The sequence below is a fragment of the Frankia sp. AiPa1 genome (assembly GCF_023243075.1).
In the GTDB taxonomy this organism is placed as follows: domain Bacteria; phylum Actinomycetota; class Actinomycetes; order Frankiales; family Frankiaceae; genus Frankia.
The window spans coordinates 115,343-173,013 of sequence record NZ_JALKFZ020000002.1 but is presented as its reverse complement, the minus strand read 5'-3'; the positions used below and the strand labels follow the sequence as shown (position 1 = coordinate 173,013).

The window sequence follows — 57,671 nt, the reverse complement described above, 5'->3', positions numbered from 1 at the left end:
GTCGATCACGGTGCGCAACGCCTTGGACGGCTCCCAGCGTCCCTCCCGTGGATGGCCGAGCTCGATGCTCCAGTCACCGACGTCCGCCGCCGTCGACGTCGACGTCGACGTGAACGACGCCGGACCGGGCCGGACCTGCCCGTCGGCGGTGAACTCCAGATGATGGGGATGATCCGGGTCATCGGCGTTGACGACGAGCACGGTGTGGACGCCGCAGCTCGGCCCGTTGGACATCACCTGGTCGATGCGGGTGCGGCTGTCCGTGCTGCGGAACCCGGTGGGGAAGTCGAACAGGACCACCACGTGATGCGGCTCCGGCCGGGCGGCGACCTGCCGGTTGTACTCGACCAGAGAGCCGAGGCGGTGCGGGCCGAGCAGGTCCCGGTCCACCCGCCGGATGCGCCGGACCAGGTCGGCGAGTCGTCGTTCGATGTCGATCGTCTCGTCGAGCGGGTCGTCCATGAGCTGCACGTCGTCGGAGTTGAGCCCGGCGAGGGAACGCACGCTGCGGCCGAGGGTCAGCGGGTCGATGACGCTCAGGCGCAGCTGCCCCGGCGGGAGCGCGGCGAACATCCGGCAGATCAGGCCGAGGACGGTGTCGGCGTGGTCCGGGTTCTCCCGGACCGCTTTGATCACCAGATTCGTCGTCGCCGGGAACGGGAACAGAGCCGGCACCGTCACCGGCTCCCCGCCGAAGCCCCGCCGGGTGTACCGGCCGACGCGGATGGCGCCGAGGGGCTCGTGCGGCGGGGCCCAGTCGGTCCAGTCCGCCTCCGCGGATCGATCGATCCGATCGAGCTCGGTGATGGTGTTCGCGAGGACGGGCTGCAGCCGGGTGAACCGCGCCTGCCAGCGCTGCCGCACCGCGGTCACCGCCTGATGGTGATCGTCGACGGCGCGGGCGATCGCCTGCTGAGCCTGCCGCTCGGCGTCCGCGTCGGCCTGGGCGATCTGTCGGTCGGCCTGCCGGGCTGCGGCCGCGGCCGCGGTGGTCCAGTACCGCTTGCGTCGCCAGATCGAGTGCAGCCGGCGGGCGGCGAGCGCCAACAGGTCGACGGCCGCGGCGAGCTCGAGGCTGTCCACCGTTGCCGCGCCGTGGCGCGACCCGGCCCGCTCACGCTGGGCCTGATCCCACAGGTGCGTCCGCGGGCCAAGGGCCTCCTGCACCTGCGCCAGCAACGGGCGGACGTTCGCGGCGCGCCAGGCGACGTTGTCCCGTTGCGCCTCGCCGCGAGCCTCGCTGATCTTCTTGCGCTGCGCGGCGAGCTGCGTGTCCGCGGCCTGGACGGCCTTCGTCGCCTCGCGCTGGGCCTGGTCGATCAGGCTGCGGAGGCGGTGGAGTCGGTCGATGAGGGGGGCTGGCTCATCCATCGGTCGTCCCTCGCTCGTCGTCGAAGGGCTCGGGCCGGCCCAGGCGGTCAAGGTCATGCTCGATGCCATGCGTCGACGTGCTGATGTCCCGGGCGGCCTCGGCGATCCCGCGCATCCGGTCCGCCAAGGGTTCGGCGAAGCCGACGAAGTAGCGGCGGCCGACGTCGTCGGCCCAGCAGGTGGCGAGCGCGAGGACGCCGGCGCCGAATCCGGAGCTCAGATCGGTCAGGCCCTGCGCGGCCCCGCCGACGCCGACGCCGTCACCTGCACCGACATCGAACGGCGCGACTCCCGCGGCCACGACTCCCGCGCCGGGGACCAGAGCCCCGAGGACAGCCGCCGCGATGCCGCCGCCCGCCGCGGCGCCGGCCCGGGCCTGCGCTACCCGCGCCGGCAGGTCACCGAGATACTGGGCGAGCAGATCGATCCGCAGGGTGAGCAGGAACGACGCGTCGGTTGCCAGTTCCTGGAACAGCCCGATCCACCCGGCGACGGCACCGGCGCGTTCCACCTGGTCGAAGGCCCGGCCGCGCACCGTCGCCGCGAAGCGGGCCCGCCGCTCGGCCTCGAGCTGGGCGGCGAGGGCCCGCTCCAGCTCTTCCTGCACCCGGACAAGCTCCTTGCGAGCCGCGGCGTGCCGCGCCTCGGCCTGAGCCACCGCCGCGATCTCGGCGGTGGTGTCGGCGTGGCGCACGGTGCCGTCGTCGTCCCGCCAGGTCGTCGCCTCGGCCCGAGCCAGCGCCGCCCGTGCCCACGTGACCTCCTGGCCGGCGTGGTCGAGGTCGCTCTCGGCGCGGCGCACAGCCTCCTCGGCCCGGGTCCGCGTGTGTATCGCGGTGGCCAGCCGGGCCCGGCTGGAACCCAGCGCGTGATCCGCCCGCTCGGCCAGGCTGGCCAGAGCGCCGGTGATCTGCAGGGCGGCTGAGCCGACCCGGGCCGTCGTGCCGGCGAGCAGCCCGAGATGCGCGCTGAGCACGGTCGGATCAACAACAACAAGCACCACGGCACGTCCCCCGACGCCGTTCGTCGACTCCCCGGCCTACTTTCCGAGGTATTCGCGCAGCGGACCGATCTTGGCATGCAGCTCCGGCGAGAGCTGGCCGACGACCTCGACCAGCGCCTCGAGCCGTTTCGCGTGCTCGGAGACCAGCTCGGCGAACCGCTGCCGTTGGACGTCCTCCCAGTCGAGCCCGTCGAAATGCGTCTGCAGCCCGCGGATCTCGTCCGACATCGTCGTGCCGAAGGCCACGACATGGTTGGCGAACTGCTCCAGCTGGTCCGGATCCACGCGAATCGAGGGCACGGGGCCTCCCAGTCGGGTCAGGGCGTCACATCAGGTCACAGGACATCACGTATCACGGCATCACGCCATGCGTTATCTCGTCATGCACCATCACGTCACGCGACATCGAAGGCCGTCGAACCCCCGCCCACGCCGGCCGGCCCGCCGCCATCCTCCCTGCCGCGGGTCTGCTGGGGGGCGGTCTGGCCGTCGGGCCGAGAGATGCGAGGCGATGCCAGGGCTGAGCTCAGCGTGACGGCCGGCGGGGTTGCGTCGCCCTCCGGGGGCCGGTTTCCGCAGTGGCGGACCGGAGTCGTGGCAGATGGCACTATCAGGGGAGTCAGATGGGTACCGTCGGGGCATGGGGGACACGGATGGCTGGGCCGCGGCACAGGTCACTCCGGGAGATATGTCCGCCTGTCGCACGATGTCCCGGGCCTGGCGGCGCGCGGCCACGGTGCCTGCGGTCGGCGAGGGTGGAAGGCGCGGGGGCGGCTCCGGCGGCCCGGTGGCACGCGGGGGGTTGACCGTCGAGTCCGACAGGGGAGCGCGGGGAGCAGCGCCTGGACGACCCCGCTCGTGGCGGGTGCTCGGCCCGCGCGCCCGGTCCGCCGGGCAGTTCGGCGTTCGTCCGAAGGCGTCTCGTGGCTACCAGGGCGTTGTCCGTACACAGGGGTGCCATCTGCACAAAGATGCGGTGTGCGCATCGTCGCAGCCGTGGGCTCCCGGCTGTACGCCGCGTCCAGCCGGGCCCGCCTCGGGGCGTCCGCTGGACGGGGACGTACCGGGCAAGGACCACCACCAGGTGGCGAGCAGTACACCAGCAGGTAGCAGGTAGCAGGTAGCAGGTTGAGCCGTCCGCCGTCAGGCGGGACGCACCATCCAGGTGCCTCGCGGCACAGGCATACCGCGAGCGCCAGCGAGCGTGAAGGAGAGAGACGACGATGACTCTGACGATCGGCAACACCGCGCCGGACTTCGAGGCCGAGACGACCGAGGGCAAGATCCGTTTCCACGAGTGGATCGGTGACTCGTGGGCGGTGCTGTTCTCGCACCCGAAGAACTTCACCCCGATCTGCACCACCGAGCTTGGCTACGTGGCCAGCATCAAGCCTGAGTTCGACAAGCGCGGCGTGAAGATCATCGGTCTGTCCGTCGACCCGGTGGAGCTGCACGAGGGTTGGTCCAAGGACATCGAGGAGACCCAGGGCACCGCTCCGAACTACCCGCTGATCGGCGACTCCGACTTCACGGTCTCCAAGGCGTACGGGATGCTCGGCGCCGACGTGAGCGGCGACCCGGCCGACCGCACGGCCGCGGACAACCAGACCGTCCGCAACGTGTTCGTCATCGGCCCGGACAAGAAGATCAAGCTGATCCTGGTCTATCCGATGACCACCGGGCGCAACTTCGACGAGGTCCTGCGGGTCATCGACTCGCTGCAGCTCACCGCCAAGCACAAGGTCGCCACCCCGGTGAACTGGAAGCAGGGCGAGGATGTCGTGATCGCCGGCTCGGTCAACAACGACCAGGCCAAGGAGATCTTCGGCACCTGGGAGGCGCCGAAGCCCTACCTGCGGATCGTCCCGCAGCCGCAGTGACCCGCCCGCCGGCCGATCGGAACGCGTCGCGCGGCCCACGGGCCGACCGCAGGCACTGATCGGCCGGCCGGAACCGTCGGCCGGTCGTTGTGGGGGTGCTCGTGTCCGATTTGCCCCCTACAGCGACCTGTGTAGGTGGATCTTGCCGTGCGGCTCACTGCAGGGCGTAGCGATCGTGGCGATCGAGCGCCTTTGCCGGCGGTCGGGGCAGGTTGGGCGTGGATCCTGGGAAGACGACGGTGACGATCAGGCCGCCGCCCGGGTTCGGGGCAGCGGACAGGGCCAGATGGTGTGCCGCGGCGATCGAGCGGACGAGGGACAACCCGAGGCCGGACCCGGATGCGGAGCCCGTACGGGGGGCGCCGAGCCGGCGGAACGGCTCGAAGATCTCGGCGATGCGGTCCTCGGGCACCTCCGGGCCGGAGTTGCGGACAGTGAGAGTGCCGTAGGCGGACAGGCGCACGTCGACGAACCCGCCCGGATGGTTGTGCCGCACCGCGTTGTCCAGCAGGTTCCCGACGAGACGCGCCAGCAGCACAGGATCCCCGTACACGATGGCCGCTCCAGCCGTCCGGATCACTGTGCCTGGCCCGCCTGTCTCCGCCGCCCCCGCCGCTCCCTCCGCCGCCCCGGCGGCTCCATCGGCGGCGTCGGTCGCCACTGTCAGCTCCACGTCGGCGGCAGGCAGCTCGGGTACCTCACGTACCGCCTGGTGGACCAGCGCGGCCAGATCAACCGGCTCGGTACGCCGCAGGCCCCGTTCGGTCTGCGCGAGCATGAGCAGGGCGTCGATGAGCCGCTCCATGCGTTGGTTCGCGGTCAGCAGCTGGCCGCGGACCCGCGGCAGGCGGTCGGGCGCGGGGTCGGTCAGCCCGATCTGGATGGCGGCGCGCTGCACCGTCAGCGGCGTGCGCAGCTCGTGGGCCGCGTTCGCGATGAAGCGGCGCTCGGCCTCGACGGAGCGTTCGAGGCGGGCGAGCATCGCGTCGAAGGTGTCGGCGAGCTCGCGCAGCTCGTCGTGCGGCCCGGCCAGCGCGATCCGTTCGTGCAGGTTCGACAGGGACAGCCGGTGGGCGGTCGCGGTGATCCGGTGCAGCGGGCGCAGCAGCCGCCCGGCCAGCCACCAGCCGGCGGCGACCGAGACGACGGTGAGCGCCCCGACGGTGATGAGCGCGACCGTCCACTGGTAGTGCGCCACCGCGTCCGGTAGTCCGCTGACGACCTGGAGCCGTCCGGCATAGCGACCCGAGGGCGAGGCCCCCGACGTCGCGGCGTCGGGCGGCACGACCGTCCCCGCGAGGCCGGAACCCGAGCCGGAACCGGGCCCGAGGACCTGCGGGCCGGGCATCGCGGCAGCGGACGAACCCGTGCCCGCCGCCACCACGGTGTCAGGCACCCCCGTCCCCGCCCCCGCGCCGCCGGGCGCCGCCTGGGTGGAGAACCCGACGTCGCCACCGGCTCCCGGGCCCAGTCCCACACTCTCGGTGATCGCGGTGACCTTGCTGCGGAGCACGCCGTTGAGCAGCAGGTTGGTCGTGACCAGCAGGATCGTCGAGGTGAGCAGGAACAGACCGCTGTAGAGGACGGTGAGCCGGACTCGGATCGTGCCCCGCGCCCAGCTCCGCCCGCCTCCCGCCCGGCGTCGCTCGGTCCGCTCCTCGGCCGGGCCGCTCACAGCCGGTATCCCGCGCCGGCGACGGTGACGATGCACGGCGGGTCGCCGAGCTTGGCCCGCAACCGGCTCATGATGACCCGGACCACCGAGGTGAACGGGTCGGCATGCTCGTCCCAGGCGGATTCGAGCAGCCGCTCCGCGCTCACCACCGCGCCGTCGGCCCGCAGGAGCACCTCGAGCACCGCGAACTCCTTCAACGACAGTCGCAGGAACCGGCCGTCCCGGGACGCCTGCAGATGGTGTGGGTCGAGCACGATCCCGCCCCGTTCCAGCACCGGCGACACCGATGCCGCGCTGCGTCGGCCGAGGGCCTGCACCCGGGCCACCAGCTCGGCGTAGTCGAACGGTTTGGGGAGGTAGTCGTCGGCGCCGAGGCCCAGCCCCGCCACCCGCTCGGGCACCGAGGCCGCCGCTGTCAGCATCAGGATGCGGGTGCGGGCCCCCGAGCGGGCCAGGTCACGGCAGATCTCGTCGCCGTGGCGGGCGGGCAGGTCCCGATCGAGCACCAGCACGTCGTAGTCGTGCACGGCGAGCCGCTCGGCGGCGGCCGCGCCGTCGTATGCCACGTCGACCGCCATCGCGTGCCGCCGCAGCCCCTCGGCGACCAGCTCGGCCAGGTCCTGTTCGTCCTCCGCCACCAGCACGCGCATGCTGACCTTCTATCGAACACGGTGTCACATCGGTGTTAACGGTCCCGTTCAGCGTCAGGCAACATCATCCCTGACAGCCTGCCGGCATGAGATCTCCTCGTCGACTGACCCGACCTGCCGTGCTGACCGCCGCCGCTCTCGCCGTGGCCCTGCCCGCCGGGGCGATCCTGAGCGCGGGCGCGGCCCAGGCCACGAACGGCACGCCGGCCGTCTGCGGCATCGTCGGGGGACCGACCGGCCCGGCAGGGACCGTCGGCCTCCCGCGCACCGCACCGTCAACCCGGGCCGGCCTGTCGCCGACCCCGATCACCTACGTGACCCTTCGCCAGAGCTACCTCTGCATGTCCGACCACTACTACGCGGCGGACCCGCACCGCGACCAGGTGCTGCTCGCCGGCGCCTTCGCCGGCCTGCTCGCCGAGCTTGACCAGCTCGGCCTGCACCGCGTCGACGCCCCGCCAGCCTTCGCCGGCGACCGCACCACCGACTGGAACGCGTTTCGCGCCGTGTTCCAGCGGGCCGCCGCCGCCGGCGGTCCCGCCACCGCGCGCCAGCATCTCGGGATCGCCGTGCTGAACGGCATGGCGGCCAGCGTCCAGGACGCGCATGCTCCGCGCACCTACGGCGAGGTTCTGGCGGGCCGGGCCCCCAGGGGCATCGTGGTCGCCGCCGACGGAGCGCGGGGCTCCGCCGGCGCACCGGGCGAGGGTGCGGGCGAGCGCGCGTTTCGGGTGGAAACAGATGGCCCGGGCGCGGGGCGGGAGCAGGACGGCCCGGGGGAGGCGTTCGGGATCCACGTCACCGCGCCGTCGGAGGGCGGTCAGCCAAGCGTCACGATCGCCGAGGTGCGGGGTGGGCCGGCCGCCGCCGCGGGTCTGCGGGCCGGTGACGTCATCGAGTCGATCGACTCAGTCGTGCCGATCAGCAACGGCGTCCCGAACCAGCAGGTCCTCGACCGTCTGCTCCCCCCGGAATCGGGCCCGCGGACGGTGCGGGTCGCGGTGCGCCGGCCCTCGACCGGGCGGAGCTGGACGGTCACTCTCACCCTCAGGGGAGACGGGAAGGGCAAGCCACAGAACCAGCGGTTCGGTCAGCCGGACGGTCCCGCGCGGCCTGGGTCGCAGACAGCTCCCGCGCTGCCGAACCTGTCGGCCCCACTCGCCGGCACCGGCCAGGACTCGCGCGTGGCTACCGTGCCCGGTCAGCCAACCCTGACCACCGTCGGAGCCTGACCAGCCGTTCCCGACCAACCCGGCCGAGGGAACATCCGCTGGTCAGGAGCGGACGAGCAGGCTGACCGGGAAGTCGCGCAGCAGGCGCAGGACGTACGCCGTCCCGCCGTCGTGACGGCGCCCGGTCAGCATGTCCATCCAGCGTCCCTCGGGCAGCGGCAGGGTGGTGTCGCGCCAGCCGCCGCCGCGGCGCAGGCCCAGCACCAGGCGCGGCACCACCGTGACCACCGACTCGGAGCGGGCGAACGCGACCACGTTCTCCGCAGCCGAGCCGGACGCCCACAGCGGTCGGTAGGTGGCATGGGTGCCGAACCAGTGCGGGTTGTCATGGCGTATCCGTAGCGCCCGGGCGACGACCAGGAGCTTCGCGGCGCCGGAGTCGTCGAGCAGGGGCGGGCGGCGCGGCGGGGCGTCCTCGGCGGGGACGTCGGCGCCGAGCTCGGCGAGCAGTTTGGTGCGGTCACCGAAGTTCACCGGGCGGCGGTTGTCCGGATCCACCAGGGACAGATCCCAGAGCTCCTGACCCTGGTAGACGTCGGGAACCCCGGGCATGGTGAGCTGCAGCAGCTTCTGGGCCAGCGAGTTCTGCCGGCCGAGCTCCACCAGCCCGGCGACGTAACCGGTGAGCACGGTGAGGAACTCCTCGTCCTCCAGCACCGACTCGACATAGTTCACCAGCGCGGCCTCGTAGGCCGGGTCCTGGTCGGTCCAGCTCGTGTAGAGCTTGGCCTCGCGGGCGGCCTTGAGCATGTACTGGGTGGCCCGCTCGGCGGGCAGTGGCCAGGCTCCGACCAGCGTCTGCAGCAGAAAGTAGACCGTCGGCCGGTCCGGCCAGCCCTGCTCGGTGTCGCGGTGGCGCTCGCCGAGGCGGACCAGGCGCCCGGCGGCCTCCGCCCAGCCCCGCGGGTCCTCCGAGAGCACCGCGAGCCGCGCCCGGACGTCCTCGGACCGCTTGGTGTCATGGGTGGACAGGGTCGTCATCGTCAGCGGCCACGTCCGCTGGGCGGCGACGTTCGCCTCGTGGAACTCGTTGACGGCGCTGCGAGGATGCCCGGTGGTGAAGGCGGGGAAGCGTGACGGGTCACCGCCGACCTCGTTGAGCGCGACCATGCGGGCGTACCGGTAGAAGGCGGTGTCCTCGATGCCCTTGGCCATCACCGGGCCGCAGGTCTGCTGGAAGCGGGTGACGAACTCGGGTGGGCCGCCGAGCGCGAGGTCCTCGATCAGGTCGACCTCGGTGGCCCGGCCCGGCAGGTAGGAACGGGCCTGCTCGCAGGCGCGCACCACATGGCCGCGGGCCTCCAGGCTCGGTGTGCCGTCCGGGCGGATGTAGGCCCGGTAGACGTCGAAGGCGGCCAGGACCTCACACAGCGCCTCGCGCAGGCCGACGCGGGTGAGATCGGAGCGGGCCCGGCGGGCCTCACCGAGAGCCAGCACGGTCAGCCGGTCGACCTCCGGCTGCAGTACGCCCGCGAGCACGTCGAGCTTCGCCGCGCGTGCCTCCGCCTCGTAGTCCGGGTCGGCCCGGGTGAGCTCCTCGTAGAGCACCGACAGCGGATGCCCGGCCAGCGGGTCGAGGAACAGCCGGGTCAGCCGGCCGATGCCGTCGTAGCCGGTGGTGCCGTCGCAGGCCCAGGTTTCGGGCAGGCCCTCGTCGTCCTCGAGGATCTTCTCGACGACCGTCCACACCCCGCCGGTGGCCTCCGACAGGCGGCGCAGGTAGCCCTCCGGGTCGGCCATGCCGTCCGGATGGTCGATGCGCAGGCCCTCGAAGGTGCCGGCCCGGACCTGGTCGATGAGCAGCCGGTGGGTCGCGGCGAAGACGTGGGGCTCCTCCTGGCGCAGCCCGGCCAGCGTCGTGATGTCGAAGAAGCGGCGGTAGTTGAGCTCCGTGGCGCCGACCCGCCACCAGCACAGCCGGTAGTACTGCGCGTCGAGGGTGCCGGCGACGTCGCGCGGGTCGGCGGTCCCGGGCGCGGTGGGCAGCACGTGGTCGTAGTAGGCGACGACCCAGGCGCCGTCCTCGTCCTGGCGCACGCTGATCTCGCCGGCGGCCAGGCAGTCGGCGAGGCCCGCCCCGAGGATCGGCACGACGACCCGCCCCGGGTTGTCGGGGGCGGCCCAGTCGATGTCGAACCAGCTCGCGTACGGCGACTCCGGCCCCTCGCGCAGCACCGACCACCAGGCCGCGTTCGCCGCCTGCGGAGTGACCGACATGTGGTTGGGCACGACGTCCACGACGATCCCCAGCCCCGCGCGCCGGCAGGCGGTGACGAGGCGGCGCAGGCCGCCGGCGCCCCCGAGCTCCGGGTTGATCTGCCCGTGCTCGACGACGTCATAGCCGTGGGTGGACCCGGGGGCCGCCTCCAGCACCGGTGAGAGATACAGATGTGACACGCCGAGCGACGCCAGGTACGGGACGATCACGGTCGCGTCGGTCAGCGAGAAGTCGAGGTTGAGCTGCAGGCGATAGGTCGACGTTGGCACAGCCCGCTCGGCGCCGGAGTCGTCCCGCCCCATGATCGTCGGCCCGGTGCCGCCGCCCGGCGTCAGGCCTCCCGGTCCCAGGCCTCCCGGTCCCATGGTCGGATCAGGGCACACGGCGCAGCACGACCGTGGAGCGGGCGTCGATCTCGAGTGGGTCGCCGGCTTTGACCAGGCGGCCGTCGTCGGTGGGTTCGAACGCGGTCGTGACCACCGAGGTCGCCTCCAGAGCAGCGTCGACGCCGGTGACGGACCGTCGGGTGTCGACGACGGTCTCCCACGAGCCGCCGAAGTTGGCCGCCGGTGCGCGGAAGCTGACCGGCTCGTGATGGGCGTTGAAGTACAGCAGGAACGAGTCGTCCTTGATCTCCTGGCCGAGCGCGTCCGGGTCCAGGATGCCATCGCCGTTGAGATAGACCCCGAGGGTACGGGCGGTGCCGGACTCCCAGTCGACGTCGGTCATCTCGGTGCCGTCGGGCCGTAGCCAGACGATGTCCTTCGTCGCGGGGTCCTGGGCCGCGGGGTCCTCGGACGATGCCGCGGCTGCCGGGCTTGGCCTGGTGGCGGTGCTCGCCTGGCTGCCGGTCGGCCCGCTCTGGCCGCGTGGCGCGTCACCCTCGAAGAACTTGCGGCGGCGGAAGATGGGATGGTTGCGGCGCAGCCTGCAGACCTGGCTGACGAACTCGACGAGGTCGGCATTACGTTCGGCGTCGGACCAGTCGAGCCAGGAGATCGGGGTGTCCTGGCAGTAGGCGTTGTTGTTGCCGCCCTGGGTGCGGCCCATCTCGTCGCCAGCGACCAGCATCGGCACCCCCTGGGACAGCAGCAGCGTCGTCAGCAGGTTACGGGTCTGCGCTGCCCGCAGGTGCGCAATCGCCGGATCGTCCGTCGGCCCTTCGACCCCGCAGTTCCACGACCGGTTGTCGTCGGAGCCGTCCCGGTTGTCCTCGCCGTTCGCCTCGTTGTGCTTGTCGTTGTAGGACACCAGGTCGTGCAGGGTGAAGCCGTCATGGGCGGTGATGAAGTTGATCGATGCCCAGGGTCGGCGCCCGGAGTTCTCGTACAGGTCGCTCGACCCGGTCAGCCGCGAGGCGAACTCGGCGATGCCGTGGTCCTGGCCGCGCCAGAAGTCGCGCACAGTGTCGCGGTACTTGCCGTTCCACTCCGTCCAGAGCGGGGGGAAGTTCCCCACCTGGTAGCCGCCCTCACCGAGGTCCCAGGGTTCGGCGATGAGCTTCACCTGGGAGACCACCGGGTCCTGCTGGACGAGGTCAAAGAACGAGGAGAGCCGGTCGACGTCGTAGAACTCGCGGGCAAGCGTCGCGGCGAGGTCGAAGCGGAAGCCGTCGACGTGCATCTCGGTCACCCAGTACCGCAGCGAGTCCATGATCAGCTGTAGGACGTGCGGGTGACGCACCCGCATGCTGTTGCCGGTGCCGGTGTAGTCCATGTAGTAGCGCGGGTCGTCGTCCACGAGGCGGTAGTACGCGGCGTTGTCGATGCCGCGGAAGCACAGCATCGGCCCCATGTGGTTGCCCTCGGCGGTGTGGTTGTAGACGACGTCGAGGATCACCTCGATCCCGGCCTCGTGCAGGTTGCGGACCATCCCCTTGAACTCCTGCACCTGGCGGCCGTGGCCGCCGGAGGCGGAGTAGCCGTTGTGCGGGGCGAGGAAGGCGACCGAGTTGTACCCCCAGTAGTTGCGCAGACCCTGACGGACGAGGTGCTCGTCGTGGACGAACTGGTGCACGGGCAGCAGCTCGATGGCGGTGATCCCGATCTTGCGGTAGTGCTCGATCATCACGGGGTGGGCGATGCCGGCGTAGGTTCCGCGGTATTCCTCGGGAAGGCCCGGATGGTTCTTGGTCAGCCCACGGACGTGCGCCTCGTAGATCACTGACTCGTTGTAGGGCGTGCGCGGCGGACGATCACCGTTCCAGTCGAAGAACGGGCTGATCACCACCGACTTCATCATGTGCGACCCCGAGTCGGCGTCGTTGACACTGTCGGGATCGCCGAACGTGTAGGGAAATACCGCCTGATCCCAGGCGATCTCGCCGTCCACGGCCTTCGCGTACGGGTCGAGCAGCAGTTTCGCCGGGTTGCACCGGTGTCCGGAGGCAGGGTCGTAGGTTCCGTGCACGCGGTAGCCATAGCGCTGGCCCGGCCCGACCGAGGGGAGGTAGGCGTGCCAGACGAAGGCGTCGACCTCCCTGAGCTCGATCTGCTCCTCGTGGCCGGCGTCGTCGAACAGGCAGAGCATGACCTTCCTCGCGACCTCGGAGAAGATCGCGAAATTGGTCCCCGTACCGTCATATGTGGCGCCCAGGGGATAGGGGTGGCCAGGCCAAACCTGCGACATACGCACGAAGCCTACGGCCACCGGCGCCGTAATGATTCGGCGGCGCGAGAAGCGGCTGGTCGTCGACCCCCGGGCCACCCGGCCATTGACGTTTCATTGATCGGGTTCGGTCCAGTCGGCCTAGCATGGAGACGTGGCCGACTGGGCGATCTGGATCGTCGTCGCCGGCGCCCTGTGCGTCGGCGAGGTCGTGACGCTTGACCTGATCCTGCTGATGGCGGGCCTGGCCGCGCTGGTCGGGGCGGGCGTCGCACTGCTCGGCGCGGATGTGGTCTGGCAGGTTCTCGCCTTCGCCGTCGCGGCCGGGGGCTTCGGCTTCGGCCTGCGCCCGGTGGCCCGCCGGCACCTGCAGCGCGGCCCGGAGCTGCGCACGGGGGTCGCCGCGCTGATCGGTGAACGTGCGGTGGTCGTCGAACGGGTGGACGGCAACGGCGGCCGGGTCAAGCTCCGCGGCGAGGTCTGGTCGGCGCGGGCCTATCCGAGCTCGGTCGTGCTGGACCCCGGCGACCAGGTTCAGGTGCTGCGGATCGACGGGGCCACCGTCATCGTGCACAGGTTCGAGCTGTGACCATCAGAGATGATGATCGTCAGGGTTGATCGCTGAGCCGGGCCGGCCGCGGGGTGCACAGGGAGGGAGCAGGTCATGGCAGGTGTCATCGTCGCCGTGGTGATCGCGGTGGTCCTGGTGTTGGTGCTGGCACGGGCCGTGCGCATCGTGCCGCAGGCGAGAGCCATGGTGGTCGAGCGGCTCGGGCGCTATCACCGCACGCTGACGCCGGGGCTGGCCATCGTGGTCCCGTTCGTCGACCGGATCCGGGATCGGATCGACCTGCGGGAGCAGGTCGTCAGTTTCCCGCCGCAACCGGTGATCACCGAGGACAACCTCGTCGTCGGCATTGACACCGTCATCTACTTCCAGGTCACCGACCCGCGGGCGGCCACCTATGAGATCGCCAACGTCATCCGGGCGATCGAGCAGCTAACGGTGACTACCCTGCGTAATGTCATTGGCGGATTGAACCTCGAGGCCACCCTCACCTCCCGCGACCAGATCAACGGACAGTTGCGCGGTGTGCTCGATGAGGCGACCGGTAAATGGGGCATCCGGGTCAACCGGGTCGAGCTCAAGGCGATCGACCCACCCCGCTCCATCCAGGACTCGATGGAGAAGCAGATGCGCGCCGAACGCGACCGCCGGGCCGCGATCCTGACCGCCGAGGGTGTGAAACAGAGCGAGATCCTGCGGGCCGAGGGGGAGAAGCAGGCCGCCATCCTGCGCGCCGAGGGCGAGCGGGAGGCGCAGATCCTTACCGCGCAGGGTGAGGCGAAGGCGATCGGCACGGTCTTCCGGGCCATCCACGAGGGAAACGCCGACCAGAAACTCCTTGCTTATCAGTACCTGCAGACGCTGCCACAGATCGCTCAGGGACAGGCGAGCAAGCTGTGGATCGTGCCCAGTGAGCTGACCGGGGTCCTCGGCGGTCTTGGTGGTCTGCTCGGCGGGACCGACCAGCCTGGCGGCCCGGGGAGCAGGCCCGGCGGATCGGGCCAGTCCGATGGGTCGGCCCAGGCTGGCGGGTCTGACCCGGGCGACGGCCTGGGCAAGGCCGGCAGTCCGGGCCAGACCTAGGGGGTTCCCTCGGATGGGGGGTATCCCCCGGATGAACCACCGCCGGATTCGGTGCTGTGGTTGCCAGAGGCACGGACTTACGACCAATTAGTCATACTTCTCCCAGGGGGTGGGGCTAGTCCGCGTAGCCGGACCATGGGACGATTCCGTTTGCCATCAGGGTGGGTCGATGAGACGCAGGGGAAGGCGTTCCTCGTCGACGGAGGTCCTGCGTGGTCGCAATATCCACGACAGCTCGTGAGCTGTCGTCCGGCTCGTCGTCCTTCGCCGTGCCGGGCAAGCTGGCGGTGCTCGCCTGCCCGCCGGCGCTGTGCCCGCACCTGGAGTTCGGTGTGTCCGCAGTGCTGTCGTCGCCAGTGTCGTTGACCTGGACGGCGCAGCCCGGCATGCCCGGATTCCTGTTCGCCGGGCTGGAGTGGCGAGCGTCCCCGGGCACCGCGGGCCGGGTCGCCACCGCCCTGCGCAGGCTCGGTCACATCACGTTCGAGACCGTCGAGGGTCCCTCGCCGGGCTGCGATGCCGAGCGCTATTCGTACACTCCGGATCTTGGTCTGCATCGGGCGGCGATCGCTGCCAACGGGGACGTCGTCGTCGGCGAGGCCGCCCTGCGAGCGCTGCTCGAGCGCGGCGAGGCCCGCGAGACGCTTGCCCGCGGGCTGCACCGCCTGCTCGGCACCGCCTGGGACGACGTGCTCGAGCCGCTACGTCGAGGTGCTCACGGAGCGCCCGTCACCTGGCTGCGGCGCACCGGCTGAGCTGGCATCGTCCGCGAGTGCTGTTCTCGTCACCCGCACCAGTCGATTCGGCCGGTAGTGTCCACACTCCCGCTGACCTGCGGCGGGTCGTCGGATGTCGCCTTTGGTCATGGTTCAGTGCGCAACGGCGCCGGACGGGCATCAGCGTGTGGCCAAGGCCACATGAGGGTAGCGCGGGTCTGACGGGCACATACCCCGGCGGTCATGCGTTGAGGCTTGCGCACGACACGAACAACCATTTTGGGAGTTACCTCAGTGGCCACCGATTACGACACACCCCGTACTACTGACATAGAGGACGCATCAGAGCAGAGCCTGGAGGCGCTCAAAGCACGTCGGGCGGATGCGGCGGCTGATCTCGGTGACGAGGTCGACCCGTTCGAGGCCGAGCTTGGCCTGCCTGGAGCCGACCTGGCTGGGGAGGAGTTGAACCTGCGCGTGCTGCCGCGGCAGGCGGATGAGTTCACCTGCACGCAGTGCTACCTCGTGCACCACCGAAGCCAGCTCTTCGACGAGCGGCGGATGGTCTGCCGGGACTGCGCGGCGTGATTCAGGCCGTGCGTGAGCTCAGGTCGGCGGTCGGCAGCCCGGCGGTCGCCGGCGCGCCGGCCGGGAGCCTGGCGGCCGGGTAGCCGCCTGCCGCCAGGCCGGTGAGCCACACCGGCGGTCCGGCTCACCGGCCCACTGACCGGTGTGCCACCGGCCTTCGGTATGCCCGCAACATCCGCCGACATCATCCGCTGGAGATCATCCGCCGACCAGCACCCCGGCCTCGCGCATGACGTCCACGGCCCGATCGTCGTCACCCGGTTGCAGGTTGACGAAGCGGGTGAGCGCCAGTGGCAGCACCACCGTCAGACCGAGGGAGCGCGCGTCCAACGCGCTCGCCCGCACGCAGTGATCGCCTGCCAGGCCGACCACGACAAGGGTCGTCACTTCCAGCTGCGCTAGCCGCTCACCCAGCATCGTCGCCTGGCGGGCGCCCGAGCGCGGGTCTCGCACCGAGAACGCCGAGTAGCCGTCCGCGCCGTCGACACCCTTGCGGATGACCTCACCGTCGACGACCAGGTCCGGGTGAAACGCTGCCCCGGGGGTACCCGCCACACAGTGCGGTGGCCAGACGCCACCGCCGGTGACGAAATGCGGAGTCTCGGCGGGATGCCAGTCCTGGCTGTAGAACACCGGCGAACCCGCGGCATGGGCCGCCGCGACCTGTTCGTTGATCCCCGTGACGAGCTGCTCGCCGCCTGCGACGTACAGGCTGCCCGCCGGATCGGCGAAGTCGTTCTGCACGTCTACGACCAGCAGCGCGACCCGCGGTCCGTAGCCCACGTCCGGCATCTGGGCCCACCTTCCCCTCGCGCCGTTCCGTTCCGTACCGGCCTTGGCCGGCCGTGCGCATCACTGCCCACGGGCGTGGGCAGGTGACTGGCCGAGCTGGCCTTTCAGGGACCCGTCCGGCAGTGTCCCGTCCGGCAGTGTCCCGTGCGGTGATGTCCCGTGCGGTGATGTCGTGGCCAGCGGCGTTGTTGGTAGTGTCCCGTCGACTGAGCGGTCGCGTCGAGAGGGATGCGGGCGGCGATGCGGAAAATGGCCGCGTCGGGCAGGATCTGTCCCCGGTGTCGCGTCGCGACACGCCAGTGCCGATATCCCTGATCATGCCTGGCTCGCGGCTTAGGTTCCCTCCATGCGTAGCCGTGACTACGGCGGGGACGTACTGGCTCCGGCCGCCCGTGCCCGTCCGCCTGTCGTCTCTGAGGTCGAGTTGGAGGCGGATCTCGTTGTCGAGGAGGTCGCGTCCGGGTTCTGCGGTGCGGTGGTCGGCGGTGAGGCCGGCGGGGTGACGCTCGAGGACCGCCATGGCGTCCGTCGGGTGTTCCCGCTCGAGCCGGGCGGGTTCCTGCTGGACGGGCGACGGGTCACGCTGGTCCGCCCGCGGCGCGGCGCGCCCGCCGCGCCCACACGCACCGCGTCGGGGTCGCTGGCTGTTGCCGAGCACCGGGCCCGCGTCGCCCGAGCCAGTCGCATCTACGTGGAGGGGCTGCACGACGCGGCCCTCGTCGAGCGGGTCTGGGGGGACGACCTGCGGATCGAGGGCGTGGTCGTGGAAAGCCTGGACGGCGTCGACGAGCTGCCCGCCGTGGTGGACGGTTTCCGTCCCGGGCCCGGCCGTCGCCTCGGCGTTCTGGTGGACCATCTCGTGCCCGGCAGCAAGGAAAGTCGGGTGGCCTCGGCCGTCACCGGTGAGCACGTGCTGGTCACCGGGCATCCGTATGTGGACATCTGGCAGGCGGTGAGGCCCGCGTCGGTGGGCATTCCCGCCTGGCCCCGTGTGCCGCGCGGGCAGCCCTGGAAGGAGGGGGTGTGTCTGGCGCTGGGCGTGTCCGATCCGGCCGAGCTGTGGCGGCGGGTACTGGCCGGTGTCGACAGCTACGCCGACCTGGAGGTCGGTTTGCTCGGCGCGGTGGAACGGCTGATCGACTTCGTCACCGCCTGAGCGAGTGACCGGCTGATGTAGGTCCGCCTGATGTCGCTGACTCCCTGATCGGCCGACCGCCCCGGCCGGGGTAGGCAGCGACGGGTACCGCGTCGATCGCATACGGTGTGAAGTCACGGGCGGGAGACCTGACACTCCATGGGCGGATGGCCGGACACCGGTCGCGATGCCCCCGACGTCGATCAGGAGGCCGATGCCGGTCGGGTACTCCAACGGTCGGTCGTTTCGATTCTGGGCGGTCGGCGCGGTCGTGGTGGTCCTGCTGGCCCTGGCGGCCGGCTACGGGCTGCGCGTCCTACTGGACCGCGGCGGGGGCGGCGCCGTCTCGACCGCCGCTCTGGACCCGGCGGCGGCACAGTCTCTCGGCGGCCGTGTGATTGTGCTCGATGCCGGTCACAACGGTGGAAACAGCGGCGACCCCGCGGCTATCAACCGGCAGGTTCCGGCCGGAGGGATCAGCAAGGAATGCGACACCGTCGGTGCGCAGACCGACGCCGGCTACCCCGAGCACGCGTTCACCTTCGATGTCACCCAGCGGGCGGCCGCGATCCTGCGTTCCCGCGGCGCGACGGTACGCCTCACCCGCACCAGCGACACCGGAGTCGGCCCGTGCGTCGACGAGCGGGCGAAGATCGGAAACGATCTGCGCGCGGATGCCGTGGTGTCCATCCACGCCGACGGGGGTCCCGCCACCGGGCGGGGGTTCCACGTGATCGCACCGGCGCTCAGCCCCGACCGGACCAACGAGGCGATCCTGGCGCCGTCCGCGGAACTCGCCACGACCCTGCGCGCGGCGTTCGGCCGGGCGACCGGCCAGCCGCTCGCCGACTACCTGGGTCAGCAGGGAATGACCATCCGGTCCGACCTCGGGGGCCTCAACCTCTCCCGGGTACCGAAGGTCTTCCTCGAATGCGGCAACATGCGCAACCCGATCGACGCTGCCGAACTGGTCGACCCGGCCTGGCGGGCCCGGGCCGCGAATGGCCTCGCCGACGGCGTCTCGACGTTCCTGAGTGCACGACCGACCACCCGGCGGTAGGCCGCGCCGGCTGGCCCGCATATCCAGACGTCCGGCCCGGCCTGGTGATCCGCTGCCGAGGTGCGGACCGCGGGCGCCGTGACGAGGACCTGAGGGGCATGGAGACCGACCGCGAACATGACGACGGCCACTCCTAGGAGTGGCCGTTCGTACAAGGGGTGTCCACCCCGAGGGTGGGCGATACTGGGATTGAACCAGTGACCTCTACCGTGTCAAGGTAGCGCTCTCCCACTGAGCTAATCGCCCGCGATGAACCAGAGGCGGAGGCGGGAATCGAACCCGCGTACAGGGCTTTGCAGGCCCTTGCCTAAACCACTCGGCCACTCCGCCGCGGGGTGCCGCTGGAACGGACCTCAAACCCTCTGTTTCCGAGCGGACGACGGGATTCGAACCCGCGACCCTCACCTTGGCAAGGTGATGCTCTACCAACTGAGCCACGTCCGCACCGCACCACCCTTCGCGGTGGTGCAGGTAGAACTCTAGCGGACGAACGGGCCTCGCGTCGAACGGCCCGCGGGGTGTGTTTGAAATGTTGCTTTTGGTCAAGGAGTCCCACGTGAACATCGGGTTTCGCCCACGGCTCGGACACCTGGCCTGGTGGGTGCCGGGTCCGGCAGCCGCCGGCGCCGCGTCCGTGCTGGCGCGCCGTGGCCTCAGGGCGCAGGGGAGCTGTGCGGACGCCGCCCGGCTGTGACGGCCGGCTCGCGGTGACTCCGACCCGATTCGGCCCACGTCGGTGGCGCTGGTCCACGCGTCGGGCGAGCGTGACGAATCAGTGACGAAACGGTAGCGGAGCATGGTGATGGATAAGGTGAGTCCCGTGAGCCGGGCCAACGTGGGCGTTCCGGACCGGGGGCGTAACCGGAGGCACGGCACCGCCATGGTCGCGGCATCGGGTCCGTCTCGGCCTTACCTGTTGGCCGGTGGCCGGCTCGCCACCGGCGTCCTGGAGATCACCGACGACCTGGCGGTGCTCGACCGTGATGGCTTCTGGGCGGTCGTGGTCGATTTCGAGGGTGCCGTGCGATGTGTGCGCTTCGCCGACGTGGTTCCGGCGCCGGTCGAGGGTCCCGCCGCCCTGCGCCGCCGGGCGTGGCAGGGCCCGTCGGCGCAGGCCTGGACGAGCAGTCTGGACCAGGCGGCATACCTCGCCGGGGCCGACGCGATCCGGGCGCACATCGCCGCCGGCGACGTCTACGAGGTCAACCTCTGTCGAGTGCTGTCCGCGCCGCTGCCCACCCCGGGCGATCCCCCGTCCGGCCACCCGAGCTGGTCTGACGCCCGCTCGTCTGGCACCCGCATGGCGCGCACTCGCCCGCACGAGGTCCCGGATCACGAGGTCCCGGATGGTGCGCAGTCCGCGGCCGGGGATCCCGCGGCGCTGGCGGCAGTGCTGGCCGCGGGGAACCCCGCGCCCTACGCGGTGGTGCTCGATGTGCCGGAGGCCGGTCTGCGCATCGCGGGTGCTTCCCCGGAGCTGTTCCTGGAACGCGACGGCGACCTCGTGCGGTCGGGGCCGATCAAGGGCACCGGGCGGACCGTCCGAGAGCTGGGCGCCAAGGACGTGGCCGAGAACATCATGATCGTGGATCTGGTGCGCAACGACTTCGGCCGGGTAGCGCTGCCCGGCAGCGTGACCGTTCCGGCGCTGTGCGCTGTCGAGCACCATCCCGGTCTGGTGCATCTGGTGTCCACCGTCCAAGCGCGGCTGCGTCCCGCGGTGGGCTGGGTCGAGCTGCTGGCGGCGGCAAGCCCCGCGGGCTCGGTCTCCGGCGCACCCAAGTCGAGCGCGCTACGGATCATCGGTGAGCTGGAGCCGGGGCCGCGGGGCCCCTACTGCGGTGGGATCGGCTGGGTCGATGCCGACCGACGCACCGGCTGGCTGTGCGTGGGCATCCGAACGTTCTGGTTCGATGAAGGCCGCCTGCACTTCGGCACCGGTGCCGCCATCACCTGGGACAGCGACCCGGCCGACGAGTGGCGTGAGACCGAGCTCAAGGCGGCCCGGCTGGTGCGACTAGCCAGCGGCTGAGCGCCCGCCCGGGCCACCGCGGCACCGTCCGCACAGCCACGACTGGGCACAGCCATCTCGGCGTAGTCATGACCCGCCCAGACGACGACCCGCCTGGCCGGACAGACTCCGGCCAGGCGGGTGGGGTGTTCGTCCTTGGGTATGGATCCCGCCGTCGGACTCCGCCTTTGGGAATCCGGCGGCGAGGGGGAGGATCTCCCCGGTCTTAAGGTGCCCGCACCGGCTCACCGGGGCCAGGCAATTGTCCCGACCCCGGTGGAATTCACCGCTCGGGACCGCCCCAGATCAACAGGGCTAGTTCCGCGTCAAGATCGATGATGTCGCTCTCGCCGCCGAGCGGCACCGCGGAGTATGTCCGCCGCAGAAATGCCAGTACCTCCGAGCGTGGCATCTCGAAGAGAGCGTGGCCCGACGGACTGGACAGCGAAAGGCAGACGATTCGGCCGCCGGACTGGGCTGCCGGCCATACCTGGACGTCGCCGTCGCCGGCTGGCCGGCGAACGCCGTCGCTGAGCAGTTGACGCGCGAAGGTCCACTCCACCACCTCGTCCGCACCGGTGCGGAACCCGATGCTGATCGCGTAGGGGTCGGCCGGCTCGTACCGGACGGTGGCGGCGACCGGTACGGGTGCGCCGCCGGGAACGACGAGACGAAGGGCAAGTTCGGCGGTGATCGAATCGTGACGAATAGTCATCGGGCGGCCTCTCATGGTGCGGTGGTGCGGGCGAGCACCCGTGTAACGGGATAGTTCCCTGTCTGAGTCCCGTTGGTAACAAGATTATGCCAAGACAACATCCGTTACGGCGGTTTGAGCGACGTTGCCCGGCCCGGAAGAGCAAGCCCTTCCCGGTAGAGCCTAGATCGGTCAGTCAACGGATAGTTTGCCGCCCGTCGTGCCGATGGGTGGTCACCATCCGTGATGCCCGAGCATCCCCCGAGTGTCTGGGCCAACCTGCCGAGGCCGTTGCACGTTAAGCGTTCCCCGTCCGGGTGGTTCTCAACCTCGGCCAGTCGTCGCGAACGTGACTCAGTCCACCCACCGGACGCCGACGGTGGACATCGCCGCATCCGCCCGATGGACCCCCGGCCCGGCCCGCTGCTGGCGCCGTGTAGGGTGGACCCATCACCTGTAGGGGCGTATAGCTCAGGGGTAGAGCGCTGCCTTCACACGGCAGAGGTCCGTGGTTCGAAACCACGTACGCCCACGCATATCTTCACATCGGCGTCGGCCCCCTTGGGGTCTTGTCGCGTCCTGGCGATGGCGGTCCGGGGCTGAATCTGTGATCCCACGCGTGATGTGGCCGTGAGGTCGGCGGGGTTTGGCCGAGGCTCCTGGCGGGCCCGTGGAACCACGACCTGTCCGATTTCTCATTGTCTGGCCGGTTTTCCTGGGCGGTGGGCCGGGGCTACGGGCTGATTTTCCGGGTGGTGGCGGTCGTTCGGGGGCAGGTGCGGCGGGGCTTCGAGCGGAGGTCGGTCCAGGGACTGGCTCGGAGGCGGGAGATGAGTCAGGGTCTGAGAACCATGGTCGCGGGTCGGGGCGTCGGGCGTTGATGATCCGCGCCGGATTCCCCTTTGGTGGCGGTGTGAGCGTTCCGACGGTTTGGCTGTGGGCGCGACGAGGCCGGGTGGCGGCCCGCCGCGGCCCGCGATCCTGCCGGCCGCCCGGGGTCCGCCGGTCGAGCCGACTGCCTGCATATAAACCGCAAATCCGACAGTCTGGTGGCCTGGCGTGGCCCGCCGCTCGATGCACCGATCTGCGTTCTTCCCCCACTTTGGTGCCGGGCGGGCGGGGGTACCTCGCCTCGGGCCCACGTTCGGGGTCATCACGGGTGCGGCGCTTCGCCGCCCGACCGGCCTGTACGGACAGTGAGCATCCGCGGCGGTAGTCGCTCGGCCCCACCTGGTTGCCGGGCCTGCTGGCGGGGCCCTGCCGTAGGTGTCGGTCGACGGAAAGGGTAAAGCCGACGCTGGATGATCCTCCGCGCTCGGAACGTTGACCGCGCCAGGAACGTCAGCAGCACTCGGAACGTCGTCCGCACTCGCGAGACCAGGGGTGTTCAGAACGTCGGAGGCGTTTGGAACACCGCAGTAGGGCGGAGCGGCTGGGCACTGGTGGGCTACCCCGGGTGGTTCGTGACGGGCGGCCGCGCGGAGATCCGGCCGTCGCGGGACGTTGAATCGCGAGCGCGTTGTTGCACCCGTCGGCCCGGCGTGGATCGGCATCGTTCTCGGTCCCGCCCTTTCGGTGGGGTGGTGGGTGGGGCGTGGGAATCGCGCCGACCCTGCTGGCCCTGGTCGGGTATTTCAAAGCGGCATGACGTCCGCTCTGTACAGATCGGCCGGCTGCCCGCTAGGCTGATCGGGCAAGGCGTTACGGGCTCCATTGGTCGAAGCGGCTGCCTGTCCGGGCGTGCCGGGAGATCCCTCCTGGTCGCGGTGCGTGCAGTGTTGCTCGCCGACGTTCGGGGCGCCGTGGTTTCGAAACCAAATACGCCACTCGAGGGAGACTGGCGGCGACCCCCCCACGCCGTCAGTCTCCCTCTTCGCCTGCCGGAGCGCACCCGCAGTGCGCCTCGCTCTCCCCGTCACGGACCGGCCAGGTCAGGCGCGTCCTGATAAATTGACTCCGACGACGACCACCTTTCCCGGGGGACCCGCCCGGAGGATCGTCCGACGGAGGTGGCGCGGGTGGCGAAGTGGACGGGAGTGCCGAGAACGCAGGCGGTCCGGCCCCGTGGTGCCGGTGGTGCCGGTCAGATCGGCTCTTGTCAGGCCCGCGCCGCGCCAGCCCGGTCGCTGCTGCCTTCCGCCGGCCGTGTTCGGCGGGGCGGGGCCCGCGGATGACCATTCAGCCGCCGGCCGGGGGCATCCCGCTCGAGGCGCAGGCGGGGGTCGGCCTTCCCGACGCGTTTCAGCGCCTCTACACGCCGCACCGGCTCGCCTACATCAAGGGTGCGGGGCGCGGCCGCGATGACGAGTGCCCCTTCTGCGCCATTGTCCGGATGTCCGACGAGGATGGTCTGGTCGTCGCCCGAGGGAAGTCTGTCTACGCGGTACTCAATCTATATCCATACAACGCGGGGCACCTGCTCGTCGTGCCTTATCGCCACGTGGCCGACTATGCCGACATGGACTCCGAGGAAATTATTGAGATGGCGTTCTTCGTGCGCCGTTCTCTTCGGGTCCTGCGGGCGGCAAGCGACGCGCATGGCTTCAACACCGGAATGAACCTGGGTCATGTCGCCGGCGCTGGAATCGCCGCCCATGTGCATCAGCATGTCGTTCCGCGCTGGGGAGGCGACGCAAACTTCATGCCGGTCATCGGCGCAACCAAAGTGTTGCCTGCGCTCCTGGGCGAGACCCGGGACATGCTGGCCGAACAGTGGGCGCGCACCGACCCCGACCAGTAGTCCGCCAGCCGAGCTCGACCGGACCGAAACGGGAATCGGCGCAGGCTCAGTGATGCGCTCTGGTCAGTCGGACCGGGCGTGGGCGAGGTGGTCTGGCATCGGCTCGTATCCGTGTGGCTCGCGGTGGAACTGGCCCGTGCCATGGCTCAACGAGCGAAGCTCCATGACATAGCGGGACATTTCCCGTTCTGGTACTTCGGCGTGTACGAGGGTGCGGCCGGTGTCGGGCTCGGCTGGTGGCAGCGCCTGCGGCTCCATTCCCACCACCCGCCCGCGGCGGGCGGAGAGATCGCCGAGCACGGCACCCACGAATTCGTCCGGAATGGACACGTCCACCGTCAGGACGGGCTCCAGGACGACGACGCCACCGGTGCGCATCGCGTCGCGCAGCGCGAGGCCACCCGCGACCTGGAACGCGAGATCGGACGAATCCACGCTGTGCGCCCGGCCGTCCACGAGCCGCACCCGCAGATCGGTCAGCGGGTGCCCGGGGCGCACCCCGGCCGCCATCTGTGCCCGGATGCCCTTCTCCACCGACGGGATGAACGCCCGCGGGATCGCCCCGCCCACCACCTCGTCGACGAACTCGAAGCCTCCGCCGGGTGGCAGCGGTTCAACCTCGATCTGACAGACGGCGAACTGGCCGTGCCCACCGGACTGCTTCACCTGGCGCCCCGTCCCGTGCGCGGGAGCGGCCACGGTCTCGCGCAGCGGGATGACGGCGGGTTCGGTGTCGACAGCGGCGCCGTAACGGGTGGCGAGCCGGGCGAGCACCGCTTCGGCATGCGCCTCACCCATGCTCCACAGCACGATCTGCGCCGTCTGCGGGTCCTGGACCACCCGCAGGCTCGGGTCCTCCAGGCACAGCCGCGACAGCGCGGTGGACAGCCGGTCCTCGTCCGTCCGGGCGTGGGCCCGAACCGCGACCGGCAGTTGGGGTTCGGGCATGGTCCACACCGGCAGGTGGCAGGGATCGCCGCGACCGGACAGAGTGTCGCCGGTCTCGGCGGTCATCAGCTTCGTGACCACGCAGATGCCGCCGGCCGGGCACTCCGACACGCTGTGCAGGGCGCAGCCGTACGGGCGGGACAACGCGCCGACCCGCTCGTCGTCGTCGTGGTCGTCATGTCCGGCCTGCGCCCGACCGCGCCCGCGGACCCGGACGGTGTCGTCGGGGCGCAGCGTCCCGCTGAACACCCGCACGACCGACATCCGGCCGACGTAGGGGTCGCTGGTCGTCCGGACGACCTCGGCGACGAGCGGCGCCGCCGGATCCCCGGACCTGGCCGGGTGGGGCGAGCCGTCGGGCCGGCACAGCGATCCCAGCGGATGCTCGGACGGAGCGGGGAAGCCCGTGGCGAACAGATCCAGCAGCTCGAGCGACCCGAAACCGCCCGCGGCCCGGCTCGTGGCCGCCATCTTCGAAAATCCGCCGGCCGCGGACAGTGTCCCCGTGGGCAGAACCGGAAAGAAGTCGGCCCGGGCCACCGCGGTCGCCAGGTCCGCTGCCAGCAGATCCGCGTCGGGATCGGCGCCGGACAGGTACTGCTCCAACAGGGCCTCGTCCTCGCTTTCGGCGATGATCCCCTCGACGAGCGCGGCGCGGGCCGCTTCGACCGGCGGTTCCTGCCGGTCTCGGCGAGGCCCGGCCGGCAGTTCCTGCCGGTCTCCCGCGGCGGTGTACTCGGCGATCCGGTCGTGCAGCAGGTCCGTCAGCCTGATTCCGCTGGCTGTCTCTGTCCCTGCGCTGGCTGTCCCGGCCCCTGCGCTGGCTGTCCCGGCCCCTGCGCCGGCTGCCTCCGCGCCGTTCGGCTCTTGGACGGCGCGCACTCGGACGGCGAGGAACGCGGGCAGCGCCCCGGGGCCGAACGCGCGCTGACATTCCTGTGTCGCGGCGTCGATGTCGACCCGGTCGTGATCGAGGTGGGTGAGCGCGATCGCCCGCGGCATCCGGACCATGGCGCACTCGGCCCACAGCTGCCTGGTCGTGGCGTCCACACCGTCGACGGCGCTGACGACGAACAGGGCCGCGTCGGCGGCGCGCAGCCCGGCCCGCAGCTCGCCGACGAAGTCGGGATGGCCCGGGGTGTCGAGCAGGTTGATGGTCAGCCCGCGGTGGCTGACGGAGCACAGGGTGAGCCCGTCGGAACGGGCCTGGCGGTGCTCGGGGTCGGCGTGTCCGATGTAACTGGTGTGAGCCGCGTGATGCTCGCCCGGTCGCTCGGGCGGGCCGGCGGCGGCCAACAGCCGGTCCACCAGGGCCGTCTTTCCCGCGCCGCTGTGCCCCACCAGTGCGATGTTGCGTATCGCCGGGCCCCGCGCCGCGGCCTGCTGATCAGTGGCGTCCGGCTCGGCGATGTCCTGCCTGGTTACCTCTCGTGCGGTGACGTCCGGTGTTGTGGCCGCTCGTGCCGGGGCGTCTCGGGTCGGGATATCCCGTTTCGGGATGCCCCGTTTCGGGACATCGTGCGTGCTGCCGGCGGGGGACCGTCCCCTGCCCGTGCGGTCTCTGTCAGCGTTGCGTACCTCATTCGAGTCCACCGTCATCGCGGCCTCCCTGATCCGGACTTCTCCGCCCGCCGGTACCGGCAGCGTGCACCCTTGTGACGTGTGGCACAACCTGGGCTCGGTGGGAATGGCCGGGCTCGGCGCGGGCTGCCGGGCGAGGAGCCCCGCAGCGGTGGGGGTGTGCGGGGTTGTGGCCATCGATCCGTCACATAGGTCAAAGATGCTGGATCGGATGCCTAATGATCATGGATTGGATGGGAGGTCGTGCATCGTGTCGGCGGTACTGTGAAGACCGCCCGAAGCCGGGCAGACGCGGGACGACGGGACGGACATGCTCGCAAGCAAGGCACGACCGCAGATCCAGAAGGTGCTCGACCCGGTGAGCCGGTGGGCGGCCCGTTCCTCGGTGTCGCCGGATCTGGTGACGATCATTGGCACCGTCGGCGTGGCGGGTGCGGCGCTGGGGTTCTTCACCCGCGGCGTGTTCTTTCTCGGCACCGTCGTGATCACCCTGTTCGTCTTCTCCGACCTGATGGACGGAGTGATCGCCCGGGCCCGGGGCCTGTCGTCCAAGTGGGGGGCCTTTCTCGACTCCACCTCGGACCGGGTCGGCGACGCGGCGATCTTCGGCTCGTTGGTGATCTGGTACGCCGGCGACGGCGACTCGATGCCACTCGTGGTCGCGGCGCTGATCTGCCTGATCGCGGGATCGATCACCTCCTATGTCAAGGCCCGTGCCGAGGGGCTCGGTTTCACCTGCGACGTCGGCTTCGCCGAGCGCGGGGAGCGGCTGCTCATCCTGCTGGTCGCCGCCGGCCTGTATGGGCTCGGCGTGCCCTTCCTGCTGCCCGCGGCGCTGTGGTTCCTGGTGGCCGCGACCACGCTGACCGTCGTGCAGCGGGTGGTGCACGTCTACCGGCAGTGGGACCGGGCCGGCGACCCGCCCGGTCCCTCGGCGCCGACCGCGCGGACGGCCACCCGCCGTCCCGGTGCGGGCCCCTCGGGGCCGGCCGGGCCGACGGGAACGGCCGGCCCCCAGTTTCCGTCCACGTCCGCGGTGGCCGCGAGCGCTCCTGCGGGCTCCGTGCCCGTGGTCACCGTGACCGTGCCCTCGGCGGCCTCCACCCTCAGCGGATCCGCCGCAGTGAGGTCCCCCCGCGGCGGCCCGCCGCAGCTGTGAGTGCCGGCCGACTGACCGACCTCGCCTATGCGCTGGGCTGGCGGGGTGTTCGGCTGCTGCCGGAGCCACTGGCCGCCGCCGGCTTCCGGATGGCGGCCGACCTCGCCTGGCGTCGTGACGGTCGCGGGGTTCGCCGGCTGCGGGCGAACCTGGCGCGGGTCGCCCCGGCCGGCACCGACCTCGACCGGCTCACCCGCGCGGCGATGCGCTCGTATGCCCGCTACTGGATGGAGGTCTTCCGCCTCACCGACCTCGGCACCGAGCGGATCATCGGACAGATGCGGCTGGTCGACGAACACCTGCTGCGTGATGCCCACGCTCAGGGCGCGGGCACGATCCTTGCCCTGCCACACATGGGCAACTGGGAGCAGGCGGGCGCCTGGTTGGTGGCCACGGGCATCCCGTTCACCACCGTGGCGGAGCGGCTGCGGCCGGAGTCGCTGTTCGAGCGCTTCCTGGCCTTCCGCACGGCGCTCGGGATGGAGGTCATCGCGCTGACCGGTGGTGAGAGCCCGCCGTACGGGCTGCTCGCCGCGAGGCTTCGGGCCGGCGGGATGCTCTGCCTGCTCGCCGACCGGGATCTGTCCCGGGCCGGGGTACCGGTGCGCTTCTTCGGGTCGACCGCCACGATGCCCGGGGGTCCCGCGGCGCTCGCGTTGGACACCGGTGCCGTGCTCCTGCCGGTCACCCTGTGGTTCGACCGGGACGGCTGGAGCGCGCGGATCCATCCGGCGGTGGCACACAGCGATGTGGCCACGATGACCCAGGGCCTCGCCGATGCCTTCGCCGCCGGCATCGCCGCTCATCCGGCCGACTGGCACATGCTGCAGCGGGTCTGGCGGGACGACGTGGGCGACGGGACGCGGCCCTCGGCGGGAGCGCCCCTGCCGGCCGCCCAGAACCCGCCGGCAGCAGGGAACTCCTCGGCGGCAGTGGGTATCTCGGCGCCGCACGCCGCGCCGCCGATGCCCGCGCCCTGGGGACCATGAGGATCGGGATCGCCTGCCCGTACACCTGGGACGTGCCCGGCGGCGTGCAGGTGCACGTGCGGGACCTGGCCGAGACGCTGATCGCGGCCGGCCACGAGGTGTCGGTGATCACCCCGGTCGACGACGAGCGGACCCTGCCGCCGTACGCGGTGGACGCCGGGCGGGCCCTGCCGGTGCGCTACAACGGCTCGGTCGCGCGACTGCTGATGGGCCCGGTCTCCGCCGCCCGGGTGCGTCGCTGGCTGCGCGAGCACGACTTCGACGTGCTGCACGTCCACGAGCCCAGCGCGCCCAGCGTCAGCCTGCTGGCCTGCATGCTGGCCGACGGCCCGATCGTGGCGACCTTCCACACCGCCAACCCGCGCTCACGGTTTCTGACCGCGGCGCAGGGTGCCCTGCAGCCGTCGTTCGAGAAGCTGCGCGCGCGCATCGCGGTGTCCGAGGCGGCACGGCGCACGCTGGTCGAACATCTGGGCGCCGACGCGATCCTCATCCCCAACGGCGTCGCGGTGGATGATTTCGCGGGCGCCACACCGTTGCCCGGTTATGCCGACGGCCGGCCCACCGTGGTGTTCCTCGGCCGCATCGACGAGCCCCGCAAGGGACTCGACGTGCTGCTCGCCGCGATGCTCCAGCTGGCGACCACGGTGGGCGACGCCCGGCTGCTCGTCGCCGGCCCTGGTGACACCGCGGGGTTGCGCGCCCGACTCGACCCGCGGCTGCGCGAGCGGGTCGACCTCATCGGGCTCGTGTCCGACGCCGACAAGCCCCGGGTGTTCGCCTCCGGCCAGGTCTACTGCGCACCGAACACGGGGCAGGAAAGCTTCGGCATCGTCCTGCTGGAGGCGATGGCCGCGGGGACCCCGGTGGTCGCCAGTGATCTGGACGCGTTTCGCCGGGTGCTCGACGACGGCCGCGCGGGGCGGCTGTTCGAGGTCGGTGACCCGGGGCGACTCGCCGAGGTCCTCGCCGAGGTCCTCGGCGACCCGGGCGGCACGGGCCCCGGCAGTACCGCCGAGCGGGTGCGACATGCCCACACGGTCGCGAGATCCTACGACTGGCCGACGATCGCCGAGCGCATCGTCGGTGTGTACCGGATGGTGTCCGGGGACGGTCGGGTGTCGGTCGCGTCGAACTGACCGCGGCTGGTGGTCACCGCCCGGGGTTGACTACGCTGCGCGTGATGGACGTCCTCGTGGTGGTGGTCGCCCTGGTGGTGGCGATCGCGACCTATCTGACCTGGCTGGCGCTGCGCCTCGACCGGCTTGCCGCCCGGGTCGCCGCCGCTCGCGGGGGACTCGTCACCCAGCTGGTCGCGAGGGCGCAGGCCGCGGGTGTGCTTGCCGAGCGGGCCGCGCTGTCCGACCTCGCCGACAGCGTCGCGCGGGTGCGGGCGATCCACCCGGTGCTGCTGGCCGGCGGCCCGCTGGACCGGGGCGTCGAACTGGCCGAGAACGCACTGAGCCGGTCACTGCGCTCCGGCGAGGTCGCGGCGGCGGGGCAGCGGTTTCCCGCCGAGCTGCACTCCGTCGACAGCGAGGCGGCCCGGGTGGCGCTCGCCCGCCAGTTCCACAACGACGCGGTCCGCGACCTGCGGGCACTCGCCGGCCGCCGGCTGGTGCGGGTGCTGCATCTGGCCGGTCGCCGGCCGACACCCGGCTATTTCGAGATCGACGACGCGCTGCCGGCGCGGGGTGACCTGCCGGGCCTGGCCTCCTGAGCGGACGTCGCTCTCTCGGTGCTGGCCGCCGTGTCGCTCGCCGCCGTGTCACCGGCTGTCCCGCTGTTCGCCCGGTGGGAGGTATCCCGAAAAACGGATACGCCCACCGGCCGTGGGTGTCCTGCCGCGGTGTTCGCGGGTCCCGGGTGGGTCGGACTGCGCCGTACGATGGGGTACCGACCCACCCGCACGGGAATCACCGGGCCGGGCATCCGACCTCCCGCGTGGCGTCCGCACCGGCGCCGCGCAGGTCAGGGCGGTGCCGGTCCGTGCGTGGAGCCCGACTGGAGCGAAAGCGACGGCACATCATGTCCGAGGCCCAGAGCGCCCCCAGCAGCGGCCCGGCGGCCGACTCCGCCCGCCACGCCGGCACGGCCCGCGTCAAGCGAGGCATGGCGGAGATGCTCAAGGGCGGCGTGATCATGGACGTGGTCACGGCCGAGCAGGCGCGCATCGCTGAGGATGCCGGCGCCGTCGCCGTCATGGCTCTGGAGCGGGTACCTGCCGACATCCGGGCCCAGGGCGGCGTGGCGCGGATGAGCGACCCGGACATGATCTCCGAGATCGTCGCGGCCGTGTCGATCCCGGTCATGGCCAAGGCGCGGATCGGGCACTTCGTCGAGGCCCAGGTGCTGCAGGCCCTCGGCGTCGACTACGTCGACGAGTCGGAGGTGCTCACGCCGGCCGACCCACACCATCACATCGACAAGTGGCGGTTCACCGTCCCGTTCGTCTGCGGGGCGACGAACCTCGGCGAGGCACTGCGCCGGATCGCCGAGGGCGCGGCGATGATCCGTTCCAAGGGGGAGGCGGGCACCGGCGAGGTGTCCAACGCCGTGGTGCACATGCGCACCATCCGGGCCGAAATCGCGCGGCTCGCCGGCCTGCCGGCCGAGGAGCTCTACGCGGCGGCCAAGGAACTGCGCGCCCCGGTCGAGCTCGTCGCCGAGGTGGCCAGGCTCGGGCGGCTGCCCGTCGTGCTGTTCACCGCCGGCGGCATCGCCACCCCGGCCGACGCGGCGCTGATGATGCAGCTCGGTGCGGACGGCGTGTTCGTCGGTTCCGGGATCTTCAAGTCCGGCGACCCGGCACGGCGCGCCCGGGCGATCGTCGAGGCCACGACCATGTACAACGACCCGGACGTCCTGGTGAAGGTGTCCCGCGGGCTCGGCGAGGCGATGGTCGGCATCAACGTCTCGGAGCTGCCGGCGACGGCCCGCTATGCCGACCGCGGCTGGTGAGCCGACCGCGGCTGGTGGGCGGTCCGCGGATCGGCGTTCTCGCCCTGCAGGGGGATGTGCGTGAGCACGCCCGGGCACTCACCGAGGCCGGGGCGGATCCGGTGGAGGTCCGCCGGGCGGCGGAACTCGCCGAGGTGGACGGACTGGTCCTGCCCGGCGGAGAGTCCACCACCATGGGGCGGCTGCTGCGGGTCTTCGCGCTGCTGGAGCCGTTGCGGTCACGGGTCGCGGCAGGCTTGCCCGTGTTCGGATCGTGTGCTGGCATGATCCTGCTTGCGCGGGACGTCGTGGACGGCCGGCCGGACCAGCCACTGGTCGGCGGGCTGGACGTGGTCGTCCGGCGCAACGCCTTCGGCCGACAGGTTGACTCGTTCGAGGCCGACCTCGACGTCGTCGGCGTGCCGGGACCGTCCGTGCACGCGGTCTTCATCCGGGCACCATGGGTGGAAAAGGCGGGTGACACGGTCGAGGTGCTGGCCCGCGTCGCCGAGGCGCCGGTGGCGGTCCGCCAGGGACCATTGCTGGCCACCGCGTTCCATCCGGAGCTCACCGGTGACTCGCGGATCCACCAGCTTTTTGTCGACATCGTGCGATCGTCCGGATCAGGTCGGTGATCGCGAGCAAGAAGTTAAGAGGGGCGGGACATGAGCGGTCACTCCAAGTGGGCGACCACGAAGCACAAGAAGGCCGTCATCGACGCCCGGCGCGGCAAGCTGTTCGCCAAGCTGATCAAGACGGTCGAGGTCGCGGCCAAGACCGGCGGCGGTGACCCGGCCGGCAACCCGACGCTCGCCGACGCCATCGCGAAGGCGAAGTCACAGTCGGTGCCCAACGACAACATCGAACGGGCGGTCAAACGCGGCTCCGGCGAGCTCGGCGGCGGCGTGAACTACGAGAACATCACCTACGAGGCCTACGGGCCGGCCGGGGTGGCGATTCTCGTCGAGTGCCTGACCGACAACCGCAACCGGGCCGCCTCCGACGTCCGGGTGGCGATCACCCGCAACGGTGGGACGGTGGCCGATCCCGGATCGGTGTCGTACCTGTTCAACCGCAAGGGGGTCGTGCTGCTCGCCAAGACCGACGGGCTCACCGAGGACGACGTGCTGCTCGCCGTGCTCGAATCCGGCGCCGAGGAGGTCAACGATCTCGGGGACGACTTCGAGGTGATCTCCGAGGCGACGGACCTGCACGCCGTGCGGGTCGCCGCGGCCGACGCGGGACTCGAGGTGAGCTCCGCGGACATCTCCTGGCTGCCCAGCGTGAGTGTCGAACTGGACGCCGAGCCCGCCGCCAAGGTGCTCAAGCTCGTCGAGGCGGTCGAGGATCTCGACGACGTGCAGAACGTCTGGTTCAACGGCGACATCTCCGATGACGTCATGGAGCTCGTCACCAGCTGAGCGCAGGGTGTCGCCGCGTGCCCGTCGCCGTCCGGACGTCCGGACCCGACCGGTGCCGGCCGGCGGGGACGTGGCCGCACAGGTGGGCGGGGCGACTGCGCGGCGCGCGGCGTGTCGTGGATGTCGCGGTTGCGCCGCACACCGTAGTATCGAACGCGTGTTCCCGTTGTCGTGGGCCGGCCTACACGGTGGGCGCGGGCGGCGGGCTGGTCCGTGGGCATGTGTTCTCGGGAGGTCGGATGCGGGTGCTCGGGGTCGATCCGGGCCTGACCCGGTGTGGTCTGGGGGTGGTCGACGGAGCCGTTGGAGGTCGGGCCAGCCTGGTCGAGGTCGGGGTGGTGCGTACCCCGGCCGGGGCGGATGTGGCCGATCGGCTGCGTGCGATCGCCGACGGGATCGACGCCTGGCTGGACCGCGCCCGTCCGCAGGCCGTGGCGGTGGAGAAGGTGTTCAGCCAGGCCAACGTGCGCACGGTGATGGGTACCGCCCAGGCCGGTGCGGTGGCCATCATGCTGGCGGCCCGGCGGGACCTGCCGGTGGGGTTGTACACGCCCAGCGAGGTCAAGGCGGCCGTCACCGGTAACGGTCGGGCTGACAAGGCCCAGGTTGGTTTCATGATCAGTAGGCTGCTCGGGCTGTCCGAGGCGCCGCGGCCCGCGGACGCGGCTGACGCGCTCGCGCTCGCGCTGTGCCACCTGTGGCGTGGACCGGCGCTGGCCCGGATGCGGTCGGCGTCGCAGGCCGGCGGCGCCCGGTGATCGCGTCGCTGTCCGGCCGGGTCACGGCGCTCGGGCCGCTGTCCGCCGTCGTCGAGGTCGGCGGGGTGGGCCTGCTCGTCCAGTGCACCCCGGCGACGCTCGCCGCCCTGCGGGTGGGTGAGCCCGCCACGCTGGCCACCGCCCTGGTCGTGCGGGAGACGGAGCTGACCCTCTACGGTTTCGCCGAGTCCGACGCCCGGGACGTGTTCGAGATCCTGCAGTCCGCGGCCGGGGTGGGCCCGAAGCTCGCCCAAGCCGTCCTTGGCGTGCACGATCCCGACACGGTGCGCCGGGCTGTCGCTGAGGAGGACCTCACGGTGCTCACCCGGGTGCCCGGCATCGGTCGCAAGGGAGCCCAGCGGATCGTGCTGGACCTGCGCGACCGGCTTGGCCCACCCCGTGGTCCCGTGGCCGTTCCCGGCCCGCGTGGGGCGGGTGTGCCCGTCTCGGCGGGAGGCCTCGGTGGGGCCGCCGGCGCGGTCGCCGACTCCGTGCGCGAGGCGCTCGGCGGGCTCGGCTATTCGGCACGCGAGGCGGAGGATGCGGTCGCCCGGGCTTTGGCGGCCCTCGCGGAGTCGGCGGATGACGATGCCGGGGAACCCGTCGGGGCCTCGCCCCCCGACGCGGCGACGCTGCTGCGCGCCTGCCTCGCCGTGCTGCGCCGATGACGGCCTGGGGGACCGATGAGTGATCAGGGACTGGTCTCGGCGGTCGCCAGCGCGGAGGAGCGGGCGTTCGAGGCGGGCCTGCGCCCGCACACACTGAGCGAGTTCGTCGGCCAGGGCAGGGTCCGGGAACAGCTGACGATCATGCTCGAAGGGGCTCGGGCCCGTGGGCTGCCGCCGGACCACGTCCTGCTCTCCGGTCCGCCCGGCCTGGGCAAGACCAGCCTTGCGATGATCATGGCCGAGGAGCTCGGCGTGCCGTTGCGGATGACCAGCGGTCCGGCGATCGAACGCGCGGGCGACCTCGTCGCCATCCTCACCGCACTGTCGCCGGGTGAGGTGCTGTTCCTCGACGAGATCCACCGGATCGCCCGGCCGGCCGAGGAACTGCTCTACTCGGCGATGGAGGACTTCCGCGTCGACGTGATCCTCGGCAAGGGCCCCGGGGCCACGGCGATCCCCCTGTCGGTGGCCCCGTTCACCCTGGTCGGCGCGACGACCCGGTCCGGGCTGCTGACCGGGCCGCTGCGCGACCGGTTTGGTTTCACCGCCCATCTGGACTTCTACCGGCCCGACGAGCTCGCCCAGGTGCTCACCCGATCCGCCGGCCTGCTCGGCGTGCAGCTCACCCCCGAGGGGGCCCACGAGGTCGCCGGCCGATCACGCGGCACCCCGCGGATCGCGAACCGGCTGCTGCGCCGGGTGCGTGACTACGCCGAGGTGCGCGCCGACGGCATCGTCACCCGTGAGATCGCCCGCGCCGCGCTGCGGGTCTACGACGTCGACGGACTCGGGCTCGACCGGCTCGACCGCGCCGTCCTCGAGGCGCTGGTCAACCGGTTCGGCGGCGGGCCGGTCGGGCTCACCACGCTCGCGGTGTCGGTCGGTGAGGAGCCCGAGACGGTCGAGGACGTGGCCGAGCCGTTCCTGTTGCGGGCCGGCATGCTGATCAGGACCCCGCGCGGCCGGGTGGCCACCCCCGCCGCCTTCGAGCATCTCGGCCTCGAACCGCCGACCGACCCGCTGGGGCGCAGCCAGGCGGCTCTGTTCCTCGAAGCCGACTGAGTTCCTCGAAGCCGACTGATCCCCGAAGCCGGTCAGGTTGGCACCATTTCGCGATCGGTGACACCGGCGGCGGGCGCTGGGTGGCGCCGCGGGTGCGGTTCCGCGGAACACCATGATCGTCAATGGGTCGGCGGCCACGGTCAGGCGGTCTTTGGGCCCGCGCAAACCGGACACCTGGGCCCTGCCCACCGTGCGCACCCGTTCGATACGTACGATCGCCGCAACAGTTCAGGAGGGCAGGACGTGGGCGGCTTGGTGACAGCGGCAACGGCGGCGGGCGACGGTGGGGGCGGATCGATCGGGGGGTTCCTGATCCCGCTGCTGCTTGTTCTCGCCGTGGTCTACATCTTCTCGATGCAGCGCCGCCGCACGAGGTCCCAGCAGCAGGAAGTGTCACGCATCGTGCCCGGCACCCTGGTGATGACCACGGCCGGGCTGTATGCGACCGTCGTGGAGATCGACGATGGCGACATCCTGCTCGAGATCGCCCCGGATGTGGTGTGTCGCTTCAGTCGCAGCGCGATCGCCCGGGCCATCAGCGCGCCGGAGCAGGACAGCGCCACCGACGACCACGACGCTGGCGACGAACCCGACGCCGTCGCCGCCGAGGGCACGTCGGTCGCCGAGGCCGACGACGCTAAGGCGGGGGGAGGGTCCGGACCGTCCGGTACCGACACGGACACGGGCACGGGCACTGCGGAGGCGGCCGACCCGGATGCGGGCACTCCCGGTCCGCCTCGTAAGGAGCTGTGACGCAGAGCGGCGCGCAACCACGGTGCGCCGCATCGTGTCACCGCCGGGGGCTCGGAACGTACCCTCGGTGACATTCGTTTGGGTATGTTGAGCACCGCCGCTCCGGGCAACGGCGAGGCGAACCAGCGCCGGTCACCCGGTGCGTGAGGAAGGGACTCGCACGTGGCACGCCGCTCGGCACGGGTTTCCGCGGGAACCTCCCCATGGACCCGGCTGGGGATCCTCGTGGGGCTGTTCGCCGTGCTCTACGGCCTGATGGCCATCACCAGCACCTGGACCCCCCGGCTAGGACTCGACCTGCAGGGCGGGACGAGTGTCATCCTCACCCCCCGAGCCACCGGCGGCCAGTCGGTGAACTCGGGCGCGATCAACCAGGCGGTGGACATCATCCGCCAGCGGGTGGATGGACTTGGCGTGGCCGAGTCCGAGGTCCACCGGACCGGGAACCAGATCGAGATCTCGGTGCCCGGCCGTGGTCGCAGCGATGTCGTCGACCTGGTCGGCCAGACCGCGGAGCTGCGCTTCCGTCAGGTGGCCGCGACCGAGGCGGCCACGGCGACCGCCCCGCCGACGCCCGCACCCGCCGCGAGTGCCACCCCGTCGGCGGGCTCGTCGGTCGCGCCGACTCCCGCCGCGACCCCGAGCGCGAGCACCTCCGGTGCGACGACACAGCCGAGTCCGTCGGCCTCGCAGCGGCCGGCGGCGCTGGGCGCGGGCGGAGCGGGCCACGGGCTCGCGGTTCAGGCGATCTCCTACTCCGCCGCGGGATCCAGCTCGACGGTGCTCGCCGCGCCGGCTGCCACCAGCACGCCCGCGGCCTCGGCACCGCCGGCAGCGTCGGCCGCTCCGGCGCCGGCGAAGCCCAGCGGCCCGGCCTCGACCGCCGCCGCGGCCACCCCGCCGGACAGCGTCGTCGCCCGGTACACCGCGCTGACCTGCAAGCCCACCGACGTGCGCCGCTCCGCGGCGAGCACCGACAAGCCGACGGACTGGATCGCGGCCTGTGACCGTAGCGGCACCAGCAAATACCTGCTGATGCCGGCCAAGGTCGTCGGAACCGACGTGAAGACGGCGTCCGCCGGTCTGCAGGGCGGCGGTGGCACCACCTCGATCAACACCGGCCAGTGGGTGGTGAACGTCGACTTCACCGGCTCCGGCCAGGGCAAGTTCACCAAGCTCACCGAGGACACGATCGGCAAGCAGGTCGCGATCGTGCTGGACGGCGTCGTGCAGTCGGCGCCCGAGACCAACGAGCGCATCGCCGGCACGGCCCAGATCTCCGGGTCGTTCAACCAGTCCGACGCCGAGGACCTCGCCAACGTCCTGCGCTACGGTGCGCTGCCGCTGGCCTTCGAGCGGTCCCAGGCGGAGTCGATCTCGCCCACGCTGGGCCGTGAGTCACTGCACGGCGGCCTGCTCGCCGGCGCGATCGGCCTGATCCTCGTCATCGCCTACTCGTTCCTGTACTACCGGGCGCTGGGAATCGTCGTGGTGGCGTCGCTGGTGGTCAGCGGCGGGATCATCTACGCCTCGGTCGTGCTGCTCGGCAGCGCGATCGGCTTCACGCTGACCCTTGCCGGCATCGCCGGTCTGATCGTCTCGATCGGGGTCACCGCGGACTCGTTCGTCGTCTACTTCGAACGGATCAAGGACGAGGTGCGGGCCGGCCGGACGGTTCGGGTGGCCGCCGACCGGGCCTGGCCCGCGGCCCGGCGTACGATGCTCGCCGCCGACACCGTGTCGTTCCTCGCCGCCGCGGTGCTGTACATCCTGTCGATCGGCTCGGTGCGCGGGTTCGCCTTCACACTGGGCCTCTCGACGCTGAGCGACATCCTGATCATGTTCATCTTCACCCGGCCGCTGGTGGCGCTGCTGGTGCGGCGCCGGCTGTTCTCGGCCAGCCGCTTCTCGGGGCTGAGTCCGAAGCAGGTCGGTGGGCGGGCCGGTGCGGCGCCGCCCCCCGTCACCACCCGGGCGCGCCTTGCCAAGCGGCCGGCGCCGGCCGGGCAGAAGCGGGAGAGCTGAGCCGATGTCACTGCTCACGCGGATCTACCGCAGCGACTTCAGTGTCGACTTCGTCGGCCGCCGCCGAGTCTGGTACGCGGTGTCGGGCGTCGTCCTCGCCGTGTGCGTCCTCAGCATGATCGTGCGGGGGTTCAGCCTCGGCATCGACTTCTCCGGCGGCGCGGTCTTCCAGCTTCCGACGGGCGGCGGCACCGTCGAGCAGGTCGACGACACGCTGTCCAGCGTCGGGATCGACCCGTCGGACAGCGTCGTCCAGCAGCTCGAGACCTCGCACCAGTTCCGGGTGCAGACCCGTACCCTCAGCGACCCGCAGACCGAGCAGCTGACCGACGCGCTGGCGAAGAAGTTCCGGATCTCCGACCCGGACCGCAACATCGCCGTGTCGACGGTCGGCTCGTCCTGGGGCACGACGATCACCAAGAAGGCGATCCAGGGCCTGGTCGTCTTCCTCGTGCTTGTCATGATCTATCTGTCGGTGCGGTTCGAGTGGAAGATGGCGGCGGCCGCGATGGCCGCGCTGATCCATGACCTCGTCGTCACGATGGGCGTCTACTCGCTGGTCGGGTTCGAGGTAACGCCGTCCACGGTGATTGCCGTGCTGACGATCCTCGGCTTCTCCCTGTACGACACGGTGGTGGTGTTCGACCGGGTGCGGGAGAACACCGCGGGGATGGCGACATCGAGCCGGCGTACCTATGCGGAGGCGACGAACGACGCGCTGAACGAGACGCTGGTCCGTTCGCTCAACACCTCGCTGATCGCGCTCATCCCGGTGGCGTCACTGCTGTTCGTGGGGGCCGGGCTGCTCGGCGCCGGTACGTTGAAGGACCTGGCGCTCGCCCAGTTCGTCGGCATCGCGTCCGGTACCTACTCGTCGCTGTTCTTCGCCACCCCGCTGCTGGTGGACCTCAAGCGCTCCGACCCGGCGGTGGCGGCCCTCGACGCCAGGGTCGGTCGGGAACGGGCACGGCGCGCCCGGTCGGAGGCCGCCGGGGTCACGCCCGCGCCGACGGGCGGCGCCCACGGGCCCCGACTGGACGACCCGCACGGCGTGGACGGACCAGGCGACGGTGCGGAGCTGGACGACCTCGGCGCGACGGCGGGGCCGGTGGGTGCCCGCGGGCCCCGCGAGCCGGTTCCCGCCGGCGTGAACCTCGGTGGGACGCCTCCTCGGCCCGGGCCAGGAGTCGCCCCCCGCCGCGCGGGCGGGCGCAGGCCGGGCGGGGGGGGCCGGCCGAGCGGTAAGAAACGACGGTAGGAAACGTCGACCAGGAAACACGACCCAGGAAACACCCAAGGAGCCGGGCGGGTCCCGCGTGCGGCCCCGGCAGTGCCGGGCCGCCTGGAACACCAACAGCGGACTAACCCGAAAGTGGGATGAACAGAACGATGACAGGCATCGGCGAGGCGGTACCCCAGCGGTCCGTCGCGAACAGCGTGGCCGCTGACGTGCTGCGTGACCACATCCGGGATATCCCGGACTGGCCGCAGCCGGGCGTCGTGTTCAAGGACATCACCCCCCTGCTGTCGTCACCCGCCGCGTTCGGTGTGGTGATCGGTGCACTCGCGGACGTGGCGAGGGAGCTAGGCGTGACCACGATCGCGGGCATTGAGGCCCGCGGCTTCCTGCTGGCCGCTCCGGTCGCCGACCGGATCGGGGCGGCACTGGTACCGATCCGCAAGAAGGGCAAGCTGCCGGGGCCGGTCCGCAGCGCCACCTACGACCTGGAGTACGGCAGCGCCACCATCGAGATCCGCGCGGACGCGGTGCCCGTGGGCGGGCGGGTGCTGCTGGTGGATGACGTGCTGGCCACTGGAGGCACGGCAGCCGCGGCACACGGCCTGCTGACCGGGTGTGGCGCCGAGGTGGCCGCGCTCGCGGTGCTCATGGAGTTGTCCTTCCTGCCCGGCCGCGACCGGGTGGCCCCGCTCGACATTGTCCCACTTCTAACGATCTGACCTGGTCGGTCGCGAGTCTGCGGAAGGCATCCTGATGCCATGGCGTTAGGCTCGATGTCCAGCCCTTTACAGGAGCGGCCCGTGCCTGAGGCAGCACCGGTGACCACCGGAGCGACGTCGCCCGCCTCGGCCCCCACCCGGGAGCCGAAGCCGGCGGCGGCTGCCTCACGCCCGGGCACCGCCTGTGAGCCGGATCGGCTGGATCCGGCCCAGGGCCAGGCCCAGGACGGATCCGTCCCGGGCGAGGAGCCCACGGCGGGCTCGCAGACGTCGTCGGTCATCCCGAGGCTCGGGCACGAGTCGCCGCCGTTGCCGCGCCGGGTGCGTGGGCGGCTGTCCCGGCTGGCCACCCACCGGGCCACGCCGTCCTCCGCGCTGGATCCGGTGCTGCGCGGGCTGCTCGCCAACCACCCGCGGGCGGACATCTCCCTGGTGCAGCGGGCCTTCGAGATCGCCGACGCGGCGCATGCCGGCCAGGTGCGCTTCTCCGGCCATCCCTACATCAGCCATCCCATCGCGGTGGCGGGCATCCTCGCCGATCTCGGCATGGACCCCCCGACGCTGGCCGCGGCCCTCCTGCACGACACGCTGGAGGAGACGTCGCTGGGCGTCGAGGTGATTCGGGAGACGTTCGGCGATCAGATCGCCCTCATCGTCGACGCGGTCAGCAAGCTGAACCGGGTGAAGGTCGGGGAGGCGGCGCAGGCGGAGACCATCCGGCGGATGGTCGTCGCGATGGCGCGCGACCCCCGTGCGCTGGTGGTCAAGCTCGCCGACCGGCTGCACAACATGCGTACGCTGCGTTTCCTGCCCGAGCACAGGCAGGAGCGCAAGGCCCGCGAGACGCTTGAGGTGTATGCGCCCCTGGCCCACCGGCTCGGCATGAACTCGCTCAAGTGGGAGCTGGAGGACCTCTCCTTCGCCGCGCTCTACCCCAAGCGGTACGACGAGATCGTCCGGCTGGTGGCGGACCGCGCCCCGAGCCGCGACGTCTACCTGGCCGATGTGATCAGCCAGGTGCAGACCGGCCTGCGGGACTCGCGGATCAAGGCCGTCGTCTCCGGGCGGCCGAAGCACTACTACTCGATCTACCAGAAGATGGTCGTGCGGGGCCGCTCGTTCGACGACATCTACGACCTGGTCGGCATCCGCATCCTGGTCGACTCGGTACGCGACTGTTACGCTACACTCGGTAACGTCCATGCGAACTGGAAGCCGATTCCCGGCCGGTTCAAGGACTACATCGCGATGCCGAAATTCAACATGTACCAGTCGCTGCACACGACGGTCATAGGCCCCGACGGCAAGCCGGTCGAGCTGCAGATCCGCACGCACGCCATGCACAACCGGGCCGAGTACGGTATCGCCGCGCACTGGAAGTACAAGGAGGATGGCGTCGCCGCCCGCCCGTCGGCGAGCCCCCGCTCCGCGAAGCGCCGCGGCGGCGGCGAGCCAGACCTCACGACCTGGCTGCGCCAGGTGCTCGACTGGCAGCGCGAGTCGGCCGACCCCGGCGAGTTCCTCGACAGCCTGCGCTTCGCCGCGGAGACCGACGAGGTGTTCGTCTTCACCCCGAAGAGCGACGTCATCCCGCTGCCGGTCGGCTCGACCTCGGTGGACTTCGCCTACGCGGTGCACACCGACGTCGGCCACCGCTGCGTCGGCGCGCGGATCAACGGTCGGATCGCGGCGCTCGACACCAAACTCGACAACGGCGACACCGTGGAGATCTTCACCTCGCGGGCTCCCTCAGCCGGACCCAGCGAGGACTGGCTGATGTTCGTCCGCTCGTCCCGGGCCCGCGCGAAGATCCGGCAGTGGCACGCGCGCGAGCGGCGCGAGGACGCGATCGTCGCCGGCCGGGACGCCATCGGCCGCGCGATGCGCCGCCATGGCCTGCCCCTGTCCCGGCTGATGAGCGGCGACGCGCTGCTCGGACTCGCCAAGGACATGCGCTACCCGGACGTCGCGGCGCTCTACGCGGCGGTGGGAGAGAACCACCTGAGCGCGGCGGCGGTCGTGAACCGGCTGCTGGCAACCCTCGGTGGCCCGCAGGGGGCAGAGGAGGACGTCGGCGAGACCGAACTGCCGATCCGCACGCTGCGCCGCTCCACCGGCGAGCCAAGCGTCCTGGTCACCGGTGCGCCCGACGTGTGGACGAAGCTCGCCCGCTGCTGCGCCCCGATGCCCGGGGACGAGATCGCCGGGTTCGTCACCCGCGGCAAGGGCGTGTCGGTGCACCGCGGCGACTGCGTCAACCTCACCGGACTGCGCGGCGGGCCGCACGACCGTCTCGTCGAGGTCGGCTGGGCGCCGTCGTCGGGTTCGGTGTTCCTCGCCGTCATCCAGGTCGAGGCGGCCGACCGCACCAAACTGCTGTCGGACGTCACGCGGGTGCTGTCCGACCGGCACGTAAACATCCTGTCCGCATCGGTCACCACGACCCGTGACCGCGTCGCGGTCAGCCGTTTCACCTTTGAGATGGGCGACGCGAAGCACCTCGGGAACATCCTGAGCGCGGTCCGGTCCCTAGCCGGGGTCTACGACTGTTTCCGCGTCACCTCTGGCGTGCAGGCCTGAAGAACCGGGCCGTGCGGAGACATAAGGGGGCGCTGTGGACGCGGAGACGGTAGGTGCCGGCTTTCCGGCCGGCGGCGGGCTGGCCCCGACGCTGGCCCAGTCCGAGTCGGCCGACGATCCCTCCCGGGCGCTGTCGGCGGCCCGCCAGGCAAGCGTGCGCCTCGCGCACCTGGCCCGGCGGATGGCCGCGCCGCGCATGTCGCAGGTGCCTCCCGAGCTGCGCGACATCGTCGAGGCCCACCGCGACTACCATCCGCGGGCCGACATCGGCGCGCTCGTGCACGCCTACGGGGTCGCCGAGCGGCTGCACGCCGGCCAGATGCGGCGCAGCGGCGACCCGTACATCAGCCATCCACTGGCCGTCACCGAGGCGCTCGCCGAGCTTGGCGTCGACACGACCACTCTGATCGCCGCCCTGCTGCACGACACCGTCGAGGACACCGGGTACTCGCTGGGCGCGGTGACCGAGGAGTTCGGCGGGGAGGTGGCCAACCTCGTCGACGGAGTCACGAAACTCGACAAGATGCGTTTCGGGGAGGCCGCCGAGGCCGAGACGCTGCGCAAGCTCATCGTCGCGCTTGCCCGGGACTACCGGGTGCTGGTCATCAAGATCGCCGACCGGCTGCACAACATGCGCACGCTCGACTTCATGTCCCCGGCCAAACAGGTGAAGATCTCCCGGGTGACGCTCGAGATCCTCGCGCCGCTGGCCCACCGGCTCGGCGTCAGCGTCATCAAGCGTGAGCTCGAGGACCGGGCCTTCGCGGTGCTGCATCCCGCCGAGTACGCCCGGATCGCCACGGTCGTCGACGAGTTCAGCGCCGCCGAGCGGCAGAGCGCAGCCGTGGCCGCGATGGTCTCCCGGCTGCGGTCCGGGCTCGCCTCCGCCCGCATCGACGGTGAGGTCGCCGTCCGCGCCAGCCACCTGTTCTCCATCTACAAGCGGGCCCAGGAGCGGGCCCGCGCCCCGCGGGACTACACCGACATCGTCCGGGTGCTCGTTCTCGTCGACGAGATCACGGACTGCTATGCGGCGCTCGGCGTGATCCATGCCCTGTGGCGCCCGGTGCCGGGCCGGCTGCGGGACTTTGTCGCCACGCCGAAGTTCAACATGTACCAGTCGCTGCACACCACCGTCGTCGACGACGGTGGCCGCAGCATCGACATCCAGATCCGCACCTCATCGATGCACCAGCTGGCCGAGACGGGCATCATCGCCCGTCCCGTGGGTGCCGGGGCCGACGGAGCCCGGCTGGAGGGCCTGTCCTGGCTGCACAGCCTGCTGGACTGGCAGGAGGACACCGTCGACTCCGACGAGTTCCTCGAGTCCCTGTCGTCGGATCTGGAGTCCGACGAGGTGCTCGCTTTCACCCCGCGCGGGAAGATGATCGCGCTGCCGGCGCGATCATCCCCGGTGGACGTCGCCTACGCGGTGCACACCGACGTGGGTCACCGGGCGATCGGCGCCCGGGTCAACGGCCGGCTCGTCCCACTGCACACCCGGCTGCGCAACGGCGATGTGGTGGAGATCCTCACGTCCAACCTGTCCGGGGCCGGGCCGTCGGAGGACTGGCTCCGGTTCGTGAAGACCTCCCGCGCTCGGGTACGCATTCGTCGCCATCTGGCCCGGGTCCGCCGCGTTGCGGCGTCGCCGCCGACGATGCCGGCGCCGGCCGGGAGCCGTCCGACCGGATTCCTCGCGCCCGAGCCGGCCAACACGGCGCGGACGCCGACGTCCACGGGGGCGCCGGGGCCGCTGCCCGTAGGTCCTGCTCTCCTCGCGGGGACCGGTCGGCACGCGGACCCTGCCCCGGGTGCCGACAACGCCGCCGCGTCGGCGGGTCCCGTGCAGTCGGCCGCGGCCATTGCCGCGCCTCGGGGCCGCCCGGCTGGCCTTTCCGCGGTCGCCGAGGACCGGACCGGTGCTCGCACGCTGGTCCGGTTGGCGCGATGTTGTCTGCCGCTGCCTGGCGACGCCGTGGTCGGCCTGACCACGCATGGAAATGTCGCCGCCCTGCATCGCCGGGAGTGCGCGAACGCCACCGAGGTATGCGCGGAACGGGAACGGGTACCGGTGACGACCTGGACCGTTTCGCAGGTCACGAGCTTTCCTGCGGAGATCGCCGTCGAGGCGTTCGACCGCTACGGTTTGCTGGCCGATATCACCGAGGCCTTGTCCGAGACCTCGGTATCGGTCCGGGCGGCCTCCACCACGACATCGGATGACCTGGTCGCCCATGCCCGGTTCACCTTGGAGGTCACCGGGCTCGAGCAGCTCGGCCGGGTCCTCGCCGCCGTCCGCCGGGTTGGCGGTGTCTACGACTGCTACCGGGCCTGCCAGACGCAGGTACAGCCCCGCTCGCCACGGCCACAGCCACAGCCACGGTCGCAGGCCGTGGGCCCGGTCCCCGGGGCCGACCCGAACGCGGCCCTCGGTCCGCGCCCCTGACCGGCCGCCCTCGGTGGGATCTCTGTTCCCAGCGGGACAACCCCGTTCGAGGGGAGGGGATACCCGTGGGGGCAGCCCCCTCTGTCCGGGCCTTACTCACGGTGAGATCGTGGCGGAAGGATGTCGTCTGGGCGACGAATCTGCTCAGCCCGCGACGTTTCGGCCGCTCTTCCGCGCGCACAGCGTGGTGATTCCACCCCGGAAAGTGCCCTCCGCATCGACTGAATGTAAACACCCAGTCTCGATTCCCATCCGTTCCGGGTAGATTACGGCAGAATGTCGGCGAGTGGAATGCGGCCGGCTCTTCGGGGCGCCGAAAATTCAACGGCGGATGGGATCCATGGATGTAGAGTATCTCGCGTGTCCCCGTTTCCAGAGGGAGTGCGCATGGGTCACCTGCAGGTCATCGTCAGTATCGACTCCCAGGAAGGCGCCGAGCGTATAGGCCGCGCGCTGGTGGAGGACCGCCTGGTCGCCTGTTTCCAGGTGCTCGGCCCGATGCGCAGCATCTATCGCTGGAAGGGCGGGATCGAGCAGGCCGACGAATGGCTCTGTCTGGCGAAAACCACCACCGAGCGATTCGACGAGATGCGTGAGCGACTGGTCGTCCTGCATCCCTATGACAATCCCGAGATCATTGCCACGCCGATAGTCGCCGGCCACGCGAACTATCTTGACTGGATCAGCGCGGAGACGGCACCCTCCGTGCGGTGACACCGGCATCGCCGCACGGTACGAGCGCGGAGCTCGGGGCGGCGATCAGGCGAGGGCGCGTAGCTGGTCGTCGAGGTCGCGCACGAGCTGGGTGTGCTGCCAGGGGCGCAGGTGCTCCCGGGTACGGCGGATACGGGCCAGCCCGAGGGAGAAGTCCGTCTGCGCGACGATCGCCAGTGATTCGGCGGCGAAGTGACAGGCAGCATCGATCTCGCGTCGCTGGATATGCACCTCGGCGATGTCGCTGAGCAGCAGGGAACGCTTCTTCGTCGCGCCCGGCGCCGCGGCCCGCAGCGCCTCGGTCGCCGCCGCGAACGCCGCTGCCGGCCGGCGCAGTCGGGTGTATGTGGTGACCTTCAGCCCATCAAGCCGACCGCGGTCGAAGAAATGCGTCCAGACCCGCCCGCCGCCGCTTTCCCCGCGGTCGAAGGCGTCCTGCGCCCGGTCCAGCGCGGTCAGCGCCGCCCGGCCCTCTCCCCGGGCGGCCTGCTCCTCGGCCTCCCGCGCGGCGAGCCATGCCCGGGTCATCACCGTGCTGCCGGCCGCGGCGCGCCGCTGGGCCTCGCCGAGCAGGGCACAGGCCTGGTCGTGTCGGCCCTGGCTCGCGGTCTGGTAGCTCTCGTAGCCGAGCACACAGGCCCACAGGCCGTGGTCGTCGGCGTCCCGGGCGGCCTCGATCGCGACCCGGTAGTAGGCCGTCGCCGCGGGCAGGTCGTTGCTGTCGAAGGCGAGCCAGCCCGCCAGCGCCGCGGTCTCGCCGGCCGTCGAGGTCAGCGAGCGGCGCACGGGGGAACGTCCAGTGGATTCCAGCAGCTGGATAAGCCGCTCCAGATGATCGGTGACCCGCGGCATGAGCATCCGGGCCGGAACCCGTTCCTCCAGTCCGTACAGGCCCGCGGTGTGCTGGCCCAGCTCGTCGGCGAGTTCCGGGGTGACGCTGGCCCGTCGGCGCAGCGCCGCGGACAGCCGCTCCCAGGGCGGCCCGTCGGCGCCGACGCCCAGCGGGACGACCGCCACCCCGCCCGCGGCGGCGAGCAGGCGCAGCACGTCGCGGCGCTCCACGGGCAGGCCGTTGGGATCAATCACGTTGCCCGAGCCGGACAGCAGCGCGGCCGCGCCGGAGACGGCGCCCGCGACCGGGTGCACGACGCCGAGGGTGCCCGTCGCCGCGGGCCCGGCCGGACGGCCCATTTCCACCCGCATTGCGTCCGCCCGCATTGCGCCGACGGCGGGTACCGCCTCGTCGTCAACGAATCCCAGTTCCACCGACGACCGGCCGAATAGGGCGCGAAGCAGTCGCTGATAGCGGAGGCTGGGTTTCTTGTCCCCCTTCTCCCACTTACAGATCATGTTTCCGGTCACCCCGGCCTCGCGGCCTTCGTGCACCACGGAGAAGCGGCGGATCTCGGTGGCGAGTCGCTCCTGCGACCAGCCTCGCTCCTCCCGGCTCAGGCGCAACCGGACGTTCGGCGTGCGGGTCACCGGCCCGCGGCCAGGCCGCGTGGTGTCCTCAGGGGACGAGCCGGCCGCGGGGGTCCGGGCCGCTGCCGAAGGACCGGTCGTGAGCTGCATGGGGGCCTCCGAAGTCAATCGGTTGACTCCTGGAGCTTAACCCTCAGTGAGATATGCCGGTCATACCGTCCGTGGTCCGTCCGGGACCAGTGGCGGAAAAATGTGGTCTCTTTGGTCCGCGGATGGTCCGCGTTCCCCCGGTTGGCACCCGATGAGGCCGGCTACCCGGCTCAGCGGCTGGGCATCCACCGAGGAGTGCGCGGGGATCTCCAGGAAGAGGGTCTCCAGGAGAAGGAGATCTCTTGGGAGAAGGACACCTCCCAGAAAGGTTCTACCGCACCGGCCCAGCCGCCCCCGCCGCGGCCGGGCGTCGGCCATCGTCATCGCCGTCATCGCGATCGCCATCTCGACGGCGCCGCCCTCGCTGTCTCCGGGCGTCGCCTTCGCCCGCGAGGGCCCGGCCTTCTAGAGTGAGGGGGTGAGAGCCGGACCCCTCGACCGTCGACCTCGACCGCCCGGATCCGGCGCCCCCCCGCGGCCGCTGCGGGCCTGGCAGCGGGCGGCTCTGGAGATCTACCGTTCCCGCACGGCGTCGGGTGCCCGGGACTTCCTCGCCGTGGCGACCCCGGGCGCGGGCAAGACGACCTTCGCCCTGCAGATCGCCGCCGATCTGCTCGCGTCCGGCGAGATCAGTCGGATCACCGTCGTCGCTCCCACCGAGCACCTCAAACGGCAGTGGGCGGCGGCCGCCAGCGAGGTCGGCATCGACCTCGACCCGGACTTCCGCAACGCCGCCGGCGCGACCTCGTCCGACTACACGGGTGTCGCGGTGACCTACGCGCAGGTCGCGGCCCATCCGGCGCTGCACCGGGCCCGCACCGGCGCGCGGCGCACGCTCATCGTCCTCGACGAGGTCCACCACGCCGGGGACGCGCTGTCCTGGGGGGAGGCGGTCCGGGAGGCGTTCGCCCCGGCCGCGCGCCGGCTCGCCCTGACCGGGACGCCCTTCCGCTCGGACGTCAACCCCATCCCGTTCGTCACCTATCTGCCCGGGACCGACGGCGTGCTGCGCAGCGTCGCGGACTCGTCCTACGGGTACGCCGACGCCCTGCGGGACGGCGTCGTGCGCCCGGTGCTGTTCCTGGCCTACTCGGGCGAGATGTCCTGGCGGACCAGCGCCGGCGCGGAGCTGTCCGCCCGCCTCGGTGAGCCGCTGACCGGCGAGCAGACCGCCGCCGCCTGGCGCACGGCACTCGACCCGCGCGGCGACTGGATGCCGGCCGTTCTCGCCGCCGCCGACACCCGGCTGTCCCAGGTGCGCGCCGGTGGCATGCCCGATGCCGGTGGCCTGGTCATCGCCACCGATCACGCGACGGCCCGGGCCTACGCGGGCATCCTGGCCCGGATCACCGGAGCCTCGCCGACGGTCATCCTCTCCGACGACCCGACGGCGTCATCGAAGATCGAGAACTTCCGGCGTTCCGCCGACCGCTGGATGGTGGCAGTGCGGATGGTCAGCGAGGGCGTCGACGTGCCGCGCCTCGCCGTCGGGGTATACGCCACCTCGGCGTCGACGCCGCTGTTCTTCGCCCAGGCCGTCGGGCGGTTCGTGCGGGGTCGCGGGCGGGGTGAGACGGCGTCGGTGTTCCTGCCGAGCGTGCCGTCCCTGCTGGCCCTCGCCGGGGAGATGGAGGTCCAGCGCGACCACGCGCTGGAGAAGTCCCCGCGCGACCCGGACGCCTTCGACGACGAGGCGCTGCGCGAGGCGAACCGGCGCCGGGACGCCCCCGACCAGCCGGACACGCTGTTCACCGCGCTCGGCTCGTCGGCCCACCTGGACCGAGTGATCTTCGATGGTGGCGAGTTCGGCACTCCGGCCGCGGTCGGCTCGGTCGAGGAGGAGGACTTCCTCGGGCTGCCTGGCCTGCTGGAACCCGATCAGGTGGCCGTCCTGCTGCGCCAGCGCCAGGCCGCCCAGCAGGCCGCCGCGCGCAAGGAGGCGGCGAAGGGCGCTCCGCAGCCGCCGACTGTGCCCGCCGCCCGTACCGGCACCGCCGGCGACGCGGCCGGTGATGCCGACGAGGCCGCGGCGTCGAGGCCGAAGCACGAGATCATCGGTGAGCTGCGCAAGGAGCTCAACCGGTTGGTCGGCGCGCACTTCCACCGCACCGGCAAGCCGCACGGGATGATCCACGCCGAGCTGCGGCGTTCCTGCGGGGGCCCGCCGAGCGGCCAGGCCACCGCCGCCCAGCTCCAGGCCCGGATCGACACGATCCGCCGCTGGGCCGGCTAGGGCTAGGGCTTACCCGCGGGCCGACCTTCCCGCGGGGGTGTGCCACGAGAAGGTCAGCCGGGCCGGCCCAGGGCGTCAGCCGCCCTGCGAGACGGTGATCGAGGTGATCTTCGCCTTGCTGGTCGGGGCGCCGTCCGACCCGCCGCCCTCGACGCCGGGACTGGTGAGCTTGTCCAGCACGTCCAGGCCCTGCGTGATCCTGCCGAAGACGGTGTAGCCGCCGGCCAGGGCCGCCGCGCCGTCCTTCGTCGGGTTGGCGTAGTTGATGAAGAACTGGCTGCCGTTGCTGTTCGGCTCGGAGCTGTGCGCCATCGCGAGCACCCCGCGGTCGTAGGTGACGCCGGAGGTGTTCTCGTTCGCGTACCCGTAGCCTGGGCTGCCGGAGCCGGAGCCGGTCGGGTCGCCGCACTGCAGGACGAAGATGCCGCCTGCCTGCCCGGCGGTCTCCCGATGGCAGGCGGTGTCGTCGAAGTACTTCGCGTCGGCGAGGGTAAGCAGCGCGTGCACCGTGCAGGGAGCCTTGGCGGGATCCAGGGTCGCGGTCATCGTGCCCGCACTGGTGTTGATCACCATGGTGGCGGGGGAGGTGTCGACGGTGCCGGCGGCCTTCGGCAGGGTGGCGTTGCGGGCCGGGGAATCGCCGTTGGAGGTGTACACGCACGCGCCGACCTTGCTGGTCGCCGGGGCCGCCGCGGCCGCCGGAGCGCTCGCGGTGGCACCTGCGTCCGCCGTGGCGGTGCTCTGGTCGTCGTCGTGGTCCTGGCCGGTGAGCAGGATCGCGGCGATCGCCGACGCGGCGACGACGACCACGACGAAGCCGGCCACGATGGCCAGCCGCTGCTGGCGCCGGCGCTGAGTGTCCCGGCGCCGCTGGGCCTGCCGGGCGGCCCTGGCCTCGGCTAGCTCGCGCTGGCGTCGATCCTTTGAACTGGTGGCCACCGTCGCCGCTCCTCCTCGTCTCCTCGACATCTTCTCGAGTGGCGGTTCCTGGCGTGACGGTCCGCAACCGTCGCGCCCGCACGCCCTGTCGGGCACCGGCACCGCAACCGTTCCACACGGTAACTGTTGTTCCGTGTTGGCCAGGGTGAGGCACCCCGGATCAGCATGCCGGCGGCGCCTGTGCGCCGGCTGTGCCCAGCGGGCGACTGATAGCGTTGCCCGGGGGGTGCGATGCGGCACCGCCACTGTGCGGATCCACTCAGGGGCTGACGCGACACATGCTCGACAAGCGATTCATCCGGGACAACCCGCAGGCCGTCCGGGACGCGGTCGTGGCCAAGGGTGTCGACCTGGATGTCGACGAACTGCTCCAGCTCGACCAGGAGAACCGCAAGCTCCAGTTCGAGGTCGACCAGGCGCAGGCGCAGCGGCGCAGCCGCTCGAAGCAGTTCGCGAAGGCCGACGAGGCGCGTCGTGCGGAACTGCGCGCCGAGCAGGAGGCGTTCGACCGCCAGCTCACCCAGAACCGCGAGCACCTCGCGCGCACCGGCGCCCGCCTCGCCGAGCTGATGCTGCAGGTGCCGAACATCCCCTGGTCGGGGGCGCCGATCGGCCCGGACGAGTCGGCGAACGTGGTGCTGCGCACCGTCGGCGCGCCGCCGCAGTTCGACTTCACCCCACTGGACCACGTCGAGCTCGCCGAGCGGCGTGGCTGGGCCGAGTTCGCCCGCGCCCGCCGGGTCGCCGGCGAGCGGGCCTACGCCCTCGTCGGTGACCTGGTGCTGCTCGAGCGGGCGGTGCACTCCTACGCACTGGACCTGTTGCGGGGGCGGGAGTTCACCCCGATCGCGGTGCCGGCGCTGGTCCGCGAGGAGCCGCTGGTCGGAACCGGGATGCTGCCGAAGGGCCGCGAGGAGATCTACGAGATCCCCGCGGACGATCTGTTCCTCGCCGGTACGGCGGAAGTCGCCCTCGTCGGCCTGCACGCGGGCGAGATCCTCGACGCGGCCCGGCTGCCGCTGCGCTACGCCGGGATCGCGCCGAGCTTCCGCCGGGAGATCGGCAGCGCCAGCCGGGACGTGCGTGGCCTGCTGCGGGTGCACCAGTTCGAGAAGGTCGAGCAGTTCGTGCTGTGCGCCGCCGACGAGGCCGAGTCGGCCCGCTGGCACGCGGAGCTGCTGGCCACCGCCGAGCGCATCCTGACCGACCTCGGCCTGAGCTACGAGGTGGTCGAATGCGCCACCGGCGACATGGGCGTCGGCAAGTTCCGGATGAACGACATCAACACCTGGTTCCCGTCGCTGGGCCGCTACCGCGAGACGCACAGCTGCTCGACGCTGCATGACTGGCAGGCCCGCCGGGCGAACCTGCGCTACCGCGACCCGGACGGCACCATCCACTTCGCCCACACGCTGAACAACACCGCGGTGGCCACCCCGCGGCTGCTCGCGGCGTTGCTGGAGAACCACCAGACCGCCGACGCGCGGCTGCGGGTGCCCGAGGTGCTGCGCCCCTACCTGGGTGGGCGCGAGCTCCTCTGAGCGCCGGCCCGGCCGCCGCTGACGGCACGGGCGTCGGTGGTGGCATGGTCGCGGCGGCGGGCCTGGCGGGCCCGCAGGAGCGCCGGCCCGGCCACCGCCAGCCGGCGGCGGGTCGCGACCGAGACGCGTCGGTCCAGCACCTGGTAGTCGGCCCGTTCCACCTCGTCGAGGATGGCGCGGTAAAGCACGAACGCGGTGCGGACGCAGTCGCGTGAGGTCGGGTGCAGCAGCCGGATGCCGGGCTCCGCGCAGCGGAACAGCTCCCGGGCGCGGCTGATCTCGAAGGCGAGCAGGCGCCGCACCGGGCCGTCCACGACGCCGGCGGCCAGACGCTCGCGGGTGACGCCGAACAGGTCCAAGGACTCCGCCGGCAGGTACACCCGGCCGCGGCGCAGGTCCTCGCCGACGTCGCGGATGAAGTTCGCCAGCTGGAACGCGAGGCCGAGGTCACGGGCGTAGGGCAGCGCGCTGTCGTCGATCGGTTCGAGCAGCGGCACCATCTGCAGGCCGATGACGGCGGCCGAACCGTGCATGTAGCCGAGCAGATCCTGCCAGGTCGCGTACTCGGTGACGGTCAGGTCCATCGCCATGGACGCGAGGAACGACGCGAAGTGCTCCGGGTCGAGCGCGAACCGACGGATAGTGTGGATCGTCGCGGGAAGCACCGACACCTCGCCGGTGGGGGGCTGGCTGTCGTCGGCTGGCGTGCCGGTCCGCAGCGCGGTGAGGAAGCGCTCGGCCCAGGCCCGTAACGCCGCGGCCCGCTCGGAGTCGCTGAGCCGCGCGTCGAGGTCGTCGACGAGGTCGTCGGCGTACCGGGCGAAGCCGTACAGGGCGTTCACGTGCGGACGTTTCCACGGGGGGAGCAGCAGCGTCGCGAGGAAGTAGGTGCGGCCGTTCGCGGCGTGCAGCTCCCGGGCCCGGACGTAGGACGCCCGCAGACACGGTTCGGTGATGCCGGCGGCGTCGAGTTCCCTCACGACCGGCGACCGTGCTGGGCCGTCGCCGATGGGCGAGTGCTCACGGCAGCCGGGAGGTGAAGGCGAGCGAGGCGGCCGCGGCGGCGAAACCCAGGGCCAGAGACAGGCCCAGGAACCAGGTGGTGATCTCCCGGTACTCGGTTCGGTAGCCGATGGAGCTGCCGAGCCCCCGGTAGACCGAGCGCAGCTCGTCGCCGCTGGCGGCCCGGTGGTAGGAGCCGGCGGTCTGGTCGGCGATGTCGTGCAGCGCCTCCTCGTTGACCGGGACGGGCACCTCCTGGCCGCCGACGTCCAACGTGCCGCCGGCGGTGCCGTAGGCGATGGTGTCCACTGGCACGTGGGCCTGTCGGGCCGCGTCGATGGCCTGGGAGTTCGGCCGGCCGCGGGTGGTCTCGCCATCGGAGAGCAGCACGATCGCGGCGGGTGGGGCGCTCTGCCCGCCTTCGGACAGCCGCTTGCCCGCGGTGGTGATGCCCTGCAGGCAGGCGAAGATGCCCTCGCCGATCGCGGTGGCGGGGCCCAGTTGCAGCCCGCGGATGCCCGCGCGGACCGACTCCCGGTCGGTGGAGGCCGGCACCAGCACGGCGGCGCTGCCCGCGAAGGAGACCAGGCCCAGGTTGATCCGCGGCGGGAGCTGGTCGACGAAGGCCTCGGCGCCCTGCTTGGCCGCCTCCAGCCGGGTGGGCGTGATGTCGGTGGCCGCCATCGAGTTGGACACGTCGATCGCCAACATGATCGTCGCGCGTTCCCGGGGGACCCGTTCGGCGCGGGCCGGACGAGCCAGTGAGAACACCAGCCCGGCCAGGGTGAACAACAGCAGGGCGGCGGGCACGTGCCGGCGCCACCAGGCGGGCCGGCGCGGCAGGACCGAGGCGAGCACGGACGTCGACGACAGCCGGGCGGCGTAGACCCGGCGGCGCAGGGACACCGCGATGTACGCGGCGATCAGCGCCGCGAGCAGAAGGTAGAGCCACAGCCAGTGGCCGGCGAGAAAACTCACCGGCGGCCCGTCGTGGCCAGCGGGGGACGGCGGGCGGCGCCGCGGCCTCGGCGGTTCGCCGCGGCGAAGCGGGCTATGTCGACCAGCCAGTCGGAGTCGGTGCGCAGCACGAGATGGCCGGCGCCGACCCGGCGCAGGGTGTGCGCGACCTCGCCACGGTGCGCCGCGGCGGCCGCCGCGTAGCGTTCCCGCAGACGTCGCGAGGAGGTTGGCACCTCCAGCAGCGCGCCGGTCTCCGCGTCGACGACGGGCAGCAGACCGACGGCCGGCAGCGCGAGCTCCAGCGGGTCGAGCACCTCGACGGCGAGCAGCTGGTGGCGGGCGCCCAGCGCCCGCAGGGGGCGTTCCCAGCCGAGGTCGGTGGACTGGAAGTCGGAGATGACCACCGCGAGGCCGCGGCGCCGCGGTGGGCGCATCAGGGCCGCCACGGCGGTAGCGAGATCGGTGGCCGCGGCGGGCTCCGGGCGCCGCGGCGGCCGATCGTGGGCGCTGCGGGGAGTGGTGAGCAGGGCGTGCAGCAACGCTCGCAGGCCGGCCCGGCCCGGGCGCGCGGGGTAGGTTCTCATCCCGGCCTGGGTGAGCGCGATCGCGCCCATCCGGTTGCCGGTGCGAGCGGTGAGAAAACCGATGGCAGCGGTCGCGGCGATCGCCAGGTCGCGCTTGTCCAGTTCACCGCTGCCGAACTCGCTGCTCGCGGTGAGGTCGACCAGAGCCCAGGTCTCCAGTTCACGGTCGGCGATGAGGTCGTGGACGTGCGGGACGGTGGTGCGGGCGGTGACCGCCCAGTCCATCCGGCGCACGTCGTCGCCGACGGTGTACTCGCGGCTTTCCGCCTTCTCGGTGCCGTGGCCGGGCAGCAGGCCAAGGTGATCGCCGAGCAGCATGCCGTCCAGCCGGCGCAGCACGGTGAGCTCGAGCCGGCGCAGGGTGCGCTCGACCGCCGGGTCGGTGCCGGCCGCAGCGGTGCCGGCCGCGGCGGTGTCCGGGCTCATGCGAGGTATTCCGGGAAGCCCGAGCGGGGATTGGTACCCCAGACACCGGTGTGCGGCCCGGTCGGGCCGACCGGGCCGGGCTGGTAGAGGGCCTGTTGGCGGGGCGCGACCTGTGGCGGGGCAACGGACTCGAGGATGCGCGCCGCGATGGCGTCGGCGGAGAGCCCCTCGGCGAGTGCCTCATAGGACAGCACCAGGCGGTGCGGCAGCACATCCAGGGCGACGGCGACGACGTCGTCCGGGACCACGTAGTCCCGTCCGCGGAGCAGGCCGAGCGCCCGGGCGGCGGCGATCAGGCCCAGGGAGGCCCGGGGGGAGGCGCCGTAGGCGAGATGGCCGCGCAGCTCCGGCAGGCCGGCCTGTTCCGGCGCGCGGGTGGCGAGCACGAGGTTCACGGCGAACTCGAGGATGGCGTGGTGCACGAAGACATTGTCCGCCCGCTCCTGCAGCCGCAGGAGCTTCGCCGGGTCCAGCACCTGCTCGGGCACCGGCGGGCGCACGCCCATCCGCCGCACGATCTCCAGCTCCTCGGCCGGGCTCGGGTACGGCACGGTGACCTTCATCAGGAACCGGTCGCGCTGGGCCTCGGGCAGCGGGTAGACGCCTTCGGACTCGATCGGGTTCTGGGTGGCCAGCACCAGGAATGGCTTCGGCAGCGGGTGGGTGGCCCCGCCGAGCGAGACCTGCTTCTCCGACATGATCTCCAGTAGCGCCGACTGCACCTTGGCGGGCGCCCGGTTGATCTCGTCGGCGAGCACGAAGTTCGCGAACACCGGGCCGAGCTCGACGTCGAACGCCTCGCTCGTGGCCCGGTAGATCCGCGCGCCGACGATGTCGGACGGGACGAGGTCGTTGGTGAACTGGATGCGGACGAATGAGCCGCCCACGACCGTCGCCAGGGTCTGCACGGCCAGCGTCTTCGCCACGCCGGGCACGCCCTCGAGCAGACAGTGCCCCCGGGCGAGCAGCGCGACGAGCATGCGCTCGACCATTCGGTCCTGTCCGACGATCACTTTCTTGATCTCGAACAGGGCGCGTTCGAGCAGCGCCGCGTCCGTGGTGGTGTCCGGCGCCGCGAGGCCGGCCGGGCTACGCCCTTCGTCCATGCCGGTATTCTTTCAGCCCCGTCGCGAATCCGGGGACCAAGGGAGTCGGCACGGTCCGGTTCCAAGGGTGTTCTAAGCCCCTGTTCAGGAACAACGCGTGCCGAGCCGGCCGATCCGGGCCGACGCTCAGCGCAGCGCGCGGGAGCGGTAGCCCGGATCGGGGCCGAGGATCCGCTCGGCGGCCAGCCGGCCGGAGACGAGCACCATCGGCACCCCGACTCCGGGGCGGGTGCCGCTGCCGGTGAACACCACATTGGCCAGACCCGGGGCGAGGTTGCCAGGGCGGAACGGGCCGGTCTGGGTGAGCGTGTGGGCGGCGGCGAACGGTGCGCCCGCCGCCATGCCACGGGCCCGCCAGTCCGCCGGGGTGGTCACCTGCTCCACCTCGATCGCCGCGCCGAGGCCGGGATAGCCCCGCCGTTCGCAGGTGGCGACGATCTCGTCCCGGTAGCGGGGGCCGAGCACCGACCAGTCCAGCCCGGCGGTGAGGTTAGGGGTGGGAAACAGCACGTAGTAGGCGTGCCCGCCGGTGGGCGCCAAGGTCGGGTCGCTGCGCGAGGGCGTGCTGACCAGGAACGACGGGTCACTCATCAGCTCCCCCCGGTCGATGATCTCCTGGAAGGTCCGCCGCCAGGCCTGGCCGAAGTGGATGGTGTGGTGGGCGGTGTGCGGGTAGTCCGCACGGGCGCCCGCGAGCAGCAGACAGCAGGACGGGGAATAGCGCAGCCGCCGCAGCCGGCCGGGCGCGGCAGCGGACGGCAGCAGGTCGGCGTAGGCGATCGGCAGGTCCGGGTTGAGTACCACCGCGTCGGCGGGAATCCGCTCGCCGGCCGCGGTGTGTACCGCCACGGCCCGTTCGCCGCGCAGCTCCACCCGGGTGACCGTCGTGTCGTAGCGCAGGGTGACACCGTGTTTCGCCGCGGCCCCGGCGAGCGCCTCGGCGACCGTGTGCATCCCCCCGTCCGGGTGGTACACCCCCGCGACGCAGTCCATGTAGGAGATGACGGCGTAGAGCGCCAACGCGTCGTGCGGGGCGAGGCCGGCGTACATCGCCTGGAAGGAGAACAGCCGCCGCGTCCGATCGTCGCGCAGGTGCCGGCCGACGACGCCGGAGAGCCGGCGGAAACCACCGAGCGCGGCAAGGCGGGCCAGGGCCGGACGGGCGAGCGTCAGCGGCGAGTCGACCTGCGCGTCGATGAAATGGGCGAACTGTACCCGGAACATCGCGGTGACCAGCCGGACGAACCGCTCGAAGCCCGCCGCCTCCGCCGGCCCGCAC

General features: G+C 71.6%; 47 protein-coding genes and 4 tRNA genes (2 of these 51 running past the window's edge). 31 read left to right on the top strand and 20 right to left on the bottom strand.

Translation table 11 applies throughout. The features are described 5' to 3' along the window. The 3 genes in view from MXD95_RS02005 to MXD95_RS01995 are tightly spaced (at most 39 nt apart) and all read right to left on the bottom strand, a layout consistent with a single transcriptional unit that may run on beyond the window. Nucleotides 1–1,371, bottom strand: partial view of an FtsK/SpoIIIE domain-containing protein gene (locus MXD95_RS02005; protein ID WP_250638752.1) — the start only. Its footprint begins 2,094 nt before the window's first position; 1,371 of the gene's 3,465 nt are visible here — the first part of the coding sequence; its start codon is at nt 1,369–1,371; its stop codon lies beyond the left edge, outside the window. Next, complete coding sequence (locus tag MXD95_RS02000; RefSeq protein ID WP_250638751.1) at nt 1,364–2,371, bottom strand: hypothetical protein; 1,008 nt, start codon at nt 2,369–2,371, stop codon at nt 1,364–1,366. Before MXD95_RS02000 ends, MXD95_RS02005 begins: the two co-directional genes overlap by 8 nt. Nucleotides 2,372–2,410: 39 nt before the next feature. Next, nucleotides 2,411–2,674 carry a WXG100 family type VII secretion target gene (locus MXD95_RS01995; protein WP_250638750.1) on the bottom strand — a complete coding sequence of 88 codons (264 nt, stop codon included), beginning with the start codon at nt 2,672–2,674 and terminating at the stop codon, nt 2,411–2,413. A 923-nt stretch (nt 2,675–3,597) separates the two neighbouring features. Between MXD95_RS01995 and MXD95_RS01990 the strand changes: the two genes are divergently transcribed. Then, nucleotides 3,598–4,254 (top strand): peroxiredoxin, encoded by a 657-nt coding sequence (locus tag MXD95_RS01990; RefSeq protein WP_250638749.1) that lies wholly within the window; start codon nt 3,598–3,600, stop codon nt 4,252–4,254. Nucleotides 4,255–4,408: 154 nt separating this feature from the next. Here the strand turns inward: MXD95_RS01990 and MXD95_RS01985 are convergent, their stop codons facing one another. Then, complete coding sequence (locus MXD95_RS01985; protein WP_250638748.1) at nt 4,409–5,929, bottom strand: sensor histidine kinase; 1,521 nt, start codon at nt 5,927–5,929, stop codon at nt 4,409–4,411. Continuing rightward, nucleotides 5,926–6,579: a response regulator transcription factor gene (locus MXD95_RS01980; protein WP_250638747.1), complete on the bottom strand. Its 654-nt coding sequence runs from the start codon at nt 6,577–6,579 to the stop codon at nt 5,926–5,928. Before MXD95_RS01980 ends, MXD95_RS01985 begins: the two co-directional genes overlap by 4 nt. A gap of 86 nt (nt 6,580–6,665) precedes the next feature. On the opposite strand from MXD95_RS01980, the gene MXD95_RS01975 reads away from it, so the two are divergent. Further along, nucleotides 6,666–7,811, top strand: coding sequence for a PDZ domain-containing protein (locus MXD95_RS01975; protein WP_250638746.1), 1,146 nt, complete (start codon nt 6,666–6,668; stop codon nt 7,809–7,811). A gap of 42 nt (nt 7,812–7,853) precedes the next feature. On the opposite strand, the gene treY is transcribed toward MXD95_RS01975, so the two are convergent. Together treY and glgX are read right to left on the bottom strand one after the other, a co-directional pair. Beyond that, complete coding sequence (treY, locus tag MXD95_RS01970; protein WP_250638815.1) at nt 7,854–10,331, bottom strand: malto-oligosyltrehalose synthase; 2,478 nt, start codon at nt 10,329–10,331, stop codon at nt 7,854–7,856. Between the two features lie 70 nt (nt 10,332–10,401). Beyond that, nucleotides 10,402–12,657, bottom strand: a complete 2,256-nt coding sequence (gene glgX, locus MXD95_RS01965; protein WP_250638745.1) for a glycogen debranching protein GlgX — start codon at nt 12,655–12,657, stop codon at nt 10,402–10,404. Between the two features lie 133 nt (nt 12,658–12,790). Here glgX and MXD95_RS01960 point away from each other — a divergent pair, with 133 nt between their 5' ends. From MXD95_RS01960 to MXD95_RS01945, 4 genes are all read left to right on the top strand, one after another. Beyond that, nucleotides 12,791–13,225, top strand: a complete 435-nt coding sequence (locus MXD95_RS01960) for an NfeD family protein (protein ID WP_250638744.1) — start codon at nt 12,791–12,793, stop codon at nt 13,223–13,225. A gap of 75 nt (nt 13,226–13,300) precedes the next feature. After that, the gene (locus MXD95_RS01955; protein ID WP_250638743.1) at nt 13,301–14,287 is read left to right on the top strand and encodes an SPFH domain-containing protein; all 987 of its coding nucleotides are present in this window, start codon (nt 13,301–13,303) and stop codon (nt 14,285–14,287) included. 212 nt (nt 14,288–14,499) lie between these two features. After that, on the top strand, nt 14,500–15,042 hold the full coding sequence (locus MXD95_RS01950) for a DUF3145 domain-containing protein (RefSeq protein WP_250638742.1): 543 nt from the start codon (nt 14,500–14,502) through the stop codon (nt 15,040–15,042). A gap of 255 nt (nt 15,043–15,297) precedes the next feature. Beyond that, on the top strand, nt 15,298–15,591 hold the full coding sequence (locus tag MXD95_RS01945) for a DUF4193 domain-containing protein (protein WP_250638741.1): 294 nt from the start codon (nt 15,298–15,300) through the stop codon (nt 15,589–15,591). Between the two features lie 198 nt (nt 15,592–15,789). Here MXD95_RS01945 and MXD95_RS01940 read toward each other — a convergent pair whose 3' ends face one another. Continuing rightward, on the bottom strand, nt 15,790–16,383 hold the full coding sequence (locus MXD95_RS01940) for an isochorismatase family protein (protein WP_250638740.1): 594 nt from the start codon (nt 16,381–16,383) through the stop codon (nt 15,790–15,792). Between the two features lie 346 nt (nt 16,384–16,729). Here MXD95_RS01940 and MXD95_RS01935 point away from each other — a divergent pair, with 346 nt between their 5' ends. Next, nucleotides 16,730–17,539, top strand: a complete 810-nt coding sequence (locus MXD95_RS01935; RefSeq protein ID WP_250638739.1) for a DUF3097 domain-containing protein — start codon at nt 16,730–16,732, stop codon at nt 17,537–17,539. A gap of 193 nt (nt 17,540–17,732) precedes the next feature. Further along, nucleotides 17,733–18,578 carry an N-acetylmuramoyl-L-alanine amidase gene (locus tag MXD95_RS01930; protein WP_250638738.1) on the top strand — a complete coding sequence of 282 codons (846 nt, stop codon included), beginning with the start codon at nt 17,733–17,735 and terminating at the stop codon, nt 18,576–18,578. Nucleotides 18,579–18,752: 174 nt separating this feature from the next. On the opposite strand, the gene MXD95_RS01925 is transcribed toward MXD95_RS01930, so the two are convergent. The 3 genes from MXD95_RS01925 to MXD95_RS01915 all read right to left on the bottom strand — a co-directional run bounded on the left by MXD95_RS01925 (nt 18,753) and on the right by MXD95_RS01915 (nt 19,022). Continuing rightward, nucleotides 18,753–18,824: transfer RNA gene (locus tag MXD95_RS01925), tRNA-Val, on the bottom strand. Nucleotides 18,825–18,836: 12 nt separating this feature from the next. Further along, a tRNA-Cys gene (locus MXD95_RS01920) sits at nt 18,837–18,908 on the bottom strand. A 41-nt stretch (nt 18,909–18,949) separates the two neighbouring features. Then, nucleotides 18,950–19,022 (bottom strand) — tRNA-Gly (locus MXD95_RS01915). A 112-nt stretch (nt 19,023–19,134) separates the two neighbouring features. On the opposite strand from MXD95_RS01915, the gene MXD95_RS01910 reads away from it, so the two are divergent. Together MXD95_RS01910 and MXD95_RS01905 are read left to right on the top strand one after the other, a co-directional pair. After that, complete coding sequence (locus MXD95_RS01910; protein WP_250638737.1) at nt 19,135–19,272, top strand: hypothetical protein; 138 nt, start codon at nt 19,135–19,137, stop codon at nt 19,270–19,272. A 126-nt stretch (nt 19,273–19,398) separates the two neighbouring features. After that, nucleotides 19,399–20,610, top strand: coding sequence for a chorismate-binding protein (locus MXD95_RS01905; RefSeq protein ID WP_480024025.1), 1,212 nt, complete (start codon nt 19,399–19,401; stop codon nt 20,608–20,610). Nucleotides 20,611–20,872: 262 nt separating this feature from the next. Here the strand turns inward: MXD95_RS01905 and MXD95_RS01900 are convergent, their stop codons facing one another. Further along, nucleotides 20,873–21,304: an SsgA family sporulation/cell division regulator gene (locus MXD95_RS01900; RefSeq protein ID WP_009739629.1), complete on the bottom strand. Its 432-nt coding sequence runs from the start codon at nt 21,302–21,304 to the stop codon at nt 20,873–20,875. Between the two features lie 439 nt (nt 21,305–21,743). On the opposite strand from MXD95_RS01900, the gene MXD95_RS01895 reads away from it, so the two are divergent. After that, a tRNA-Val gene (locus MXD95_RS01895) sits at nt 21,744–21,815 on the top strand. A gap of 1,638 nt (nt 21,816–23,453) precedes the next feature. Next, the gene (locus tag MXD95_RS01890) at nt 23,454–24,023 is read left to right on the top strand and encodes an HIT family protein (RefSeq protein WP_250638736.1); all 570 of its coding nucleotides are present in this window, start codon (nt 23,454–23,456) and stop codon (nt 24,021–24,023) included. A gap of 63 nt (nt 24,024–24,086) precedes the next feature. On the opposite strand, the gene MXD95_RS01885 is transcribed toward MXD95_RS01890, so the two are convergent. After that, nucleotides 24,087–26,570: an elongation factor G-like protein EF-G2 gene (locus MXD95_RS01885; protein WP_250638735.1), complete on the bottom strand. Its 2,484-nt coding sequence runs from the start codon at nt 26,568–26,570 to the stop codon at nt 24,087–24,089. 292 nt (nt 26,571–26,862) lie between these two features. Between MXD95_RS01885 and pgsA the strand changes: the two genes are divergently transcribed. From pgsA to cutA, 17 genes are all read left to right on the top strand, one after another. Next, nucleotides 26,863–27,711 (top strand): phosphatidylinositol phosphate synthase, encoded by an 849-nt coding sequence (gene pgsA, locus MXD95_RS01880; RefSeq protein WP_250638734.1) that lies wholly within the window; start codon nt 26,863–26,865, stop codon nt 27,709–27,711. Continuing rightward, complete coding sequence (locus tag MXD95_RS01875; RefSeq protein WP_250638733.1) at nt 27,708–28,700, top strand: phosphatidylinositol mannoside acyltransferase; 993 nt, start codon at nt 27,708–27,710, stop codon at nt 28,698–28,700. Before pgsA ends, MXD95_RS01875 begins: the two co-directional genes overlap by 4 nt. Continuing rightward, the gene (locus MXD95_RS01870) at nt 28,697–29,839 is read left to right on the top strand and encodes a glycosyltransferase family 4 protein (protein WP_250638732.1); all 1,143 of its coding nucleotides are present in this window, start codon (nt 28,697–28,699) and stop codon (nt 29,837–29,839) included. The genes MXD95_RS01875 and MXD95_RS01870 overlap by 4 nt, the downstream gene beginning before the upstream one ends. 44 nt (nt 29,840–29,883) lie before the next feature. After that, on the top strand, nt 29,884–30,420 hold the full coding sequence (locus MXD95_RS01865; RefSeq protein WP_250638731.1) for a hypothetical protein: 537 nt from the start codon (nt 29,884–29,886) through the stop codon (nt 30,418–30,420). Nucleotides 30,421–30,728: 308 nt separating this feature from the next. Then, nucleotides 30,729–31,661, top strand: coding sequence for a pyridoxal 5'-phosphate synthase lyase subunit PdxS (gene pdxS, locus MXD95_RS01860; RefSeq protein ID WP_250638730.1), 933 nt, complete (start codon nt 30,729–30,731; stop codon nt 31,659–31,661). 14 nt (nt 31,662–31,675) lie between these two features. Next, nucleotides 31,676–32,275 (top strand): pyridoxal 5'-phosphate synthase glutaminase subunit PdxT, encoded by a 600-nt coding sequence (pdxT, locus tag MXD95_RS01855; protein ID WP_250638813.1) that lies wholly within the window; start codon nt 31,676–31,678, stop codon nt 32,273–32,275. Between the two features lie 30 nt (nt 32,276–32,305). Next, on the top strand, nt 32,306–33,061 hold the full coding sequence (locus tag MXD95_RS01850; RefSeq protein ID WP_250638729.1) for a YebC/PmpR family DNA-binding transcriptional regulator: 756 nt from the start codon (nt 32,306–32,308) through the stop codon (nt 33,059–33,061). Between the two features lie 239 nt (nt 33,062–33,300). Beyond that, on the top strand, nt 33,301–33,819 hold the full coding sequence (ruvC, locus tag MXD95_RS01845) for a crossover junction endodeoxyribonuclease RuvC (protein ID WP_250638728.1): 519 nt from the start codon (nt 33,301–33,303) through the stop codon (nt 33,817–33,819). Then, nucleotides 33,816–34,487 (top strand): Holliday junction branch migration protein RuvA, encoded by a 672-nt coding sequence (gene ruvA, locus MXD95_RS01840; protein WP_250638727.1) that lies wholly within the window; start codon nt 33,816–33,818, stop codon nt 34,485–34,487. Before ruvC ends, ruvA begins: the two co-directional genes overlap by 4 nt. A 15-nt stretch (nt 34,488–34,502) precedes the next feature. Continuing rightward, nucleotides 34,503–35,549, top strand: a complete 1,047-nt coding sequence (gene ruvB, locus MXD95_RS01835; RefSeq protein WP_250638726.1) for a Holliday junction branch migration DNA helicase RuvB — start codon at nt 34,503–34,505, stop codon at nt 35,547–35,549. Between the two features lie 243 nt (nt 35,550–35,792). Next, nucleotides 35,793–36,302: a preprotein translocase subunit YajC gene (gene yajC, locus MXD95_RS01830; RefSeq protein ID WP_250638725.1), complete on the top strand. Its 510-nt coding sequence runs from the start codon at nt 35,793–35,795 to the stop codon at nt 36,300–36,302. Between the two features lie 162 nt (nt 36,303–36,464). Beyond that, nucleotides 36,465–38,327 carry a protein translocase subunit SecD gene (gene secD, locus MXD95_RS01825; protein ID WP_250638724.1) on the top strand — a complete coding sequence of 621 codons (1,863 nt, stop codon included), beginning with the start codon at nt 36,465–36,467 and terminating at the stop codon, nt 38,325–38,327. A gap of 4 nt (nt 38,328–38,331) precedes the next feature. Next, a complete protein-coding gene (secF, locus tag MXD95_RS01820; RefSeq protein ID WP_250638723.1) occupies nt 38,332–39,585 on the top strand; it encodes a protein translocase subunit SecF in 1,254 nt (417 codons plus the stop codon). A 131-nt stretch (nt 39,586–39,716) separates the two neighbouring features. Then, entirely contained in the window at nt 39,717–40,286 is a 570-nt protein-coding gene (locus MXD95_RS01815) for an adenine phosphoribosyltransferase (RefSeq protein WP_250638722.1), read from the top strand. An 81-nt stretch (nt 40,287–40,367) separates the two neighbouring features. Next, nucleotides 40,368–42,866, top strand: coding sequence for a RelA/SpoT family protein (locus MXD95_RS01810; RefSeq protein ID WP_250638721.1), 2,499 nt, complete (start codon nt 40,368–40,370; stop codon nt 42,864–42,866). 34 nt (nt 42,867–42,900) lie between these two features. Continuing rightward, a complete protein-coding gene (locus MXD95_RS01805; RefSeq protein WP_250638720.1) occupies nt 42,901–45,315 on the top strand; it encodes a RelA/SpoT family protein in 2,415 nt (804 codons plus the stop codon). A gap of 387 nt (nt 45,316–45,702) precedes the next feature. Continuing rightward, complete coding sequence (gene cutA, locus MXD95_RS01800) at nt 45,703–46,029, top strand: divalent-cation tolerance protein CutA (RefSeq protein ID WP_250638719.1); 327 nt, start codon at nt 45,703–45,705, stop codon at nt 46,027–46,029. 45 nt (nt 46,030–46,074) lie between these two features. On the opposite strand, the gene MXD95_RS01795 is transcribed toward cutA, so the two are convergent. Then, nucleotides 46,075–47,601, bottom strand: a complete 1,527-nt coding sequence (locus MXD95_RS01795; RefSeq protein WP_250638718.1) for a helix-turn-helix domain-containing protein — start codon at nt 47,599–47,601, stop codon at nt 46,075–46,077. A gap of 418 nt (nt 47,602–48,019) precedes the next feature. Here MXD95_RS01795 and MXD95_RS01790 point away from each other — a divergent pair, with 418 nt between their 5' ends. Next, complete coding sequence (locus tag MXD95_RS01790) at nt 48,020–49,834, top strand: DEAD/DEAH box helicase (protein ID WP_250638717.1); 1,815 nt, start codon at nt 48,020–48,022, stop codon at nt 49,832–49,834. A 75-nt stretch (nt 49,835–49,909) separates the two neighbouring features. Here MXD95_RS01790 and MXD95_RS01785 read toward each other — a convergent pair whose 3' ends face one another. After that, nucleotides 49,910–50,773, bottom strand: a complete 864-nt coding sequence (locus MXD95_RS01785) for a peptidylprolyl isomerase (protein ID WP_250638716.1) — start codon at nt 50,771–50,773, stop codon at nt 49,910–49,912. 278 nt (nt 50,774–51,051) lie between these two features. Between MXD95_RS01785 and serS the strand changes: the two genes are divergently transcribed. Continuing rightward, a complete protein-coding gene (gene serS / locus MXD95_RS01780; RefSeq protein WP_250638715.1) occupies nt 51,052–52,314 on the top strand; it encodes a serine--tRNA ligase in 1,263 nt (420 codons plus the stop codon). Here serS and MXD95_RS01775 read toward each other — a convergent pair. The 5 genes from MXD95_RS01775 to crtI all read right to left on the bottom strand — a co-directional run. Beyond that, on the bottom strand, nt 52,287–53,294 hold the full coding sequence (locus MXD95_RS01775; protein WP_250638714.1) for a phytoene/squalene synthase family protein: 1,008 nt from the start codon (nt 53,292–53,294) through the stop codon (nt 52,287–52,289). The genes serS and MXD95_RS01775 overlap by 28 nt on opposite strands. 40 nt (nt 53,295–53,334) lie before the next feature. Next, nucleotides 53,335–54,294, bottom strand: coding sequence for a VWA domain-containing protein (locus MXD95_RS01770; protein ID WP_250638713.1), 960 nt, complete (start codon nt 54,292–54,294; stop codon nt 53,335–53,337). Next, the gene (locus MXD95_RS01765; protein ID WP_250638712.1) at nt 54,291–55,286 is read right to left on the bottom strand and encodes a DUF58 domain-containing protein; all 996 of its coding nucleotides are present in this window, start codon (nt 55,284–55,286) and stop codon (nt 54,291–54,293) included. The genes MXD95_RS01770 and MXD95_RS01765 overlap by 4 nt, the downstream gene beginning before the upstream one ends. Then, nucleotides 55,283–56,392, bottom strand: a complete 1,110-nt coding sequence (locus MXD95_RS01760; RefSeq protein WP_250638711.1) for an AAA family ATPase — start codon at nt 56,390–56,392, stop codon at nt 55,283–55,285. Before MXD95_RS01760 ends, MXD95_RS01765 begins: the two co-directional genes overlap by 4 nt. Nucleotides 56,393–56,518: 126 nt before the next feature. Further along, on the bottom strand, nt 56,519–57,671 hold the 3' portion of the coding sequence (gene crtI / locus MXD95_RS01755) for a phytoene desaturase family protein (RefSeq protein ID WP_250638710.1). 359 nt of this gene lie beyond the right edge of the window; the window shows 1,153 of its 1,512 coding nt (coding positions 360–1,512); its start codon lies off the right edge, out of view; the stop codon is at nt 56,519–56,521.

Bases quoted from the DNA above. Each gene is read 5' to 3' on its own strand.
- MXD95_RS01900 (WP_009739629.1), bottom strand. From the start codon at position 21,304: ATGACTATTCGTCACGATTCGATCACCGCCGAACTTGCCCTTCGTCTC.
- serS (WP_250638715.1), top strand. From the start codon at position 51,052: ATGCTCGACAAGCGATTCATCCGGGACAACCCGCAGGCCGTCCGGGAC.
- MXD95_RS01870 (WP_250638732.1), top strand. From the start codon at position 28,697: ATGAGGATCGGGATCGCCTGCCCGTACACCTGGGACGTGCCCGGCGGC.
- MXD95_RS01885 (WP_250638735.1), bottom strand. From the start codon at position 26,570: ATGACGGTGGACTCGAATGAGGTACGCAACGCTGACAGAGACCGCACG.
- ruvB (WP_250638726.1), top strand. From the start codon at position 34,503: ATGAGTGATCAGGGACTGGTCTCGGCGGTCGCCAGCGCGGAGGAGCGG.
- MXD95_RS01760 (WP_250638711.1), bottom strand. From the start codon at position 56,392: ATGGACGAAGGGCGTAGCCCGGCCGGCCTCGCGGCGCCGGACACCACC.
- pgsA (WP_250638734.1), top strand. From the start codon at position 26,863: ATGCTCGCAAGCAAGGCACGACCGCAGATCCAGAAGGTGCTCGACCCG.
- MXD95_RS01850 (WP_250638729.1), top strand. From the start codon at position 32,306: ATGAGCGGTCACTCCAAGTGGGCGACCACGAAGCACAAGAAGGCCGTC.
- secF (WP_250638723.1), top strand. From the start codon at position 38,332: ATGTCACTGCTCACGCGGATCTACCGCAGCGACTTCAGTGTCGACTTC.
- cutA (WP_250638719.1), top strand. From the start codon at position 45,703: ATGGGTCACCTGCAGGTCATCGTCAGTATCGACTCCCAGGAAGGCGCC.
- glgX (WP_250638745.1), bottom strand. From the start codon at position 12,657: ATGTCGCAGGTTTGGCCTGGCCACCCCTATCCCCTGGGCGCCACATAT.
- pdxS (WP_250638730.1), top strand. From the start codon at position 30,729: ATGTCCGAGGCCCAGAGCGCCCCCAGCAGCGGCCCGGCGGCCGACTCC.
- MXD95_RS01935 (WP_250638739.1), top strand. From the start codon at position 16,730: ATGCGTAGCCGTGACTACGGCGGGGACGTACTGGCTCCGGCCGCCCGT.
- MXD95_RS01765 (WP_250638712.1), bottom strand. From the start codon at position 55,286: ATGAGCCCGGACACCGCCGCGGCCGGCACCGCTGCGGCCGGCACCGAC.
- MXD95_RS01955 (WP_250638743.1), top strand. From the start codon at position 13,301: ATGGCAGGTGTCATCGTCGCCGTGGTGATCGCGGTGGTCCTGGTGTTG.
- MXD95_RS01940 (WP_250638740.1), bottom strand. From the start codon at position 16,383: ATGCCGGACGTGGGCTACGGACCGCGGGTCGCGCTGCTGGTCGTAGAC.
- MXD95_RS01990 (WP_250638749.1), top strand. From the start codon at position 3,598: ATGACTCTGACGATCGGCAACACCGCGCCGGACTTCGAGGCCGAGACG.
- treY (WP_250638815.1), bottom strand. From the start codon at position 10,331: ATGGGGCGGGACGACTCCGGCGCCGAGCGGGCTGTGCCAACGTCGACC.
- MXD95_RS01890 (WP_250638736.1), top strand. From the start codon at position 23,454: ATGACCATTCAGCCGCCGGCCGGGGGCATCCCGCTCGAGGCGCAGGCG.
- ruvC (WP_250638728.1), top strand. From the start codon at position 33,301: ATGCGGGTGCTCGGGGTCGATCCGGGCCTGACCCGGTGTGGTCTGGGG.
- MXD95_RS01815 (WP_250638722.1), top strand. From the start codon at position 39,717: ATGACAGGCATCGGCGAGGCGGTACCCCAGCGGTCCGTCGCGAACAGC.
- MXD95_RS01980 (WP_250638747.1), bottom strand. From the start codon at position 6,579: ATGCGCGTGCTGGTGGCGGAGGACGAACAGGACCTGGCCGAGCTGGTC.
- MXD95_RS01975 (WP_250638746.1), top strand. From the start codon at position 6,666: ATGAGATCTCCTCGTCGACTGACCCGACCTGCCGTGCTGACCGCCGCC.
- MXD95_RS01930 (WP_250638738.1), top strand. From the start codon at position 17,733: ATGCCGGTCGGGTACTCCAACGGTCGGTCGTTTCGATTCTGGGCGGTC.
- MXD95_RS01795 (WP_250638718.1), bottom strand. From the start codon at position 47,601: ATGCAGCTCACGACCGGTCCTTCGGCAGCGGCCCGGACCCCCGCGGCC.
- MXD95_RS01865 (WP_250638731.1), top strand. From the start codon at position 29,884: ATGGACGTCCTCGTGGTGGTGGTCGCCCTGGTGGTGGCGATCGCGACC.